Source organism: Dorea sp. AGR2135 (assembly GCF_000420885.1).
Lineage (GTDB): Bacteria > Bacillota > Clostridia > Lachnospirales > Lachnospiraceae > Dorea > Dorea formicigenerans.
Map to the genome: position 1 here is coordinate 1 of NZ_ATVU01000022.1, position 57,626 is coordinate 57,626.

At 37.7% G+C, this 57,626-nt stretch carries 59 protein-coding genes and 9 pseudogenes; 15 read left to right on the forward strand and 53 right to left on the reverse strand.

Going from position 1 to position 57,626, the window contains the following annotated elements; translation table 11 throughout:
- A pseudogene (locus tag G593_RS20605) lies at positions 1–186 on the reverse strand (ISNCY family transposase); the annotation flags it as partial.
- A gap of 176 nt (positions 187–362) precedes the next feature.
- Between G593_RS20605 and G593_RS0112880 the strand changes: the two are divergent.
- The 3 genes from G593_RS0112880 (at position 363) to hydF (ending at position 3,706) form a co-directional block, all read left to right on the forward strand.
- Positions 363–1,184 carry a putative hydro-lyase gene (locus tag G593_RS0112880; RefSeq protein WP_005330406.1) on the forward strand — a complete coding sequence of 274 codons (822 nt, stop codon included), beginning with the start codon at positions 363–365 and terminating at the stop codon, positions 1,182–1,184.
- A gap of 126 nt (positions 1,185–1,310) precedes the next feature.
- Positions 1,311–2,360, forward strand: coding sequence for a [FeFe] hydrogenase H-cluster radical SAM maturase HydE (gene hydE / locus G593_RS0112885; RefSeq protein ID WP_005338307.1), 1,050 nt, complete (start codon positions 1,311–1,313; stop codon positions 2,358–2,360).
- A gap of 95 nt (positions 2,361–2,455) precedes the next feature.
- Positions 2,456–3,706, forward strand: coding sequence for a [FeFe] hydrogenase H-cluster maturation GTPase HydF (hydF, locus tag G593_RS0112890; protein ID WP_029731938.1), 1,251 nt, complete (start codon positions 2,456–2,458; stop codon positions 3,704–3,706).
- 106 nt (positions 3,707–3,812) lie between these two features.
- On the opposite strand, the gene G593_RS0112895 is transcribed toward hydF, so the two are convergent.
- The 8 genes and pseudogenes from G593_RS0112895 to G593_RS0112925 form a co-directional block, all read right to left on the reverse strand.
- Entirely contained in the window at positions 3,813–4,739 is a 927-nt protein-coding gene (locus G593_RS0112895; RefSeq protein ID WP_029731939.1) for a site-specific integrase, read from the reverse strand.
- A gap of 63 nt (positions 4,740–4,802) precedes the next feature.
- The gene (locus G593_RS0112900) at positions 4,803–7,787 is read right to left on the reverse strand and encodes a type I restriction endonuclease subunit R (protein ID WP_029731941.1); all 2,985 of its coding nucleotides are present in this window, start codon (positions 7,785–7,787) and stop codon (positions 4,803–4,805) included.
- 78 nt (positions 7,788–7,865) lie between these two features.
- Positions 7,866–8,372: pseudogene (locus G593_RS21535) on the reverse strand (restriction endonuclease subunit S); the annotation flags it as partial.
- A 79-nt stretch (positions 8,373–8,451) separates the two neighbouring features.
- The gene (locus G593_RS0112905) at positions 8,452–8,682 is read right to left on the reverse strand and encodes a hypothetical protein (protein ID WP_029731942.1); all 231 of its coding nucleotides are present in this window, start codon (positions 8,680–8,682) and stop codon (positions 8,452–8,454) included.
- Positions 8,675–9,187 (reverse strand): DUF3990 domain-containing protein, encoded by a 513-nt coding sequence (locus G593_RS0112910; protein ID WP_029731943.1) that lies wholly within the window; start codon positions 9,185–9,187, stop codon positions 8,675–8,677. Before G593_RS0112910 ends, G593_RS0112905 begins: the two co-directional genes overlap by 8 nt.
- Positions 9,184–9,402, reverse strand: a complete 219-nt coding sequence (locus G593_RS0112915) for a DUF3791 domain-containing protein (protein WP_029731944.1) — start codon at positions 9,400–9,402, stop codon at positions 9,184–9,186. The genes G593_RS0112910 and G593_RS0112915 overlap by 4 nt, the downstream gene beginning before the upstream one ends.
- A gap of 149 nt (positions 9,403–9,551) precedes the next feature.
- Positions 9,552–10,757 carry a restriction endonuclease subunit S gene (locus G593_RS0112920; protein ID WP_029731945.1) on the reverse strand — a complete coding sequence of 402 codons (1,206 nt, stop codon included), beginning with the start codon at positions 10,755–10,757 and terminating at the stop codon, positions 9,552–9,554.
- 5 nt (positions 10,758–10,762) lie between these two features.
- Positions 10,763–12,361 (reverse strand): type I restriction-modification system subunit M, encoded by a 1,599-nt coding sequence (locus G593_RS0112925; RefSeq protein ID WP_029731946.1) that lies wholly within the window; start codon positions 12,359–12,361, stop codon positions 10,763–10,765.
- A 267-nt stretch (positions 12,362–12,628) separates the two neighbouring features.
- On the opposite strand from G593_RS0112925, the gene G593_RS0112930 reads away from it, so the two are divergent.
- The gene (locus G593_RS0112930; RefSeq protein ID WP_029731947.1) at positions 12,629–13,219 is read left to right on the forward strand and encodes a nitroreductase family protein; all 591 of its coding nucleotides are present in this window, start codon (positions 12,629–12,631) and stop codon (positions 13,217–13,219) included.
- Between the two features lie 107 nt (positions 13,220–13,326).
- Here G593_RS0112930 and G593_RS0112935 read toward each other — a convergent pair whose 3' ends face one another.
- The 7 genes and pseudogenes from G593_RS0112935 to G593_RS20865 all read right to left on the reverse strand — a co-directional run bounded on the left by G593_RS0112935 (position 13,327) and on the right by G593_RS20865 (position 18,314).
- Entirely contained in the window at positions 13,327–13,872 is a 546-nt protein-coding gene (locus tag G593_RS0112935) for a TIGR00730 family Rossman fold protein (RefSeq protein ID WP_005338316.1), read from the reverse strand.
- 104 nt (positions 13,873–13,976) lie between these two features.
- Positions 13,977–14,333 (reverse strand): annotated as a pseudogene (locus G593_RS0112945) (recombinase family protein); the annotation flags it as partial.
- A 152-nt stretch (positions 14,334–14,485) separates the two neighbouring features.
- Entirely contained in the window at positions 14,486–15,676 is a 1,191-nt protein-coding gene (locus G593_RS0112950) for an ABC transporter permease (RefSeq protein WP_029731949.1), read from the reverse strand.
- Entirely contained in the window at positions 15,669–16,553 is an 885-nt protein-coding gene (locus G593_RS0112955) for an ABC transporter ATP-binding protein (RefSeq protein ID WP_005338319.1), read from the reverse strand. Before G593_RS0112955 ends, G593_RS0112950 begins: the two co-directional genes overlap by 8 nt.
- Positions 16,537–17,316 carry a hypothetical protein gene (locus tag G593_RS0112960; protein WP_029731950.1) on the reverse strand — a complete coding sequence of 260 codons (780 nt, stop codon included), beginning with the start codon at positions 17,314–17,316 and terminating at the stop codon, positions 16,537–16,539. Before G593_RS0112960 ends, G593_RS0112955 begins: the two co-directional genes overlap by 17 nt.
- Entirely contained in the window at positions 17,303–17,842 is a 540-nt protein-coding gene (locus G593_RS0112965) for an RNA polymerase sigma factor (RefSeq protein WP_029731951.1), read from the reverse strand. The genes G593_RS0112960 and G593_RS0112965 overlap by 14 nt, the downstream gene beginning before the upstream one ends.
- Positions 17,843–18,029: 187 nt before the next feature.
- Positions 18,030–18,314, reverse strand: coding sequence for a hypothetical protein (locus G593_RS20865; RefSeq protein WP_029731952.1), 285 nt, complete (start codon positions 18,312–18,314; stop codon positions 18,030–18,032).
- A gap of 181 nt (positions 18,315–18,495) precedes the next feature.
- On the opposite strand from G593_RS20865, the gene G593_RS0112975 reads away from it, so the two are divergent.
- Complete coding sequence (locus tag G593_RS0112975) at positions 18,496–19,209, forward strand: replication initiator protein A (protein WP_029731954.1); 714 nt, start codon at positions 18,496–18,498, stop codon at positions 19,207–19,209.
- A pseudogene (locus tag G593_RS21540) lies at positions 19,184–19,339 on the forward strand (ATP-binding protein); the annotation flags it as partial. The gene G593_RS0112975 and the pseudogene G593_RS21540, both read left to right, overlap by 26 nt.
- Positions 19,340–19,590: 251 nt before the next feature.
- Here G593_RS21540 and G593_RS0112985 read toward each other — a convergent pair.
- From G593_RS0112985 to G593_RS0113075, 19 genes and pseudogenes are all read right to left on the reverse strand, one after another.
- On the reverse strand, positions 19,591–19,971 hold the full coding sequence (locus tag G593_RS0112985; RefSeq protein ID WP_029731956.1) for a DUF4825 domain-containing protein: 381 nt from the start codon (positions 19,969–19,971) through the stop codon (positions 19,591–19,593).
- Between the two features lie 61 nt (positions 19,972–20,032).
- Complete coding sequence (locus G593_RS0112990; RefSeq protein WP_029731957.1) at positions 20,033–20,449, reverse strand: YjdF family protein; 417 nt, start codon at positions 20,447–20,449, stop codon at positions 20,033–20,035.
- Positions 20,450–20,823: 374 nt separating this feature from the next.
- Positions 20,824–21,447 (reverse strand): hypothetical protein, encoded by a 624-nt coding sequence (locus G593_RS20875; RefSeq protein WP_029731958.1) that lies wholly within the window; start codon positions 21,445–21,447, stop codon positions 20,824–20,826.
- A gap of 43 nt (positions 21,448–21,490) precedes the next feature.
- Positions 21,491–23,104 (reverse strand): recombinase family protein, encoded by a 1,614-nt coding sequence (locus G593_RS0113000; protein WP_029731959.1) that lies wholly within the window; start codon positions 23,102–23,104, stop codon positions 21,491–21,493.
- 111 nt (positions 23,105–23,215) lie between these two features.
- Positions 23,216–23,443 carry a hypothetical protein gene (locus G593_RS0113005; protein WP_029731960.1) on the reverse strand — a complete coding sequence of 76 codons (228 nt, stop codon included), beginning with the start codon at positions 23,441–23,443 and terminating at the stop codon, positions 23,216–23,218.
- Between the two features lie 394 nt (positions 23,444–23,837).
- Positions 23,838–24,080 carry a Blp family class II bacteriocin gene (locus G593_RS0113015; RefSeq protein WP_028085723.1) on the reverse strand — a complete coding sequence of 81 codons (243 nt, stop codon included), beginning with the start codon at positions 24,078–24,080 and terminating at the stop codon, positions 23,838–23,840.
- A 216-nt stretch (positions 24,081–24,296) separates the two neighbouring features.
- Positions 24,297–24,527, reverse strand: coding sequence for a Blp family class II bacteriocin (locus tag G593_RS0113020; protein ID WP_010817848.1), 231 nt, complete (start codon positions 24,525–24,527; stop codon positions 24,297–24,299).
- A gap of 321 nt (positions 24,528–24,848) precedes the next feature.
- Complete coding sequence (locus G593_RS0113025; RefSeq protein ID WP_196801974.1) at positions 24,849–25,598, reverse strand: response regulator transcription factor; 750 nt, start codon at positions 25,596–25,598, stop codon at positions 24,849–24,851.
- Positions 25,598–26,911, reverse strand: coding sequence for a GHKL domain-containing protein (locus G593_RS18655; protein WP_049946490.1), 1,314 nt, complete (start codon positions 26,909–26,911; stop codon positions 25,598–25,600). The genes G593_RS0113025 and G593_RS18655 overlap by 1 nt, the downstream gene beginning before the upstream one ends.
- Positions 26,911–27,072: a bacteriocin gene (locus G593_RS20205; RefSeq protein ID WP_155242894.1), complete on the reverse strand. Its 162-nt coding sequence runs from the start codon at positions 27,070–27,072 to the stop codon at positions 26,911–26,913. The genes G593_RS18655 and G593_RS20205 overlap by 1 nt, the downstream gene beginning before the upstream one ends.
- 31 nt (positions 27,073–27,103) lie before the next feature.
- A complete protein-coding gene (locus tag G593_RS0113040; RefSeq protein ID WP_304412966.1) occupies positions 27,104–27,520 on the reverse strand; it encodes an ATP-binding cassette domain-containing protein in 417 nt (138 codons plus the stop codon).
- Positions 27,520–28,080: pseudogene (locus tag G593_RS0113045) on the reverse strand (lantibiotic immunity ABC transporter MutG family permease subunit); the annotation flags it as partial. The pseudogene G593_RS0113045 and the gene G593_RS0113040, both read right to left, overlap by 1 nt.
- Before the next feature lies 1 nt (position 28,081).
- Complete coding sequence (locus G593_RS0113050; RefSeq protein WP_029731964.1) at positions 28,082–28,813, reverse strand: lantibiotic immunity ABC transporter MutE/EpiE family permease subunit; 732 nt, start codon at positions 28,811–28,813, stop codon at positions 28,082–28,084.
- The gene (locus tag G593_RS0113055) at positions 28,806–29,519 is read right to left on the reverse strand and encodes a lantibiotic protection ABC transporter ATP-binding protein (RefSeq protein WP_005609481.1); all 714 of its coding nucleotides are present in this window, start codon (positions 29,517–29,519) and stop codon (positions 28,806–28,808) included. Before G593_RS0113055 ends, G593_RS0113050 begins: the two co-directional genes overlap by 8 nt.
- Positions 29,520–29,597: 78 nt before the next feature.
- Positions 29,598–30,299: a class I SAM-dependent methyltransferase gene (locus G593_RS19650; RefSeq protein WP_081646554.1), complete on the reverse strand. Its 702-nt coding sequence runs from the start codon at positions 30,297–30,299 to the stop codon at positions 29,598–29,600.
- Between the two features lie 4 nt (positions 30,300–30,303).
- Positions 30,304–30,441: pseudogene (locus G593_RS21545) on the reverse strand (helix-turn-helix domain-containing protein); the annotation flags it as partial.
- Positions 30,442–31,035: 594 nt separating this feature from the next.
- A pseudogene (locus tag G593_RS0113065) lies at positions 31,036–31,857 on the reverse strand (PDDEXK nuclease domain-containing protein); the annotation flags it as partial.
- Positions 31,833–32,243, reverse strand: a complete 411-nt coding sequence (locus tag G593_RS0113070) for a hypothetical protein (RefSeq protein ID WP_029731969.1) — start codon at positions 32,241–32,243, stop codon at positions 31,833–31,835. The gene G593_RS0113070 and the pseudogene G593_RS0113065, both read right to left, overlap by 25 nt.
- Before the next feature lie 22 nt (positions 32,244–32,265).
- Positions 32,266–34,260, reverse strand: a complete 1,995-nt coding sequence (locus G593_RS0113075; protein WP_029731970.1) for a recombinase family protein — start codon at positions 34,258–34,260, stop codon at positions 32,266–32,268.
- A 352-nt stretch (positions 34,261–34,612) separates the two neighbouring features.
- On the opposite strand from G593_RS0113075, the gene G593_RS0113080 reads away from it, so the two are divergent.
- Together G593_RS0113080 and G593_RS0113085 are read left to right on the forward strand one after the other, a co-directional pair.
- A complete protein-coding gene (locus G593_RS0113080; protein ID WP_028087235.1) occupies positions 34,613–34,798 on the forward strand; it encodes a hypothetical protein in 186 nt (61 codons plus the stop codon).
- On the forward strand, positions 34,791–35,399 hold the full coding sequence (locus tag G593_RS0113085; RefSeq protein WP_021739273.1) for a hypothetical protein: 609 nt from the start codon (positions 34,791–34,793) through the stop codon (positions 35,397–35,399). The genes G593_RS0113080 and G593_RS0113085 overlap by 8 nt, the downstream gene beginning before the upstream one ends.
- A 43-nt stretch (positions 35,400–35,442) precedes the next feature.
- Here the strand turns inward: G593_RS0113085 and G593_RS20535 are convergent, their stop codons facing one another.
- Positions 35,443–35,604: a hypothetical protein gene (locus G593_RS20535; protein ID WP_021739274.1), complete on the reverse strand. Its 162-nt coding sequence runs from the start codon at positions 35,602–35,604 to the stop codon at positions 35,443–35,445.
- A gap of 279 nt (positions 35,605–35,883) precedes the next feature.
- On the opposite strand from G593_RS20535, the gene G593_RS0113095 reads away from it, so the two are divergent.
- Entirely contained in the window at positions 35,884–38,127 is a 2,244-nt protein-coding gene (locus G593_RS0113095) for a tetratricopeptide repeat protein (protein WP_029731972.1), read from the forward strand.
- A 567-nt stretch (positions 38,128–38,694) separates the two neighbouring features.
- Here the strand turns inward: G593_RS0113095 and G593_RS0113105 are convergent.
- The 11 genes from G593_RS0113105 to G593_RS20880 all read right to left on the reverse strand — a co-directional run bounded on the left by G593_RS0113105 (position 38,695) and on the right by G593_RS20880 (position 47,188).
- On the reverse strand, positions 38,695–38,913 hold the full coding sequence (locus G593_RS0113105) for a hypothetical protein (RefSeq protein ID WP_021739276.1): 219 nt from the start codon (positions 38,911–38,913) through the stop codon (positions 38,695–38,697).
- The gene (locus tag G593_RS0113110) at positions 38,913–39,980 is read right to left on the reverse strand and encodes a phosphodiester glycosidase family protein (protein ID WP_029731973.1); all 1,068 of its coding nucleotides are present in this window, start codon (positions 39,978–39,980) and stop codon (positions 38,913–38,915) included. Before G593_RS0113110 ends, G593_RS0113105 begins: the two co-directional genes overlap by 1 nt.
- Positions 39,977–41,092 (reverse strand): bifunctional glycosyltransferase family 2/GtrA family protein, encoded by a 1,116-nt coding sequence (locus G593_RS0113115; RefSeq protein ID WP_044924874.1) that lies wholly within the window; start codon positions 41,090–41,092, stop codon positions 39,977–39,979. Before G593_RS0113115 ends, G593_RS0113110 begins: the two co-directional genes overlap by 4 nt.
- Positions 41,093–41,127: 35 nt before the next feature.
- Positions 41,128–41,670: a phosphatase PAP2 family protein gene (locus tag G593_RS0113120; protein ID WP_029731975.1), complete on the reverse strand. Its 543-nt coding sequence runs from the start codon at positions 41,668–41,670 to the stop codon at positions 41,128–41,130.
- 32 nt (positions 41,671–41,702) lie between these two features.
- Entirely contained in the window at positions 41,703–42,593 is an 891-nt protein-coding gene (locus tag G593_RS0113125; RefSeq protein ID WP_021739280.1) for a DUF368 domain-containing protein, read from the reverse strand.
- 108 nt (positions 42,594–42,701) lie between these two features.
- Positions 42,702–43,571 carry an EamA family transporter gene (locus G593_RS0113130; protein WP_029731977.1) on the reverse strand — a complete coding sequence of 290 codons (870 nt, stop codon included), beginning with the start codon at positions 43,569–43,571 and terminating at the stop codon, positions 42,702–42,704.
- 14 nt (positions 43,572–43,585) lie between these two features.
- A complete protein-coding gene (locus G593_RS0113135; RefSeq protein ID WP_021739282.1) occupies positions 43,586–44,296 on the reverse strand; it encodes a response regulator transcription factor in 711 nt (236 codons plus the stop codon).
- Positions 44,283–45,461: a sensor histidine kinase gene (locus tag G593_RS0113140; RefSeq protein ID WP_029731978.1), complete on the reverse strand. Its 1,179-nt coding sequence runs from the start codon at positions 45,459–45,461 to the stop codon at positions 44,283–44,285. The genes G593_RS0113135 and G593_RS0113140 overlap by 14 nt, the downstream gene beginning before the upstream one ends.
- Positions 45,462–45,605: 144 nt before the next feature.
- The gene (locus G593_RS19075; protein WP_049946491.1) at positions 45,606–46,145 is read right to left on the reverse strand and encodes a zinc ribbon domain-containing protein; all 540 of its coding nucleotides are present in this window, start codon (positions 46,143–46,145) and stop codon (positions 45,606–45,608) included.
- Between the two features lie 78 nt (positions 46,146–46,223).
- The gene (locus G593_RS19080; RefSeq protein WP_021739285.1) at positions 46,224–46,820 is read right to left on the reverse strand and encodes a zinc dependent phospholipase C family protein; all 597 of its coding nucleotides are present in this window, start codon (positions 46,818–46,820) and stop codon (positions 46,224–46,226) included.
- A gap of 29 nt (positions 46,821–46,849) precedes the next feature.
- Positions 46,850–47,188, reverse strand: a complete 339-nt coding sequence (locus G593_RS20880) for a hypothetical protein (protein WP_029731980.1) — start codon at positions 47,186–47,188, stop codon at positions 46,850–46,852.
- Positions 47,189–47,534: 346 nt separating this feature from the next.
- Between G593_RS20880 and G593_RS0113160 the strand changes: the two genes are divergently transcribed.
- The 6 genes from G593_RS0113160 to mobQ all read left to right on the forward strand — a co-directional run bounded on the left by G593_RS0113160 (position 47,535) and on the right by mobQ (position 52,855).
- Positions 47,535–48,452, forward strand: a complete 918-nt coding sequence (locus tag G593_RS0113160) for a ParM/StbA family protein (RefSeq protein WP_029731981.1) — start codon at positions 47,535–47,537, stop codon at positions 48,450–48,452.
- Between the two features lie 3 nt (positions 48,453–48,455).
- Positions 48,456–48,839, forward strand: coding sequence for a hypothetical protein (locus tag G593_RS0113165; RefSeq protein ID WP_029731982.1), 384 nt, complete (start codon positions 48,456–48,458; stop codon positions 48,837–48,839).
- 22 nt (positions 48,840–48,861) lie between these two features.
- Entirely contained in the window at positions 48,862–49,578 is a 717-nt protein-coding gene (locus G593_RS0113170) for a replication initiator protein A (protein WP_029731983.1), read from the forward strand.
- On the forward strand, positions 49,575–50,408 hold the full coding sequence (locus G593_RS0113175; RefSeq protein ID WP_029731984.1) for an ATP-binding protein: 834 nt from the start codon (positions 49,575–49,577) through the stop codon (positions 50,406–50,408). Before G593_RS0113170 ends, G593_RS0113175 begins: the two co-directional genes overlap by 4 nt.
- A 192-nt stretch (positions 50,409–50,600) precedes the next feature.
- Positions 50,601–50,822: a DUF3847 domain-containing protein gene (locus G593_RS0113180; RefSeq protein WP_028087226.1), complete on the forward strand. Its 222-nt coding sequence runs from the start codon at positions 50,601–50,603 to the stop codon at positions 50,820–50,822.
- 323 nt (positions 50,823–51,145) lie between these two features.
- Positions 51,146–52,855, forward strand: coding sequence for a MobQ family relaxase (gene mobQ / locus G593_RS0113185; protein ID WP_029731985.1), 1,710 nt, complete (start codon positions 51,146–51,148; stop codon positions 52,853–52,855).
- 377 nt (positions 52,856–53,232) lie between these two features.
- On the opposite strand, the gene G593_RS0113195 is transcribed toward mobQ, so the two are convergent.
- The 6 genes and pseudogenes from G593_RS0113195 to G593_RS0113220 form a co-directional block, all read right to left on the reverse strand.
- Positions 53,233–54,090: a macro domain-containing protein gene (locus tag G593_RS0113195; RefSeq protein ID WP_029731987.1), complete on the reverse strand. Its 858-nt coding sequence runs from the start codon at positions 54,088–54,090 to the stop codon at positions 53,233–53,235.
- A complete protein-coding gene (locus tag G593_RS0113200; RefSeq protein WP_029731988.1) occupies positions 54,087–54,695 on the reverse strand; it encodes a hypothetical protein in 609 nt (202 codons plus the stop codon). Before G593_RS0113200 ends, G593_RS0113195 begins: the two co-directional genes overlap by 4 nt.
- Before the next feature lie 205 nt (positions 54,696–54,900).
- A pseudogene (locus G593_RS20215) lies at positions 54,901–55,023 on the reverse strand (TnpV protein); the annotation flags it as partial.
- A 31-nt stretch (positions 55,024–55,054) separates the two neighbouring features.
- Positions 55,055–55,372: pseudogene (locus G593_RS0113210) on the reverse strand (23S rRNA (uracil(1939)-C(5))-methyltransferase RlmD); the annotation flags it as partial.
- Positions 55,323–57,113 (reverse strand): recombinase family protein, encoded by a 1,791-nt coding sequence (locus tag G593_RS0113215; protein ID WP_029731990.1) that lies wholly within the window; start codon positions 57,111–57,113, stop codon positions 55,323–55,325. The pseudogene G593_RS0113210 and the gene G593_RS0113215, both read right to left, overlap by 50 nt.
- A 72-nt stretch (positions 57,114–57,185) precedes the next feature.
- On the reverse strand, positions 57,186–57,332 hold the full coding sequence (locus tag G593_RS0113220) for an SHOCT domain-containing protein (RefSeq protein WP_005339673.1): 147 nt from the start codon (positions 57,330–57,332) through the stop codon (positions 57,186–57,188).
- Positions 57,333–57,626: the final 294 nt, after the last annotated feature.

Below are 57,626 nucleotides of genomic sequence, written 5' to 3' on the forward strand. Positions count from 1 at the left end.
TTGCAAAGAGTATTTACGGGTTCTGCCCGTTGATGCATAAAAATGGTTTCTAAAGGAAATCGGAATAATTTCATCAATGTCGATATGAGTTTCTAATAGAGAGAGAAACGCAGGTTTGTCATTATCAAGTTTTTCTTGGCAATCTGTAAAAATTTCTGCCAAAGAAAGCTGTTTATATGGTATCATAGGTATCAGAATAACTCCTTTCTTGGGTGATGGTTTTTAGTTTTTAGTCAACTCTATTATACCATATCCAGTGAGGGGTTATTTGTTTTTCATAACAGAAAAATGCCGTATTCATGCGGCTTGTGGCGTTTCGCAAACGCCTAATAATTTTGCAAAATTGAAAGGAGACTATCATCATGGCATTTGACATCACACCTTATGTAGACAAGACACCAGCGGAGGTTCGGGCACTCTGCCGAGATGGAGTTATTGACTTCCCGACCGCAGGAATGTGCCGTGGTTACGCACAGGCAAACCTTGTAATCCTGCCTCCGGAATACGCAGCAGATTTCGAAGAATTTGCAAAAAAGAATCCATTTCCTTGTCCGATTCTTGAAATCATCAAAGGAACGCCCGACACACACGCCATGGGCGAAGGCGGTAATATCTGCACTGATATTCCAAGATACCGTATCTACGAAAACGGCGTATTTACAAAAGAACTGACTGACGTATCTTCTTATTGGAAAGAAGGCTATGTCGGCTTCCTGATTGGCTGCTCTTTCTCTTTTGAAGAGACATTGATCAAAGAAGGAATCGAAATCCGTCACATTTCCCAGGGACGTAACGTACCCATGTTTAAGACGAATATCCAAACCGTTCCTGTTGGACCATTTTCCGGTCCTATGGTATGCTCCATGCGCCCGATGACTCCGGAAAATGCACAGAAAGCTTATGATATTACAGTGAAGATGCCAAATGTACACGGTGCTCCGGTACAGATGGGCAATCCGGAAGAAGTCGGTGTTATGGATGTCATGAAACCGGATTACGGCGAAGCCGTTGACATTTACGAAGGTGAAATCCCTGTATTCTGGCCATGCGGCGTTACACCTCAGGCTGCCATCGAAAATGCAAAACTTCCAATCGTAATCACACATGCACCGGGACATATGTTTATTACAGATATCCTGAATTCTGAGTTGAATGATTATCTGGAAGCGCAGAAAAATAAATAGACTTTGAAATAAACTTTTATGCTGCTACAAGATGGTGGAAAATAACGTTGCAGAAGCATTCTTTATCAACCCACACCAGCTATGTGGCAGTTTTTACAAATATGGTAATTACATGCAGGAGGTACTATGACCGGGCCGAAGGAACTTATTGACAAATTACATAAAAATCAGGAGCTTTCACTTGAAGAGTGGACCGAACTGATTAAGAATCGCACGCCGGAACTTTCCGAGTACCTTTTCGAACTTGCCAGAGAAGAACGCCACAAATACTATGGGCATGACGTTTATGTCCGTGGTCTGATAGAGTTTACAAACTATTGTCGAAACGATTGCCTCTATTGTGGTATTCGAAAAAGTAATGCAGCAGCACACCGGTATCGTCTGGACGAGGATACCATTCTTCGCTGCTGCCAGGAAGGCTATGATTTGGGATTTCGCACATTTGTCCTGCAAGGTGGAGAAGATGGATATTTTACAGAAGAGAGGATTATCCACATTGTCAGACGAATCCGAGAACATTTTCCACAATGTGCGATCACTCTTTCCATTGGAGAGTGGAAAAAAGACAGTTATCAGGCATTCTTTGATGCTGGCGCAGACCGTTATCTCTTGCGCCATGAGACTTACAATCCTGAACACTACGCTAAGCTCCACCCGCCAATCTTAAGTGCTGCTCACAGACAGCAGTGTCTCTGGGATTTGAAAGATATCGGATATCAGGTCGGAACCGGATTTATGGTTGGAGCACCTTATCAGACACCAGAATATCTGGCAGAAGATATGTTATTCTTAAAGGAACTTAATCCTCATATGGTAGGAATCGGACCTTTCATTCCGCATCATGATACGCCATTTGCTGACCAGCCTGCCGGTACACTAGAGCTTACGCTCTTTATGCTTGGCCTGATCCGGCTAATGCTGCCGAAGGTTCTGCTTCCGGCTACGACCGCGCTTGGAACCATTCACCCGAAAGGCCGTGAGCTTGGAATCCTTGCAGGTGCAAATGTTGTCATGCCGAACCTGTCACCGACAGAAGTACGAAAGGATTATCTTCTCTACGATAATAAAATCTGTACCGGTGACGAATCGGCACAATGCCGGCACTGTCTGGAACGCCGCATGGCATCTGTCGGATACCAGGTGGTGACTTCTAGAGGAGACTCACTCAATATTTAAAGTTGAACACACGTGCAAAATCATTTACAACGTCACTATTTTATATCTATTCAAGAATGTGCTTTGGCACATTCTTTGTTATAAGGAGTTCCATTATGAGCTTAAATAATACACCGTCTGCCGAGCGGCTTCATATCGGTATCTTTGGAAAACGAAATGCTGGAAAATCCAGCGTTATCAATGCTTTGACTGGGCAGAATCTTGCCATTGTGTCTGATATCAAAGGCACAACGACAGATCCAGTCTTAAAATCTATGGAGCTTTTACCTTTGGGTCCAGTCGTCATCATCGATACTCCGGGACTTGATGATGATGCCGATGTTCTTGGCACACTGCGTATTCAAAAAGCTTATCAGATGCTAAATAAAACAGATATTGCAATTCTTGTTATAGACGGGACTGTCGGTATGACTGAAGAAGATAAAAAAATTCTTACCCACATTCAGGATAAGAAGATTCCTTATATTGTTGTATTGAATAAAGCAGATCTGGCTGTCTCCAGCGTCTGTCCAGGCAACCTGTCTGATTCTATTGTCGAATCCTGCCAAATTCCTTCTGAACACATTTTGTGGGTCAGTGCACAGAACCACAGCAATATCCAGGAACTGAAGGAATTAATCGGAAAGCTCATTCCTTCTTCTGATAATGACCGGTATATCGTACGCGACCTGATCCGTCCAATGGACCTGATTGTTCTTGTTGTGCCAATCGATTCTGCTGCACCAAAAGGCAGACTGATTCTTCCACAGCAGCAGACCATCCGTGATATTCTGGAGTCCGGTGCCGTTTCCATTGTTGTAAGAGAAACAGAACTGGCTGATACATTAAAAAAACTCGGTCGCGATCCAGATCTGGTCATTACAGACAGTCAGGCCTTCAAACAAGTATCTGCCATTGTTCCTGAACATGTACCATTAACTTCATTTTCCATACTATTTGCAAGATATAAAGGAAACCTGAAAACAGTAGTGCATGGCGCATATACACTGGACAAATTAAAAAAAGGTGACAAAATTCTGATCAGCGAAGGATGCACACATCACCGCCAATGTGGTGATATCGGAACAGTCAAACTTCCAAATCTGATTCGCCGATACACAAAAAAAGATTTTGAATTTGAATTTACAAGCGGAACTGAATTTCCACTGAATCTTTCCGAATACCAGCTCATTATCCACTGCGGAGGCTGTATGTTAAATGAACGAGAAATGAAATATCGTCTAAAATGTGCCGAAGATGCACACATTCCTATGACAAACTATGGAACTGCGATTGCTTATATGAACGGAATCTTGAACCGGAGCATCTCTATCTTTCGAGACACGTTGGACTTAAAGGAAATCTAAATCTTGTAACGGACTACATTGTATGTTCATCCTTCACCAGAAAAGCACCTTCGGGTGCTTTTCTGCAAGGAGATCAACGTAAGTAATTCTGTTTAATTATTTATGTTTATAGACCCGATAATGTTCTCATTACCAAATCTACATCTTTATTTTCGAGTTCCTGAATGATATGCAGATATGTTTTCTGCGTTGTTGTCATACTGGCATGCCCCAGGCGTCTGGCCACACTGGCAATTGATACACCTGCAAACAGAAGAAGAGATGCATGTGTATGTCTAAGTCCATGAATAGAAATCTCTGAAATTCCACATGCCTTGCAATGCCGAGTGAGTACATCATTCACTGTAGAATTATAAATCTTTGTTTCTTCCACAAAAATCGGTTTATCTTCTGGCAGATTTTTAGTAAGTTCTGAAAATTTCACAACAATCTGCCAGTCAATTTGAATTTTTCTCACCGACGAATTATTCTTTGTTGGAAGAAATCCTCCATTCCCCTTATAATCCCATGTTTTACTAATTGACAATGTTTGTCTGGCAAAATCAAAGTCCGAAGGAGTAATTGCAAGTGCTTCTGAAAACCGCATACCGGTCTTTGCAACCAATAGAATAAACCAGTCCCAGTTTACCTCTTCTCGAATATCAAGGTGTGCAATTAATGTATGTAATTCAAACTGATTTAAATATTTTATCTTTTTTGTTCTGGGAGATTTTCCCTTGATGATTGCCTTTCTAGTAGGATCTCTCTCTATCATCCCTTCATCTACTGCATCTAGAATTGCTCCTTTCAACTGATGATGAAAATCAAGCGTTGTCTGTCGTTCATGGTCTTTGGCATAATCATTCAACAATTTCTGATAAGCAGTCCTGGTAAGTTCGCATACCTTCAATTCAGGGGCAAGTTTTTCTACCCATTTCTGTGTCATCAGATACTTTGCCATCGTAGCATCTCTGATTGCACCTTTTTTGTACACCTCAATCCACTGTTTATAGTACTCATAAAATAATTGCATTTTGCTTGTATCCTGTTGCATAAGCTTCTCTTCCTTTCCCGAATCACTTACGCTGATACAGACAATTAACCATCTATTTTTCCCTTATGCAACACTAATCAATGGTTTTATTTCCTCATCTAAAGTTTTCTTTAATTCTGCCATACACTTCGCATAATATTTGAATTTTGGAAGTGCCTTTTCTTGTACGGATTTATAACTCTGATAGTCAATTGTAGCCTTGATCACGCTTTCGTTTGGTATTTCCCCGTTTCTGTAATGAAGAGCCGCATACATAACATCTTCCTTCGATGCATACCAAGTCACACAGAAATCCGAAATCACCTTTTCAATACAATCACGTTTCATGCTTTCCACAATATTTAAGATAGACTGCCCCTTATATTTGTTTTCATCTGCCTCAATTTCACTGACCAGATTCGTCATAATCTCGGCTACCTTTGGATTATCTTTCCGCATTTCCTCAATATACTGCTTCACTTCATCAATCTGTTTTTGACGTTCTTCCGGAGATACAGCTTCTGCATCTTCATCAGGTGTTACAATATTCTGAATCAGATTAATAATATACTCATAATCAATCTTTGTACTGCTGTATGCCATCAGCTCATAATCCACGTCTATCGTTTCATCTTCCGGTGGTTCCTTTCCTGGATCGTCTCCACCACCTTCTGCTATTTTTATTTCTTCTACTGCATTTTTATAAACCCCGGCATACTTATCGTATTCCTCTTCTGTGATACCATAATCCTCAAGCATACTGTCATCATACTGGGTAAATGATTTGAGCTGAGCAAATAATCGGTCAAAGGTCTGGAACATCTTGACAAACACTTTTTTCTCTTTGATTGACATCGGTGTTACTTCTTCAGGTGTTTCTGCTGATACTCTTAATGCTGCCAAGGATTTGCGAAATGCTGGTTCTATTTCTTCCCATTCTGCTAAAATGGCTACTCCTGCACTTCCAGCAGAATATAATTTCACTGCATTATCAACACTTTCCTTAAATAACTTTGGTGCCTGGAAAGTAACAATCTGTCCGTATGTTTTGTTTTTATCGAAAATACGGTTTGTCCTTGAAAATGCCTGTATCAGATCATGTGGTCCCATCGGCTGTCTGTCAATAAAAATCGTGGACATACATGGCGCATCAAATCCTGTTAACAGGCGGTCTACCACAATGACCAGATCCAGCTGCTCACTTCTGCTCTTGAATTTTGCGTCTTTTCGTGCGAGACGTTTATTCAGATTTCCATTGTATCCCTGAATCTGTGAAAGCTCATATTTTGTACCAAACATCTGATTGTAATCATCTAGTGATTTCTGCATCTTTTCCTGGTTGACGTGGGAACCTTCTTCATTTTCCGTTACTGAATAAGTAATTGCAAATTTCGGAAAATCGGGAAGAACCTGTTTAATCTTCTCATCAATCTCTAATGAAGTTTCTCCATTTTTTACCTTTGTCAGAAGTTCATAATATTTCTGTGCTATCTGAATAGAACTCGTTGTCAAAAGGCCTTCATATGTTTGTCCTTTTCCATTCTGGAAGCCTAGCTTGTGATAAGATTTATTCAAGATGATATCTAATACCCTAAGCATATGGGTTTCATTATCATATGCACTGGCATCTGTCTCATCTGTAATATTTTTCGGACCATTATGCTCTACCTGAAAGCCAAGTACAGCATTATCATGAATTGCATTTTGAATTGTATATTTGTGAAGTCTTTTTCCATACAATTCTTCTGTTGTACGTGGCAGATCACCCATCTGCGGATATGGATTCTCCGCAAATCTCGGAGTTCCTGTGAATCCATACCAAAGTGATCTTCCGAAAAAGCGCTCTAGTTCACGCTTTGTTTTTGGAGTAACTGCTCTGTGACATTCATCTACTACAAAAGCAATTTTCAAATTTTTAATCTTGCTGTATTCAGATGTTCCTTCTTGTAATCTTTTACTAATCAGAATCTGCATTTTCTGAATCGTTGTAACGATTACCTGACGATCATCAGATTTTAATTTCTTTTTTAAATCATTTACATTGTCCGTCTCATCTACATCGACCAAATCGTTATTCGCATAAGCCTGAAATGCCATAGTGGTCTGGGTATCCAAATCTTTACGGTCAATCAAAAAAATTGCTTTATCAATCGCAGGAATATCCATCAGTAAATTTCTGGTTGCTTTATAAGAAGTAAGCGTCTTTCCAGATCCGGTCGTATGCCAGACAAAACCTGATTTTCCCGTCTTTGATGCCTCACGTATAGACTCAATGGCATGAATCTGATATGGTCGAAGTAAAATCAATCGCTTTGCATCTTCATCCAAAACTGTATATCTGGCAATCATCTCATGGGCTTCCGGAATACGAAGAACATTCTTTGCAAAATCAATATAATCAGCCACCGGATTATTCTCCGTATCTACCCAACCGCTCATAAATTTAGGATTCAACTCTGTATCACTTGCTGCAGCAAAATATTTTGTATCTACTCCATTACTGATTACAAACATCTGGACAGCCGAAAAAATACCAGTAAACTTTCCTTCACTGATATATTTTTTTATCTGATAAAAAGCATCCATGTAAGAGTGCTGTCTGTTCTTTAATTCAATATGTATCATCGGAAGACCATTAATCATAAGTGTAACATCAAATCTTCTGTCCCTTGCAACCGTAGTGATATCATCGTCCTTTAACGCATTATATTGGTTGATAACCTCGTAAACACTGCTTCCACCTGCAATATGCTCATGATTCATCACAACTAAATGCAATTTTTCTGTATCCCTTTGTACATGAACCATTGCCTTTCCATTTTCGCCAACTAGCCATTCACCAGCCTTATAGAACGAAGAAAACTGCAGCTGGTTCTTAACCTGTTCAAACTCTGCATCAGACAAAGGCTGTCCATCCAGACGCGCTTTATTATTCTGCTCTAGAATATATCTAAAATTCTTCCAAAGATCTTCCTCTGTCTTTAAATCTTCACGGTAAGTCCATTGAGACTCTCCAAAAACTAGCTGTTCTATTAATTTATCTTCTATTACTTTCTCTAATTCTGGCATTTTCTTTTTCTCCTTTGTGATGATTAGCGTGGTTTTTTCATATATTCGGGTATTTAACACATAAATTTGCTTCCGATGGTGAAGAGTGATGAGGTTGTCGAGGGAGTCAAAATACTCTCCGATTTTTTTCTGCTCCGCTAAACACGGAACCATAATTTCAAAATTTCTAATATCATTTAAACTAAGATGTGGAACAGCTGTTTCTGTCTTGTTCATTTCGATATATCTTAAAAAATCACGTTGGATGGTCTGGTACATGAAATCTTGACTAGCAAATTTGTTATTCGTTCTTGCCCTTGTCACTCGTTGAACAAGTAATGCAGGAAGCTGGTTTTCCTTGATTTTTGCGTAACTTTTTCCTATTAATGCCCCATCCATTTGAATTAGAATGTCACCATCTTTAAGCAAAAAATTTTCTAATCCAACACATGAATTCCATTTCACGCAAATATCTTCTGAAAAATCTAAGTACCCTCTTTTGACATTCATGCCACGAACAAGTTTAATGCCATCTTCAGAAAACTTATCACTCTCAAAAGGATATCCTGTCATCAAATCGTTATAATCTCCGAACTTACGCTGTTCCCAATCATTTGGCCCTCATTTCATTAATATCTTATACCTACACTAATAAGCTGTGACAGTATCGTTTATATTAAAAATTTCATATTTCTGCTTGAATAATATGTCCAAAATTCATTTCATCCTTGAATAAATCGTAGACATATTCAGGGCTTTCCAAATATAATCCTGTATCTTTATCTATAAGTTTTTCAAAAACTTCTGAATTGTAAAATTTATTCATTGCCTCATCGTATTCTATACTCTGATCGGTACTAATCATATCAATAATATCCTGTATCGAATATTCCAATAACTGATCTTTTTTACACATTTTTACTCATCACCTTTCTCAAAAGTTTCACACTATTTTCAGTATGAAAAGAATATTGTGAAGAAGTCTTTTTATAAATCATTCCCTTTAACAATGTTTCAAAATCTATAATTTCATTTTCGTACTGTCGAAACAACAAAGCCATATTGTCATCTGCAACAGGACCTATAACAATATCATACTTGTTATCTTTGTTACACAAAACATCCTGTACATCTGTAAATGTCCTACTTCTATTATTCATTATAAATTTTGCCCATTCTTCTGTTGTCTGTATGCCAAAATCCTTAATTCTGAGAGTATGCAAATCTTTAAAATTATCATTTATCTCATAAACATTCAAAATCGGTGATTTACCATAAATATTTGCTACTCTTATCGCCATTTTTTCAGCTTGTTCTTCAATATCTGTCAGATAAAATCCCTGACCAAAATCCTTATATGGTCTGCACATTGCCAGATTTATATTACCAATCGCTATATTGCTCCCATGATATAATCTCATAATGTACCTCCATTTTTTTTACATAAAATTCTCAAATCATCTAATATGGTATCAAAGTCCAATGTATGTTCCACATCATAATTCTCTTTAATAAAAGCTATTCCTTTAAACTGAAAGAGATACTGAAATGCTTCTTTAGCACTTAGCTTATGCCTAGTGGCAAATTCATTTACACATGCAACAGTAAAACCAATTTTTCTTTTCTGCTCACTCATTAAAACAACTTCCTTCCTGCATTTAAACATGCCTAACCATTGCCTATAGTTTAATCGTATCGTAAGTCCTTTTATTTTTTATAAAAAACACATTGCTTATCAAACTTATCTGTTTTTGTTCTAATCATAATATGAAAGCTGAATTTTTTCTATACAAACATATTTTGTAACATGAATTTCTTTATATTTCGTAATTCATCACACTTCTGCTGGTGAAGAGTGATGAGATGGTCGAGAGACTCCAAATAGTCTCCTATTTTTCTCTGTTCTTCTATTGATGTATACGGAATTTCAATAGTCTTCATTCCAGCAATATCTATACTTCTTCCATCTCTTATCCCATATACATGTGGTACTAATTTATGCTTTATAAATTCATGGGAACGAAAGTATGGATAATAGAATCTTGAATCTGCTACATCACTATGAAATGTATGATATGCAGGGCTTATAATGCCATCTAACAATGATTTTTCAAGTCCTCCTTCAAAGGAACGAAGATGCACTATGAAGTCATCTTTCCGTACCATTTTATAATTAGACAAATTAGATTCATCATACATTAAATTTCGGTCAGATTCTTCTCTTTTAACTGTTCCTCCACCCTGAATAATAGTAAGCGCCGGCAGCTCCGTATGGTTCTTTTCAGAGTATTCTTTAAACACTTCTCCCAACTTACGCTGTTCCCAATCTTCAGTAAATCCTGAAAATCTAATTTGTGGAACTAACTGTCCATTTTGCGGAAACATTTTTTGAAGCATATATTTCTTCAAAGTTTTCATCTCTTCGCGCTTTCGCTGGTGAAGAGTGATGAGGTGGTCGAGACAATTAAAATACCTTCCAATAGCCTTCTGTTCATTTAATGACGGAAAGGAAAATTGCATCTTCCCAATTTCCTGAAAATTAAGACCTTCCCGACCACCTCCAGCCTGACTTGCATCAATCTGTTTCTGACCATTATCTGAAGATAAATTCAGTTGAATAAAATCAGGCTGATGTCCTTCTGTTGGTCTAATAATACAAACATGCTGATTAACATTTGCGGACTCTAATCCTTCATATACGGCACTTCTTCCAATTGAAGCACCAGTTATATTCAGTAAAACATCATTGGTATAAACTCGAGAGTTTGCCATTAATTCATCTGTTGCTTCATCAATGTAAACGATATCTGCAAAATCCACCTTATCACCGTTCACATTCTGAGATCTGATAAGTGGAATTCCTGTCTCAACATACGCACTTTTTCCACCTAAAGGAGTTTTTCCACTACCTATTTTAACAGTGATATTCCCTAACTTACGCTGTTCCCAATCTTCTTGGTACCCTTTAAATCTAATCTTTGGTTTTTCCATAACTATTACCCCTCCAGCTTTCCAATCAAATCGTTTAACGAAGAAATAATATCCGGATTCGGTGATGTCAACTCCTTAAGAAGAGATACAAAGTCACTTTTAACACGTTCCAGTTCATCGTCTGTTTTTTTCATATCCTGCAGTAATGCGTTGATATCCACATCTTCTTCTTTTTCGAAATTATCAACATAACGAGGAATATTAAGATTAAAATCATTTTTTTCAATATCCTCAAAACTTGCCAGATAGGATTCTTTTTCTACAGTTTTTCGGTCACTGTACAGCGCCAAGACTTCATCAATGTGTTCATCTGTCATTTCGTTCTGCTTCTTACCTTTATTAAATTTTTTTGAAGCATCAATAAATAAAACATCTCGTCCGTCTCTATGCTTTTTTAAGACAATGATACACGTCGGAATGGACGTATTGTAAAATAAATTTGCCGGGAGTCCAATCACTGCATAAATATTACCAGAGCGAAGTAATTTTTCCCTGATTTTTCCTTCTGCCGCTCCTCGAAAAAGAACTCCATGTGGTAAAACAATTGCCATTGTTCCGTTATTCTTCAGATGATACAATCCATGTAACAAAAATGCATAATCGGCCTTTGACTTTGGAGCCAATACACCATAATCACTAAAGCGTTCATCCTGAAGGAATCCTGCCGCCGCACTCCATTTAGCTGAATATGGAGGATTCATAAGAACCATGTTAAAATCTGTTTCCTCACCTGTTGGCCAGTCTCCATCTAATGTATCTCCATTTCGAAGATGCTGGTTTTCCGCCACTATTCCGTGTAAGAACATGTTCATTCTTGCCAGGTTATATGTTGATGTATTCTGTTCCTGTCCATAGTATTTGATATATTCTGGTGCAAATGCATATTTTTTAGCATTTAACAATAAAGATCCTGATCCCATGCATGGATCATATACAGATAATCCCTTTCTGTCCTCCTGCCCTGAAATAGCAATTTTCGTTAATATCTTTGATACTGCCTGCGGAGTATAGAATTCTCCCGCTTTCTTTCCTGTCTCAGATGCGAATTGTCCAATCAAGTATTCATAAGCATTTCCAAGTATTTCTGCATCTGAATTTAACAGATCTGCTTTATCAATCTCTTTTATAAGACTCGCAACTGTATCACTCTGTTTCTGATCTCCTGCTCCTAACCGATTTGAATACAAATCGATATCTGTAAACAAATCGGCAAAAATTGGATCACTCTGTTCTATATTGTTAAATCCTTTCTGCAACTGCTCACGGTTAAAAGAATTATTTCTTGCTGCATCAGCAAAATTGGTGTAAGTAAGTTCAGGCTCCATAACATAGTGGCATTCTTCTGAAAGCTGATCTTTCAGTTCTTCTGCACTCTCATCCTTCAGAGCTTCTTTATACGCCTCTAGTGCTTCTTTCAATGTAGATGGTTTTTCATCATAGAGCAGATCATATACTTTTATCAAAAAGGAATCTGAAAGGTATTTATAAAAGACAATACCTAACAAGTAATCCTTATATTCATTTGCATCCATTTTTGAACGCAAAATATCCGCTCCGCTCCATAATACGCTAATCAAGTCCTTGCTGTTTTCTATTTCTGCCATATTTATTTATCCTCCATTGTTTTATGAATGTTTCCAGCTTTTTAGTCATTGTATTTGATTTTTTCTCTGTAATAAATTTGGAAGATTGGATAGTATCTACCAAAAGTTTTAATTTAAGTATACCATAGGCATAAGTCATATAGTGCATCTTTTCACACAAAACTCATGGAAACAGCAAGTGATACTGGGTGGAAAAAAGATAGTTCAGAGGCTATAATGTAGATATTGCCAAAAGGCGTAGAGATGATAAATTGCAGGAGGATATCTATGATTCAGGAAATTGAAAACAGAAGAAGTATAAGAAAATATAAAGCGGATAAAATTAACAAGGAATTAATTGAAGATATGATATATAGTGCGACTCTTGCTCCGTCTGCCAAAAACAGGCAGCCTTGGAAGTTTATTGTATATCAAGGCAAAGAAAAAGAGAAATTGGTTGATGTTATGCTCCAGGGTATAAATTCAGAAAAAATCACGCACGCACTTATGAAAGAATGGGCGTTTGCCATACCAGATGCTGAGAATACTGTCAGAATTATGGAAGAGGCGCCATGTCTTATAGCAGTGCTTAACACAAATCAGAAAACTCCATTTGAAGGTATTGAAAATGAAAAACGCATCGTGGAAATTTGCGATTCACTATCCATAGGCGCTGCTATTGAAAACATGATATTGACAGCAACAGAACATGGATTAGGTACATTATGGATTGCAAATACATGTTTTGCGTATAATGAACTTGTAGATTTTATCAAAACAGACAACCAGTTAACCGGAATTGTTGCTGTTGGATTTGCAAATGAAGCTCCAGCTAAAAGACCACGGAAGCCATTCACAGATATTGTTGAATACCGATAAGTACATATGCACTTCCCCCTTCCTTTCTATGATTTAGATCGGAAGGGACTTAAAGAATCCGTTGCTGTTGCTTTTATTTCTATCCCAACATTTGAATCTGGTTTCTGCTAATCCTCTTTCAAAGAGCATAAAATGTCTGTTATTTGCTCCAAGCTTTCTGCAAAATATATTCCTTTTTGTCTTTCCTCTGATGACAATCCCATGTCAATCATATGTTTAAGCATTGCTTTTAAGCCATCATAGTAACCATTAAGATTATATACAATACACGGTGCATTTAACTGCTTCAGTGATACTTTTGACATAATCTCAGTTATTTCTTCCAAAGTACCTGTTCCTCCAGGAAATGCAATAAATGCATTGCCAAGTTCAATCATTTTGTTTTTTCGTTCCGACATATCCTTAGTTACGATCAGTTTTGTAATTCCTTCGTGCTGAAATTCATTTTCAATAAAAAATTGTGGCTCAACACCCGTAACATTACCGCCTGCACTCAATACACTATCGGCTAATGCTCCCATCAAACCGCTTTTAGAGCCTCCGTAAATAAGTGCGTTGCCACTTTTTCCAATCCAGGTTCCCAGTTCTTTGACTGCCCTTTTTAACGACGGATTGTTACCTTCATTTGCACCAAGATATACTGTAATATTCATTTCATTTTTCTCCTTTGTAAAAAAGTATTTTTCCAACCTCAACTCCGCACTTTTTCTTTATCTGTGAATTCAAAAATACCCTCTGCATTCATCCTGCTTTTATTTTAGTCGGGGCGAATAACCGTCTCAACGGTGCTTTCGTTGTCCCAACAAAGTTCCTGTGTTTCCCTGTCTCCAAAATACACCGGAAAACGGAACTTTATGTGCTTCAGAAATCTGCCATCTGGCTGCTCCTGCTCGTAAATGTCCACCTGTTCCACAAAGCTGTTAAGAAATTCTTTCTTCGCCAGGTCGGTGAATTTATCATATAGTTTATCAAAATATAAAAGAAATTGATAGACGTTTTCTTCTGATATTTTCTGTTGCCGGATATTCAGCAGGCGGTTCTTGACTTCTTCTATACTGTTCTCCACGCCTTCAATCTCATCATACAGACGATATAAGCGTGTCTCCATTGTCTGAACAAGGATATTCTCCCGTTCGATCTCTGCCACCGCAGACAGGACAGAAATTTAAGGCGGGCAACTTGCCCGCCGTAAATCTTTAAATTATGCTTTGATTTTTCCAGAAAATATTTTACTTACTTTGTTTTTCATGAGTATGAATACAATTTTTACTTATTTCCGTATCTGCGAAAACTCTTATAAATAAAAGGCAGTAAGGCTATTGCCATCACTGTATACATTACCATTACAAGCGGAATTTGTCGAAATACACAATTCCCAATCTGATAAATAAGTGGGACTTTTACACTTGCCTGTACATTTGTCAAAATTGTTGGTATCAAATTGAAAAGCGTTGTATACCCAGAAAGTGCCCGTCCTATAAATGGCAATAAGCAATATAAAAAGAACGGAATGCAAACAGCGACACTAATTGTATGCATTTTAGCCACTACTAACATAGACACTACAGCCGCCAGCATACTGGCTATAAATCCACATACAACTGTCAACAAATAGTATTGTCCATATGACATAATGTAAATACTATATGCCTGATACATTTGATAAGGTGTATTCATACCACTGGTTCCCATAATTCCAAAACAAATCACACTAAGTAATATAATTCCCATACAATAAATCATAACTGTCGTAGCTATTCCTGCCAGTATTTTTGTTTTAACAGCTTTTGTACGTCCATACTTTGTAGAGAAAAATACTGCATCTGCTTTTGTCTGAAAATCATCTGCAAATATTCCAGCACAAATAAAACCAACTATGATTGCCAGAATAATAGAATACGTTTCTACATACATAATCATAGTATCCCATGAACTATAAGATTCGTATTCTACTGGTAATTTTATTTCATTATATTTCTTTTCCAAGTATTTTTTCTGTACAGAAGTCTTTCCATACTCTTCTGCCATCTTTTCCATATTTTTATGATAAGTGTCATAGAACTCTTGCACATTTTCTTCTGTAATTTGATTCAGAACACTTTCATCATATTCTGCATCCGGTGTTAATACCGATATTATAAAACCCCTAATATCATCTATCGGTTGTAATGTCGTTCCGTAAATCGCATTTTCTTCTGAGGATTGTGTCATCGCATTTTTATTTTGTTCTATAACTTTTCCAAGTTCATCTTCTGTCAATGTACCTTTCCATGCTCGTCTGTTATCTGTAAGTTTTCTTGTTGCCATAATTCCAGTACTAGCATTTCCATTCTCATCCACATAGCGATTACTTGTAACTGCAAATCCGCTAAAAATGACAGCAAGTATCAATGCCAATCCGATTGCAAATACATTAATTTTCTTTGAAAAAATTCGTTTTAATTCTAATTTAAGCATCTTGTTTTTCCTCCGATTTTTCTCCAAAATAAAATAGAAATGCATCTTCCAGATTTTTTTCTACAGCCACAGCATCTTCTGTTGGCTTTTCTATTGAAATAATTCTAAGCTCTGCTCCGGTTTTTGTTGTTTTTATATTTCCAACCAAATATTCATTCATATATTTGTCTATCATACTTCTCGAAACATTACATTGCCATACCTTTTCTTTCATAGAAGATACTAAATCTTCCGCAGTACCTGCATAAAAAAGTTCTCCATCTTTCATTAACATAATGTTATTCGCAATGTACTCAATATCCGATACAATATGTGTAGACAAGAGCACCAAACGTTCTTCCGACAATTCACTAATTAAATTACGAAAACGTATTCTTTCATTCGGGTCTAATCCAGCGGTAGGTTCGTCCAGGACAAGAATTTGCGGATCGTTTAACATCGCCTGTGCTATTCCTACACGTCTAACCATTCCTCCAGACAAATTCTTCATTTTTCTTTTACTGAATTTTTCCATTCCTACTTGATTTAATAATTGCTTCACTTTTTTTCTGGCAAACGGCATTTTTAACCCTTTTATAGAAGAAATGTACATCATATAATCATATACGGTCAAATCTGGATAATATCCAAAATCCTGTGGTAAATATCCCAGAACTTCTCGGTATTCACCTCCTAATTTCCATATATCTTTACCATTCCATAATATTTGTCCTTCTGATGGTTGAACAATCGTACAAAGCATACGCATTAATGTGGTCTTTCCTGCTCCATTTACTCCAAGCAGTCCATAAATTCCTTTTTCCATAACACAGTTCACTTTATTAACAGCATTTACTTCTCCGTATTGTTTTGTTACATTTTTAAATTCTAATTTCATACGTGTAATCCTCCAAAATTTTTTCATCAAATACTAATGACTTCTGAACACAAAAAACAAAATATACAAAAGTCAATATCAGCATAGCCACCCATACCGGAGTTACAATTTTCTGATAAATAACATCATTTGCAACAATCATCATCCATAAACCAACCCATACCAAACAGGAAAGCACTGCTATATATTCTGATTTTTCCCATCTGCTGTACAATACACGAAAACATATACAACATGAAACATTTACCGGAAGCAAAAAATTAACCACCAAATTACTGAACGAGAGTATTGTTGTTTGATATGTAATTGCCAAAAACACCATAACGATCACCAGATCCACTACTCCAAACATTAACATTCTTGCTGTACAAATCTGACGCAGTGTGTAATAAGACGCCTGCTCAATCTCAATCGCACCATTTCTTCTGTTTTTCCAAATTTCCGGGATAATCAGAACCACAAATATTGTGGCAGATATTCCCATAATCCTCATCATATCTTTTATGTCTGACGTATAATTACTCAACCATATCCATAGACACATAAGAACACAACCTTGTAAAATCCACCATCTTTTTTTTATGAATTTTGTCTGCTCATACAAAAATTCAAAATAAGATGTTCTATGCGATTGTTTCGATAAAACCGACTCTGACAAAATATTCTGACATGCTTTTACTGTTTTGTTCTCTGCTTCAGCCCTTACATACTTTTCTTCAATCTCCTCTTTATATTCCTTTATTTGTTGCTTATAACTCTTCATCTTTTTTCACCTCCAACTCTTTCATTAAAAGTTCTTTTGCTCTTCCGATTCGATATTTTACAAGAGAAAGTTTGATATGAAGTAATTCTGCAATTTCTCTTTGCTTCAATTCCTGAAAAAAATATAAAACTGCCGTTTCTCTAATTTCTTCCGGTAACTTTCTCACTGCCTGTTCAATAGTTAATCGGACTCCTAGCTCTTCTACATGATTTTTACTACAGCCCTCTGATTTTAGTAGTTCCTCTGATGGAATATCTTTTTTCTTTTTGTAATAATTTTTAACGGTATTTCCGGCAATTGTATAAAGATAATTCTTAACTTTTCCATATTCTTTATATCTATATAAATTAGAAAAGAAACGTGTAAACACTTCTTGTGTCAAATCCTCTGCCTCATATGGATCATTGATATGTAGCAAACAATATTGATATATACTTGAGTAATATTTTTTGACCAGTTTTTCACACGCATCTTCATCTCCTGCTCTTGCTAGATGTACTAACAAAGAATCAGTTTTGTATTCCATTCGCAAATTTGCCTCCCTCTGTTTTCTAAATAATATAACAATCCTACTATAAAAAAAGTTAGGATTTTCTTTTGTTTTTATTTATATTTTTCTAAATATTCTTCCAAACATAAATTTTCTTCTTTCATTATTTTATCGACAGTCGTTCCAACATAACGGTAATGCCATGGTTCATTACTAATTCCTGTTATATCCGTGAATCTACTTTTTTACCATTCGATAATTCTGTCAATTCTACTTGATAATTATCAGGAATATAATGATTTCGATCGACCAAAATAAGATTCCATTCACCCGAAGTGTCTGCAAAGGACTTTTCTGACTGCAAAATTTTCGGTAATGTTAATTCTCCAACCTGCACATCGATTTTTATTGTTCTCCACATTACAACGGTTATTATGATAGTCATTAAAAGAATGAATACTCGTAAAATATTTTTTCTTCTACGATTGCTGTATCTTCTTTTGTTCATTTTCTCTCCCACACTTTCATTATCAAAATATTTCTACTTTTAATATAATTAACAACCAAAATGACAAAAAAGTTAGTATCTAAATTTATTTATCAATACGAAAACGGAGGTTTTTTTATGCGAGAACTCAGAAACACAAAAATCATTGCTGTAGATGCACCTGAAAAGGAGGGGATAAACCATGCAGAACAATATCCGCAACACCAACCTGCCATCTTATATGATGTTTCCCCGTTTCCTTCTGGACATGGAAATAAACGAAACTGCCAAAATGCTTTATATTATCCTGCTTGACCGAGCAAGACTTTCCCAGAAAAACGAGGGTTGGTCAGATGCTGATGGTCATGTGTTCATTTACTTTACAATTGAAGCACTGGCAGAAGTTCTCCACAAAAGCCAGATGACGGTTAAAACTGCTCTGGCAGTACTGGAAAAACAGGAGCTTATCTTCCGAAAACGGCAGGGTCCCGGACAGCCCAATCGGATTTATATAAAACTCCCAAAAGAAACCATCCACTATACAGATAGATTTCTTTCCCTAAGACAGACAGAAAACTGTCCTATTGACAGACAGGATTCTTTCCCTGATACAGGCAAAAAACTGTCTGGTAATAAGAAAGAGATAAAAAAGAACAATTTAGAAAAAAGAGGGAGTAAGGAGCCACTCTCACCCTATGGAAAATTTCAAAATATTTTTCTGTCAGAGAAAGAGCTGGAAGATATCCGGCAGACAATCCCTGACTGGAAGGATTATATTGAACGCTTATCCGGTTATATGGCTTCTACCGGAAAGCAATATCAGAACCATGCAGCTACCATCATCAGTTGGGCAAGACAGGATCATCCTGCTTCCCGGCAAAGAAATTACGGTTCTTATTCCTTCCATCCGCTGTAAATGCCAGCAGGAAATCTTTGAGCAGGAAGAAGCCCAGAGAAAACTTCATGAAAAACAAATGGAAATAGAGCATCTTAAAACCAGCGGATTACAGGATAAAGCACTCTATGACTATCTCAATGTGGAAGACCCTGATGTTTTCTCCCATCGTGCATGGAAACTTGAATATCAGAGAGAACAGGAAATGCGGCAAAATCAGCCTGCTCGAACTAAGAAAAGTCATATGATATGGAATTGTAACCGTCTTTGAATAGATAATATGTTCTTACAAATCTCTTGTTCAAAAATGAGTTTTTCCCAAAAAAGCGTATGGATTTAAAACTTCCATACGCCTTTTTATATTCTACTCTTCAAATTGTCTAAAAGTTGACTAAAAATATATCACCGTTCATACGATGCAATAATTTCTTTGCTATCTGTTGTTTTATAATCAATTGTTCCCAAATTACTAATCAAATCAAATGTCATATCTGCATTAACCTGCAATTCATCTTCAAGTTTGGCTGCAGACGGCTCATCTTTTAGAAAAACTGTTAATCCATAAGGCTCTGTTTCAGACTGTATCTCTATACTGTCATATGAGTATCCCGCCGGATACGCTTGACCACTTACAATATTTATAACATTCGAAGAATCTCCTACATAATCTGTCTTATACTGCGATAGATCAGGAATTTCGTACAGTTTTTCTTTTTTTCCACACGCCGAAATCAACATTATTGACATGGCAACTAACATAATTGCAAGTACTTTTTTCTTCATAGAAACACCTCCCGAAATCTTTATTCAACACTTTTCGATTTGAGTAAAAGCCCAAGGGACTTTAATGTCCCTTATGCTTTTCTCTTTTCTTTCGCTGTTTCAGTTCAAACAGTCGCTGCTCTTCTGCCTCTTTTCTCTTGCGGCTTTTCTCTTTGCGTTCCTGCTTGTTCTGTTCCTGCTGTAATTTCAACGCCTGTTGCGATTTTGTACCAATGCCTATTTCCAGCATCTGCTTCTTTACTTCCCGCTGCATCCGTTTCGGATTTCTTTTGATATCCTTTACAACAGTTTCAACAACCGAACTGAATTTCAAACTGAAATAGCACTTTTGAATATATTCCTGTACTTCATAATCTTTTGGCTCTGCACCAAATGTTACCTTTGCCACAGATAATTTACCATCTTCAATACGTTCAAATATACCTACCCAAAATGGTTCTTCAAAATATACCGTCAGCTTTCCATTTACTTTGTCCATAAGAATCCCTCCTAAAATTGATTGAACAAAGAATGGACAACCCGGAGGGGCAGGTTACTTACCCTATTTATATAGGACGGCCGGGCTACCTACCGGCTCTGGCACATCAAAGATGTACGTTGCGTTTTTATCTTTGCGTTTATAATCAAGCCATATGGCACGATTAACTTCTGTTCAAATCATACCATATGATCAATGCATTTTCTATATACTTTCTTTATAATCAGAAAAAACCAGCAAAAAGCTCCCGAAGGAGCTTTCCACGTTTTAAATGTACACTAATTCTCTTAACACAACCTCTTCTGCATCATTTCATATTTCCCATGAAGAATCTTGTAAATTAGTAATATCCACAACGATAACAGGTAATTTAATTATTCGTATTTTTTCCCGATAATGTAAATCGAAACTACCATACCACCTAATATCATAATTAAGAAAATTTTACTTAAAATATCCCATAAAGCTATATTGAGACAATTGATTATTATAATACCTGCAAGAGGATATAGAACAACCGTTGCAAGTGTCCAAATTTTTAAAATTGTACAGATGTACATCCAATTTCCATTGTTAAAGGATAAACCAACTAGATGTATTCTAAAAATTCCTTGTGAAACATAATTTATCTTGTTTGCATCATAATATGTTGGTAACATGTCTTTGGCAAAGAAACAAAACCATGCACCAAATAAAAGCATTAACCCTGTAACCAGCAATATATCATCTTTCATCTCAGCTATTGAATTCCCAGATACGACTAACATAATAATTTCTGTAATAGATATTAAAAAGCATAGCAAATATGCTAATATCCAGTTTTTTCTATGCTGATGAATAGAATTCCTAACAGCCATATCGAGAGAGCCTACTACCAATTCCTCGACTTCTTTTGTATCAATATTTTTCTGTGTATCTATTTTTTCTCCACGTAACAATTCTGTAACGGTAACATCTAATACATCAGCTATTGGTATGAGTAATACGACATTAGGCATACTAAGACCAGTTTCCCTTAGTTAAAGATATGAAACCTCTTTATCAGTCTACTTTTCCAATAAATCGGTAGTATATCTCTATTTCCTGTATTCTTTCATTGTCCTCATTCGTTGTTGCTTCGTGAATGAGTATTTTTTCTATCATTGCATTTAATAACGGTGCTGTAAGTTCCTTTGGTACGGAATACTCCTTGATTAACTCAATCCACTTTTCAGCACCTATCATATCCTGTTCCATTTTACTTAATTCTTCTCTTAGGTTGGTTATATGCTGTTCCAGTTCTATCTGTTCTTTCTGATATTTCCCCGACAGCATGATGAAGTTTCGTTCCGTTATCTTCTCACAGGCTCTATCTTCATACATTTTCGCAAACAAGCGGTCAATCTCATTTTGTCGGTTCTCGGCTTTCTTCAAGGCACTTGCCTTTTTCTTCTTTTCCCGTATTCTCTCTGCATTACCAGCCTTTTGTATCTTATTCAACACCTTTTCTTCGTCCTGTTGTACTGCTTTTGCCCAATACTGCAATCGCTCCAATACAGCTTGATACAGCACATCATAGCGGATATAGTGCATAGAACAATAACCTTTACCAAACTGTCCGTAGAAACTGCAAGCATAATAACTGTAGGGCGTTTTATTTGCCGTATTCGTTCCAAACCGCATAGACCAGCCACAATCCGCACACTTGACAAGCCCTGCAAATATCTGTGTTGTCTTTTCCTTTGTCTGTCTGCGTCTTGATTTTATCTGTTCCTGCACACGATAAAACACTTCTTTGTCAATAATCGGCTCATGGGTATTTTCTACTCGAAACCATTCACTCTCGGGCTTACGCACTTTTTTCTTGCTTTTGAAAGAAACTGTTGATTGTCGATTATGAACGCTGTTTCCGATATAGACTTCATTTTTTAAGATTGCCTTGACATGAGCAATCGTCCATTCATAACGCTTGCTTTCGGGCTTTCCCTCAAAGATATGTGCAAAAGTACCGTATCTTGTAAAATTCAGCCAAGACGCTGTCGGAATTTTTTCTTCTCGCAGTACCTTTGTGATTTTGGCACTGCCGTAACCTTGATAAGCTAGGGAGAAGATTTTTTCAACAATCCATTTTGTTTCCTCATCAACCAGCAATTTCCCTTTGATGTCGGGGTGTTTCTTATATCCTAACGGAGCATAAGCCCCATAATACGCACCCTCTGCAAATTTTGTCTTGAATGCCGATTTCACTTTACGGCTCGTATCTCTTGCCACCCATTCATTGATGATATTCTTAAATGGTGCAATCTCACTTTCGCCTTTCTCGCTGTCTACCCCATCGTCAATCGCTATGTAACGGACATTATGGCTGGGAAAATACAATTCTGTATATTGTCCTGTCATAATATAATTTCTGCCAAGTCGGGAAAGGTCTTTCGTTACAACACAGTTGATTTTTCCTGCCTCTATATCTTCAATCATTCTCTGGAAACTCGGTCTTTCAAAATTTGTTCCCGACCAGCCGTCATCAATATATTCATCAATCACATTCAAATGATGTTCTTTTGCATATAGACGCAACATACTTCTTTGTGTGGTAATGCTGGAACTTTCGCCCTGTAATTCATCATCTCGGCTTAACCTAAGATAAAGTGCAGTATTGTAAATCTGTTGTTTCATTGTCAGTTATCCTCCTTTATAACTAACCCGTGTTTACAATACCTGCTTGCAAGTAAAGTATAACACGGGTACTTTTTGCCATTCAATCTATTTCTTACAACTGCACCGATTTTATGCGATTGTCTGCTTTGCTTTTTCCAGCATAACATCCGTCAGAAGTTCTTCCATTGTCTTTCCTTTTTCGGAAAAATGCTCTTTTACTACAATCTTTGTCTTTCCTCTGTTGCCAATGCCACGCTTATTATTCGTCTTTTCTTGCATTGTTTTTACAATATCAGCAATAACACATACCCCCTTTCTGTAAAAATAGTTTCTAAGCAATTCAACGGCTTTTGTCATAGCCCACAGGAGTTCCACCTCTGCATAATCCTTATGTAGCCGTACCCATTGCGTGCGACGCTCTGAACGCTCAAGCTGTGGCTGTACGGGAGTAGTCCGTCAGAAAAGCTAATGCACCAAGCCCTATCCATCCAACTGGTATTGTATCAGCAACGTCGGCAAAATTATCACAATCAAGATAAAATAATATTTATAGATTATATTTTCAAAGGTTTTCTTTTATTCTTGATTTGACTTTAGATAATATGATACAAACGCAAATATATATCCAATAGTTGCTCCTAATAAAATATATTTTACATCAAATATTGCATACACAGTATTTAAAATAATTACCCCCAACAACACTATTAAAGAAATGAATAGTGTTGTAATAAATTTCTTTTTCCCCATCTTACCACCAGCAAGTGGCACCATGCGCGACTGCTCCACCTAAACCGCCTAGAATACCTCCAGCAACCCAGCCAGCTACAGTGCCTACTACCGGTAATGTAGCAGTACCTCCTGTGGAACCACCAATAGCTCCGCCAATAGCACTCCCAACAGCAGTGTTTGCGGCGCCCTTCAAACTGCATCCTCCACCAGTAATCATTGACAAATGTTCATTATTTAATTCTTGAAACTCTACTAATTTCATATATAATCCTAATTATTCTTTGTTAATTACATACTTCAGATTTGCAATTAAAATAGTAACAAATATAAAGAATCCTAGAGAGTTTAAAACTAAAAGTAATAAACTTAATTCTTTAAAAAAATTGCATATTGAAACTATAAGAAATCCTATTGTAATAATAAAAGATACTATCCTTTTCTTCATCTAATCATTCCTTTTAAGAAATATATCTTTTAATTAACAGAATGTGGCTGCACCTGTAGCCGCTCCTCCCCAGAATCCTGCTGCACTTCCAGATACCGTCCCAATAATTGGTAATGTAACTGTACCAACTGCTGCTCCGGCAACTCCTCCTGTTAGAGCACCTCCTACTGTTCCTAATCCACATTTAAGCCATCCACCACCTTCGACTCTTAAAAGAGTCTCTTTATCTAAAACTTCAAATTTATCAATCACTTGTGTATTCATATTTTTCTCCTTTTAATTAATAATATTTTCATAATTTTATTCCTTAATTTAACAAAAATTTCTTTAATGACAACTATATAAATATGGAAATGCAAAACTTGTACGAATTACATATCTCCATATAATACAGTTGTTAACATAGATATTATTTAAGGCGGTATTGAACAATAAATCATCTTTTATCATCTCCTTCAATCATTTCTTGTTTATAGTCTAGCATTTTATAAATGTAATGGAGCATGTGTGCCTAAAATGTATGGTTTTTGTGCCTGAAATGTTCTTTTTTATCATTGTAAAAGAAAAAGAGGAATAACATGTGAGTTATTCCTCTTTTTCTTTTAGTTTTTCTATTAGTGCTTTAATTCTCAATCTGGAAATAGAACAGCTTGTTCCTTCATAAAATAATACCTCTCGTTCACGTGAATTTACTTCAATTACATTTTCAATATTTATAATTGTTGAACGATCTACTTGTTGAAAACAGTGAGTTGTATCTAACTTTAAAATATCGGCTATGGTTCCATAAAACTCTTTTCTAAAATTAACGCCAAAAAGGATTAATTTATGGGAAGTAGGAGCTGTTTGAATGAACAAAATATCCGAAAAGGGGATATGAATACCCGTTCTTCCTTGATAAGAATAACTTAAAATTTCTTCTACTTTTTGTCTTTGATTTTTAGACAATACGTACTTTAGACACTCTTTGACACGTTCTCTAAAAATAGATTCGCTATTATCTTTTGTTATAAAATCTAAAGCTGATACATGATTTCTAAAAACTAAAGGCATTGCCTCAGATAATGTTGTAATAAACACAATTGTTCCATAGGGATTATAGCTTCTGATATGTTTGGCTAATTCAAACCCCTTATTTTTATTATTATCAATTTCTAAGTCAAGAAAATACAAATCATATACCGTTTTTTCGGATAATTGTGATTGATATTCTTCTATACTCGCTGAACTGACTATATTTATTTTTATGTGCATTTCTTTTGAAAAATCATACAATATGCTTTCTAATCGCATAAGATGATGAAGATTATCTTCTACTATCGCAATATTGATCATTAATAAGTACCTCGCTTTCTAAAAATTAATTTTTGAGTAAAAGATTCTTCTTCAACAATCGTTTCTATATCTACATTTTCCAATTTGTAAATCATATCTAACAAAGAAGATAATCCAATTCCTCTATTTTTTCCCTTTGTAGAATATCCTTTTTCCCAAATTTTTCGCTTATCGATCACAACAGATTCTCTTGTATTCTGAATTAAAACAGAAGTTGTAGTAGTATCATGAATAATCGCGACTGTAATTTGTGGATACAGTGCTTTTTCTGTTCCTTCTAATGCATTATCCAATAAAATACTTAATAAACGAACTGTATCCAACATAGGTACTTCTACAATAGGAATATTGTTCGATACTTCTAAATAAAAAGGAATTTTTTGAGCTTTTGCTTGAAGCATTTTTTGTGTCAATACATTTCTAAAAGCAATATCTTCTATTTGATTTAAATTAAAAGCTGTATAATCTGCCTTTATCAAACGTTGATTCATTTTAAGGCACACATGTTTATAGATATGCTTAATTTCATTAATATTTTGTTTTTCTATCGCTGGTTCTAAGCAGGCGATAATACCACCAAAATCATGCCTAAATCCTCGTATTTCTTCATAGAGTGAACCTAACTCTATAACCAATTCGTTTAAATCTCGATTCTCTTGTTCTTTTTGCTTGATATTCTCTTGATGAAAATAGCTTAGTTGTTTTTCATGAAGATATAAAACAGTTAATAGATAACTAATAAAAATAAACAAAGATACCGTTGTATCAAATTCATAAATAAATGGATTTTTGATTTTCGTTAATACCGAAGATGTAATCCTCAAAACACTTAAAACGAAAAATATCCATAAAGTATAATTAATAGAGGCTGAAAAACTCTTAGATTCTAATAGTTCTTTATCTAGTCTTATATATTTAAAGATTACTGTAGCGATCAATAAACAGAATACTGTTAATAGTAAATCTAATCCTTCTGAAAAAAAGATCGGCATATCCCTGGTTGAAATCACACGATAAAACACACTCGCAAAAAAGAACCGAATAGATTCATAAGCTAAGAATAAATATAAAGAGTAAAACAAGGCTATTATTTTATCTTTTTTTAGGCGAATGATGAAAATCATGTAATAAAAAATAATTATTCCAATTCCACTAAACGCCATGTTAATTCTTGTAACAATCAAATGCCATAAAAATAAATATAGCCAATTTCTCTTTTGAAGAAATATTCCGTCAATTCGACTTCCTAAAATGATTCTAGGAAGAAGTAAACCCATAATCGAAAAAATCAATCCCAATAAATCAATGAACATTATTTTCTCATATCCTTATTATTACAAAAACCTAACCAATTACAGATGGATACAATAATACTTTCTGAACGTTTTGCTCCTCCTGTAATACTCTGTAAATTTTGGTTTGACAACTTTTTATAGTTTTCTATATTTTTTATTTTTTTCTTTTCTTTCAACATAAATACTCTCCTTCTTAAATTTTTAAAAATTTTAACTTTTCATTAAATGGGTATAGAAACCGCCTTTTTTTAGCAGTGTTTCATGTGTACCATCTTCAATGAGCTGTCCTTTATCTAAAACAATGACACGATCTGCTCGTTCCGCAATTGTTAGACGGTGAGCAATGAATAAGATGGTCTTATCTAATGCTAATAGATTGTCAATTATTTTTTTCTCGGTTAATACATCTAAACTACTTGTTGCTTCATCTAAAATTAATATAGGTGATTTTGTAAGCAATGCTCTGGCTAAAGCAATTCTTTGTTTTTGTCCACCAGAAAGTTCTGTACCATCAGAGGTTAATTCTGTCTGTAATTTCATAGGCAATCGAGAGATATCTGTATTCAATTCAACAAAATTTAATACTTCTATAATATCCTTTTGTGTTGTATCTTTCGGTGCACCTATTTCCACACATAATCTCCAAGTCCGGTAAGCATCAATGCACTAATTAGTCCTGATATAATCCCTGCTCCAATGGATACCCCTTTTCCAAACTGAAAAGCCAGAATCAGCTGCCACAGATAAAGTGGAACACTGCTTCCCCACAGCAGCAATGCTGCTAATATACATCCTTTCATGATTTCGATATCGCTTGATGCGATTCTTCCAAATCCAATTCCGAATATGATTGCTGTCAATAGGATAGAGCACAGACACAAAACCAGCAGCATCAACAGTTTCGATAAAAATGCTGCAGGTTTATCCGGTAAAGACAACAGATTTTGAAAATCACCTGCATTTTGTTCCTGTTCCATCACACTTGCTGTAAAAATTCCAATAAGTACCGGAAGTCCTGCTCCTATTGCCTGATAAAATGCAATCACTTTCATATTTTCATTCCATGGTGAAAAAAAGTAATATATTAAAAATATAACGCTGGTTATAATCGGAATCAGTAAGTGTGCCAGAATCACAGATGTTCCTTTCATCTTTCGCAAGTCTGCATTCAGAGATCTTCCAAGCATCCTATTCCACCTCTCTTCTCTCAAACCATTTCAAAAACAGAACCGTTACAAAAACAAACCAGATGATTGAGAGACACATTCCCGGAACAATGACTCCCGTATCCAAAAGAGGATTCCCTGCTTCTGCGGCAAGTCCATTTGGTAAAACATGAAGCAACGGGCACATCATTCGCATAGGGATTGCAGAAACAAGTACATACCAGATTCTGGTTTGTGATATTACCACACCGCTGACGGTAATAAATAGGCAGACGAACAGGTTTACAATCATTCCAAATCGTTCACTTAAAAATAAAGCTACCGGAATCTCCCATAACTCAGAAACCGTCAGAAACAATACTGCAATCAACGCTCCTTTCACTGGAACATGTGTCGTTAGAAGAAAGCCTCCAAGCGTTGCTCCTGCAAACACAATCACATTAGAAAACAAAATCATGTACCCAATATAAATAATTTTCCCCAGCAACAATTTTTTTCTGTCTGTGGGAATAGTCATTAAATGATAGTATTTTATCTTTTTCTCCTGCGCCACAGAAAGATAACAAAATAGAGCAATCATCCCCGGCAGCAAAAGTGTATACCACCAGTTCCAAACACTTTCTGCATAAGCATTTGTCATCCCAAGAGTAAATATAAATGCCATGACAAATGTAAGAAGAGGAAATCCCCAGATAAACTTTTTTCGCATGGTTCTTTTGGCTTTTTGATGTTCTGCTTTTATAATATTAACCATGGATTTCACCTGCTTTCTGGTTTTTTCTTACCACATTCATAAACAAATCTTCAAGATTATCTCCCTGCTTTAATGCTCCTTCGTATCCTAAGATTCCACCTGAAATAATCCCGACTTTATCTGCAAGTAACTGTACCTCTGAGAGAATATGACTGGAGAGAATTACAGTGATTCCCTGTTCCGGAAAAGACCGGATCAGCTCTCGTAATTCCTCGATGCCTATTGGATCTAATCCATTCGTAGGTTCATCCAATATCAAAAGTTCCGGTTCTCCAAGCAATGCCATTGCAATGCCTAGTCTTTGCTTCATCCCCAAAGAAAACTGTCCTGCTTTCTTCTTTCCGGTGTTTGTAAGTGATACAATCTGCAAGACCTCATCAATTCTGTTTTCATCTGTACCAAGCAATAATTGTCTTACCTTCAAATTCTCTCTGGCGGAAAGATTTTCATAAATAGGCGGATTTTCAATTAACGCTCCTATTTTTGATAAATCTTTCCTATCCAAAAGTTTTCCATCAAAGTAAATCTTTCCTGCAGTTGGTTTCATCATACCGGTCAGCATTTTCAATGTGGTAGATTTACCAGCGCCATTCGGTCCAAGCAGTCCATAAATCTGTCCCTTTTCGATATTAAGTGAAACATTATTTACCGCTTTCTGTTTTCTAAAATATTTACATAGATTTTGTGTCTGTAACATCATTTCCATCTTTACTATCCTTCCTTCTATATTTCATTTCTTACTGAAATATAACCTAACAGAAAAAAATAAAGATTTGATGAAGATTTATTCCCGTATGGAATAAACCATCAATTGAATATCATTATCAGAACTCGACTTTCCACTGAAATCAGCAAAGCTGTTACAAATACGAAGTCCTAATTTACAGAATATCTCCGTGATTTCATCCAAACTATATAACCTTATAGGATTTCCTTCTTTCATTTCAGGCTTATAAAGTGCTTCTCCATACATATAGTCTACCTGCCTATATATCAGCGTTTTTCTATCCTTCTCCCATTCAAAAGCAGATAATGTAAGTCCCTTTTCTCCTGCATCCCATAACTTGCAAGGGAAATGTGTTTGGGCATAGCTTCCATTCATGATATCCATAAAGTGCTTTCCACCATTTTTTAATGCTTTCGCAATGACAGAAAAAATCTTATGATTTTCCCCATCGTCTTCAAGATATCCTATTGCTCCATCCGCCATATTCAGCACAACATCAAATTCCTTATCAAATGTGATCGTGCGAATGTCCTGACAAATGAACTTTGCATTCAAATTTTCTTTTTTTGCCTGCTCGTTTGCATAATCTATGTACGCCGGTGTAATATCAATACCGGTAACATCATACCCACGTCTGGCAAACTCCAGTGAATGCCGACCAAATCCACATGCAAGATCAAGTATTTTTTCCGTTCCTTTTAACTGTAACTGCTTGATTAGAAAATCTACTTGTCTGCCTGTATCTTCTACCCATGACATATTCTGAATATCCACGTTCCCATTTGCTGACCGTTTTATCTGATACATATAATTTTTCAGCCAAATCCTTTTGAGTTAAATTCTTTTTCTTTCTTAATTCGGTTACAAATAAACCGAATTTTTCATTACTAATTTGATACATACATCCACCTCCTGCACACATATTATAATGGGAGTATGCATAAATCAATCGACTAGCAGTAGAATTGTAATATGCTTCTTCTTTGACCCCTTATAAACACCAAAGCTGAACAAATAGGATTTTTCTTCCTACCTGTTCAGCTCTTTGTTTACCTGTAAATCAATTCATTTAACACAATCTCTTCTGCCATATTACGAATACCATTTACCGCTCTGACCAATTATTGCAAAATTTCTTGTCTAAGTCATCAATTTACTGGCTACACTTTGACTTTGATTGTACTATTCTAAGATCTAGTCAACAAATGTCAAGCATGTATTGACTTATATAACACTTCTTCAAATTCTAGTCATCTGCTTCCCAGTATTCGTTGACTTATATAATAATTCTTTACTTTCCAGTCATCGAATCATCCAACTATTATCCTGGTTTGGACAATAAAACTACCGTCTCGACGTGAGTATCAAATTAAAACATATCCCCACAAAATCACGGAAATATAAGCAATATTTCTACAGTACGAATACTGTTCATGCATCCCCTTTCCCACAAATACATAACTGATATAAATTTTGCACCACCTTGATGCAAAATCTAATCTTCACTACCACTATTTTCCTCCAATGCCTTAATAGATTCCAATGCTTGATATTCCTGTTTTAATTCACGCAGCAATTCTTCCTCGCTTGGTAAATACAATTTGTATTTTGAAGCAAAAATCTGTGTTTCATTTTCAGGTAACGTATACTTAACTACAGACTCACTTTTATCTGCACACAATACGATACCAATCGGCGGATTGTCTCCTTCATTCATAAGTTCCCGCTCATAATAATGAACATACATCTGCATTTGCCCTAAGTCCTGATGTGTTAAGTCCCCAACTTTTAAATCTATCAGAACAAAACATTTTAAAATATAATTATAAAATACAAGGTCAATTCTAAAATGACGTCCATCAAAGGTTATTCTTTTCTGCCTTGCGACAAATGAAAACCCTCTACCAAGTTCCAAAAGAAATTTCTGCAAATGTGTAATTAACGCTTGTTCTAAATCGCTTTCATAAAAATCATCATTAGATTTCAGTCCAAGAAACTCCAACACATATGGGTCGCGGATGACATCTTCTGGTTTTTTCGCCGGTTCTAATGTCTGTATTTCCTCTGCAACTTGCTCTTTATTTTTACTGGACAATAGCCTTTCATAAAAGAAAGAATTTATCTGACGCTCAAGTTGTCTGGTACTCCATTGGGATTTTACAGCTTCCTGCATATAAAATTCTCGTGCATTTTCATTCTCCACTCGCATCAAGAGCCGATAATGCGTCCAACTTAATTCGCTACGCAGTGCGTAGCCATTTGGAAATGTCAAATAAAACTGCCTCATATTTTTCAAATTGGCAACGGTAAATCCTTTCTCAATCGATTTACAAGTATATTAAATTGTTCCTCACTTTTCTGGTAAATAAATTTTTCTAATTCCTTGACAAGACCATCATCTTTTGAAATTAACTTCAACTTAGGAATTGCCATCTTCAAATCATTTATTGCATTATTTCTATTTTCATCATCTGATAGCTCTTGTATATTATACCTTGCAACTCCTAAAGAAAATTTCGCTTCGGCTGGAAAAAATACAATTTGCGCAAATACAATTATAGATTCATATACTCTCTTTTTTTCCTCAAAAACATACTTTTTCTTATCTTGCAATGGTTGAAAAATAAATGTGGACAAAATCAACGTTATTACAGAAGAACCTAATATACTAATAATTATGGAAATTACATTATCTATACTCATTTGCACCCCTTCCCTGCTACAATTAAATCACTTCAAAATGCTTCAACGCATCCTTTATGGCTTCCACTTTCTCTGCTGTAGGATGCTTCCTCGGCTGTTTCAATTCCTCTACCGCATTAGGAGCATCGTACATTGGCAAGCCTAAATTTCTCTTTACCTCTGCGATATATGCGGTATGTACCTTGAAGCCGTATTTAGCTTCTATGTACTCCTTTATCATTTTGTAGGTCACTCGTTCTTTGGGCTTATATTCTTCGGCTCTTTTAGCGATATTATCAAGCGGAACTTTTCCCTCACCCTCGCCAAACTCAACTTTTACGTTGATATGTCCGTCTGGCTTTTTGTGGGAAAGCAGTACTACCGTCTCAACGGTACTTTCATTGTCCCAACTAAGTTCTTCTATTTCCGAACCATTGAAATACACCGGAAAACGAAACTTAATGTGCTTCAGGAATCTGCCATCCGGCTGCTCCTGCTCATAAATGTCTACCTGTTCTACAAAGCTGTTTAAAAATTCTTTTTTCTCCAGATCCGTGAACTTGTCATATAGTTTATCAAAATACAGCAAGAATTGATAGACGTTATCTTCTGATATTTTCTTCTGTTTGATATTTAGCAGACGGTTCTTAACCTCACTGATGCTGTTCTCCACACCCTCGATTTCATCATAAAGGCGATACAATCTTGTCTCCATATCCTGATATTTTTTCTCATAAAAACGGTCTGTAATATCCAGACTGTCCATCTGCTGTCCAAGCCGGTTCTTTGCTCCTGTCAGCTGGCGGTGCTGTTTTTCTAATTCTTCAATTTCCTTTTCCACTTCCGACGTGTCAATCCTTGCACCGATTTTATTCAAAATGGCTTCTTCAAATTTGGGATTCCGTACCAGCTTCCGGATTACTTCTTCTACCGCATCGTTCACCTTATCTTCGCTCCACTGTTTGCGGTAGCTGCAATTATGTCCATCCACCAATCTCCGATGCTTGCAGGCATAATAAAAATAATCCTTATATAACGTACCGTCCTTTCGTTTTTTCCGATTGACATTCCCATACATTCCACTGCCACACAGAGGGCATTTTAAAATACCGGATAAGATATGTTCATGTTCCAGACTGTGTGTCTTTTCATAGGATACTCCTGTTTTCTGACGTTTCTGATGTGCCAGTTCCCAATCCTCTTCGGAAATGATTCCTTCATGAATACCATCGTTCAGCATATATTCTTCCTGCTTCACAATCCGGTATTCGTTTCTTGTTCCGGGAACTTTCTCATTCTTTCTGCGGCCAAATGCCAGCTTTCCACAGTAGACCGGATTATCCAGAACACCTTTGATGAATGAAGTTGCAAAAGCATCCAGCGTATTATTCTGTCTCTTTTTCTTTTTATATCCATGCTGGTTCAGCCATGATGCAATTGCACTCATTCCCATATTGGTATGGATAAATTTATCATAGATCAGCCGGATTACCTCTGCCTCATCTTCTGCAATCTGAAGTTCTCCATTCACCAGTTTATAACCATATGGGGCAAATCCACCGTTCCATTTTCCTTCTCTTGCTTTCTGTTTCCGTCCTTCCATCGTCTGCACCAGAATATTCTCACGTTCAATTTCTGCCACCGCTGACAAAACGGAAATCATCAGTTTTCCACTGTCTTTAGAACTGTCAATGCCATCCTCTACACAGATCAGATTTACTCCAAAATCCTGCATCCGTTGTAAAGAATTTAATACATCCGCTGCATTACGTCCAAATCGTGACAGCTTAAATACCAATACAAACTGTACATCATCTGTACCACTTTCAATATTGTCCAACATCCGTTGAAATTCCGGTCTGCCTTCTACACTTTTGCCGGATTTTCCTTCATCCGCAAATTCCTGTACAATCTCCATGTTCTGATACTCTGCATATTTTCGCAGTTTATCTCTCTGAGCATCCAGACTGTAACCATCCACCTGCATGGTGGTGGAGACTCGTATATATACATAACATCTAATTTTCTTATTTTTCATTAACATTTACCTCATTCATTAGAGTTTTTATTGTCCCAACTAAATTTTATCATTTGTTCCAACCATATTCAATACTTGATTTTCAAGAATTTTTAAACCCAATTGACATATTTTTCCCAAAAACATATAATAATGATAGAGACAGAAAGACCTGTCATCGTAAATATTGCCCGCCCACCGTTGGCAGCTTATAAGTGATCGACTCGAAAATATTTCTCGCTCACCGGAAGCGTCTAATAAATATCCGGTTCGAAAATTATTTAGAATTATTTCTGTTTTCGATATTGTGTTTTTATCGCGCATTGCATATACTATAAATGCACAAAAAGCCAGAAAAAGAGGAGGTGTTAGTATGGCTACTTCAAGTATTACTCATAATTTTGTCGTATCCAATCCAAATAGCGTAAAGCGTTTTGTCGCAGCGATTGACGAAGCCGATCGTGACCGCACACCAAAGCAGACACTTCCCGGACGTCAGTTAACGAACCCACAGGAAATCTTAGCTTTAATGTCAAAAAGGAAGAAACAACATGTCTGATAAATATTTTACCGTTAATATTCGGGCATATTTGGATAAAGACGAACCGACATATATCGGAGAGGAAAGTCTTTACGACTTGCTCTCCGATTTTTCTTGTCCTGAAAACCCCGATGTGGAATACTTCTTATTACATAATGCGATTGAGTTTACCAAAAAAGATCAATCCATCACTTATCTGGTATTTGATGCCGAAGATGCTTCATTGGTTGGCTATTTTTCCCTTACAGTAAAACCAATTTCTGTCCAGGCTTCAAATATCAGTAAAACAATGGCAAAGAAGCTGTCCCGTGTCAGTATTCTGGATGAAGAAACACAGTCTTACACCACAGCAGCTTACCTGATTGCCCAGTTAGGAAAGAACTATTCTCTTCCAAAGGAAAAACGGATTCCAGGGAACATTCTACTGGGATTTGCACTGGAGACCATATCCAATCTCCAATATTCCGTAGGCGGTGTTATGGAATTTCTTGAATGTGAGGATAATGAATTTCTTCTGAACTTTTATACGCAGAATCATTTCAAGCCATTTGACACTCGTATTACTTCTTCCCAGAACAATGAGCCACATACTCTTCATCAGCTTTTAAAATTTATCTAATTGGAAATACACGAAAAAAAACGACAGCCCTGAAATTTTTATCTCAGGAAGCTGCCGCTTCTTTTTTCTTTTCATTTTCTTCTTTTTTCTCCTGTCCATTGTTTTCCTTATCTTCCTCCAGTTCCCGGAGCAGCTCTTCGCCATATTTATCTATCATCCGCACAAGAAAATCAATGCACCGTTCAAATTCTATATTCTGTTTCACAAGCTTCTCCTTCCCTGTTTTTTATTCTGTGGTCATTCTACAGGAAAGTTTCTGGCTTCTCATTGAACAGAAATTGAGAGTGAATTGACTGTTTCTCATTTATTTTGGTTCATATAATTGAAATGCCATTGTTCAGAACATATGTTTGTGTTATTATATAGGAAGTTTAGTACCTAATACAAACAGAATTGATACGAAAAGGTGGGATTGCGTTTGGATCGATGCGATTTTAGCTCCATAATGACATGTTTAAAAAATCATATCAGCGAAAGTAACCAGATGAACCAGCCTGAATTTTTATATGAAGTATTTGAGGATTTTATGGACAGCCCGGAAAGCAAAGATTTTTCTTTTGACAATGGGCTGGTCTGCCGGTGGATGACCGGACAGGCGAAGATCAGTCCCAAAATCTGCACTTACTATGCAAGACCAAGCAAGCAGGAAAAGCTGGCTGAAACGCTGCAGCATAATCTTATACCATTAATGACCGACTGTAACAAAGCACTGCAGGATGTTTATCTCCTGTTCATGCAGGATGCCACAATCTCCGAAGCAAAAAAGAAAAAGCTGGCAGCCCTTTACAAGCCGATTGATTCACGACTTCTCTTTCTGGCAAAACTAATCTCCTTTGGTATGGAACGCCAATTTATCAAACGGGACACCAGAAACCAAAAGCTGCTTGCAGGCGGCTCTCTCTCCCCGGTTATTCTGGATTACATCATGGACAGTGAAGTTCCCAGACCATGCCGCCATTTTCTTGGAAGAGAAGAAGAACTGGACGAATTACATACAATGCTGGAAGAAAACAGCAAAGTATTTCTCTATGGAATTGCCGGGATTGGAAAGAGTGAACTGGCGAAAGCATATGCAAAGCAATACAAAAAATATTATACGAACATCCTGTATGTAGAATATGCCGGTGATTTACATCAGGCTGTCACAGACATGGATTTTACCGACGATCTGCCGGAAGATGGGGAAGAAGAACGTTTCCGGAAGCACAACCGGTTTCTCCGTTCTCTGAAAGATGATACACTGCTCATCATAGACAATTTCAACGTCACTGCCACGCAGGACAGTTTTCTGCCGGTGGTTCTGAAATACCGGTGCAGGATTCTTTTCACGACCAGAAGTAAATTTGACGGACACTGTATCCTGCAGTTAAAAGAGATCAGGGATCCAGCCAGCCTGTTTCAACTGGCAGCTGCATTTTATTCTGAAGCAGAAGTACACCAAACACTGGTGGAAGAGATTATAGAAATCGTCCATCGCCATACCTTTGCAGTAGAGCTGGCTGCAAAACTACTGGAAAATGGGATTCTACCTCCGGAACACTTACTGGAAAAGCTACGGGAAGAAAAAGCATCCCTTGAAAATGAAGATAAAATCAGTGCCATCAAAGACGGGCAAAACAGCAAGGCTACTTACTATAACCATATCCACACTCTGTTTTCTCTTTATTCCATATCCGTGGAACAACAGGAAATCATGCGGAACCTTTGCTTTCTGCCTCCTGCCGGTATTTCCGCCCGTATTTTTGCTGACTGGCTTGGATTAACTGACTTAAATGACATCAATGATCTGATTGAAACAGGTTTTGTACAAGCAACTACACGGCATACAATTTCCCTGCATCCGTTGATTCAGGAGATTGCCCTTTCAGAAACAAAACCTTCGGTCACAGCCTGCCATACTTTGCTTGATTCTCTGCAAAAAATATGTCTGATGCATGGAACGGAAGTCAGCTATTATAAAAAACTGTTTCAGACAGTCGGGAATATCATGCGGATGATGGAAAAAGATGATCTGACCAAGTACCTGCTGTTTCTTGAGGATGTCTTCCCATATATGGAGAAATACCGTTACAGGAAAGGTATGAAAGAGATTATCCTGGAGATGAAGCAGCTTTTGAAAGGGAATGAAAACGGTAGTGCTACCGACCGTGCATTATTACTGGACTATCAGGCATGTATGGAAACAAAGCCGGAAAAAGCCATCAAACTGGAAAAAGAAGCCCTTGCACAGATCAAAGAAATCACAGAGGACAATGCCCAGCTTGTCTCCAACCTTCATGCGAATCTGGGCGGTCTTTACCGCATGAATGGTCAGGCAGAGCTTGCAAAAGAACACATGGAAAAGGGTATCTTCCTGCTTGAGCAGTACCAACTGCTTTATACCAATGACAGCATTCCCCAGATCAACAATTATGCTGCCTTATTGACAGAATTGCAGGAACCGGAACGGGCAATGGCTGCTCTCCAGAAACTTGCCCAGATCATCAAAGAATACAACTCCGATACCTGTCTGGACTATGCCCAGATACAGGAATCCATGGGAAATATCTGCCTGATCACGGCAAATATCTCACAGGCTAAAACCCATTTCAAAAAAGCCATGAAGATTTATGAGAATGTCTGGGCTGATGAGCCGGAACTGATTGAAGAGAAATATCAGGAAATTCAGGAACTGTACCCACAGGTAGGCATCGCACTGGCAAAGGGAATCCTTGCTTCCAAAAAATAATAAGCATATTTTACGGCGGACACGATTGCCCGCCGTTATTTGCTTTCCGACTTATTCCCACTTTTGGGAAAAAGTTATAGTTTTCTTTTCAATATGAAAATCATATTATTTTTTAGAAAATGCCTGTATCAATACTTTCATGACAACTGCTGTGGAATGTATTTTGGAAATTTCCGAAGACAGCATTATTTTCGAAACCCGAAACACCAAGTACTACCTGAAATATGATACAGTACCGAATGAAACTGAGGTGATGTGTGCTTGACTACTTATGAACTGGGAAGCAGCCTGGAAAAGCTACTTTATAAACTAAAGAAGAACCGTGAAAACGTACCTTTGGATATCCTGAAAACCTATTATAAAGTTCCTTACAGGGAACTAATTTCTCAAATAACTCAAACAGTCTCTGGGATTCTACTTGGGTAAACAAAAGTCACCTCTAAGAATAGCATATAACAACTTATTGTAAAGCTGCAGGTAAACAGGCGTATCATCCTGAAACTTCCAGTTGTGGAAATCCATTTCTTTTCCTCCTCGCCTTTAGATCAATTGTTTTGTGCATTATAATTAATTTTTATTACAAGCATGCTTTCTTCTATGTTTTGTTTGGAAATATGTTCTTGTAGCTCCCAATATGATCACTGCCAGATATAAAACCATTTGTATCCCCCAGATATGCCCTGTAAAATTCATATATGGATTATACCAATCCAAAATCTTTGCAGTAATACATACGAAACTGCATACAACACATACATGCAATAAAATTCCCCGTACTCTGCTCATTACAATCCCTCCGTAATAAATATTCCATCTGCAACTTCATGTTCCGGTTTATATGGATGATTTGCAACCTTATCCTGAAATGTCATGAAGGAACAATGCCCTCCATCCAGATTATAGGCAGCTTTACATCCCAATTCTTCAAAGACTTTTGCCATTTCGTCCGGGAACATTCCTCTGGAACTATCCTGTCTTCCATCCACCAAAAGCAAGCAATAATGTCCTGGCTCATAATAACCGATTGCTGTTCTTGGATGCGATTCTCTTATATAATCCCACGTAAGGAACTTATCCTTTGCTTTTCCCTTTTCATCAAGAAGACTCGGTCCAAATACCCAGCTTTGGTATGCCCCTTTTTCTATAAGTTGCTGTAGCTCCACTTGTCCCGGCTGATAGATATCCATTGTGCCATCCCAGTTCAAAACACAGGTTTCTGCATCCGTCTGCTCATTTCTGTATATGACCCCATTTCGTATAATCGTGCCGTTATTCTGATTACGATTATTGCTATAGGAATCTCCATTTACTGCAAGAACAGACTTCATCCTTGAGGACATATCGGATAGTTTTTCCGTATATCCTACACCATAGGTATCCTGAGCAAATGCTGTCTGAAGACATGTAATATCCCCCACATAAATATCCGCAAGTACATAAGATGTTTTTGTACCATACTTTTCATGTTTTCCAGCATTTGACTTGTCCAGTTTTCCTGTATCATACTGATGGTATGATAGCTGAATCGATACATTTGGACTTGTATAGGAAGTGTCTGTTGCAACGACTGTGTCTGAAAATTTATCTACATATTTTTTATGCCAATCCTGTGAATCTCTAACTATGCATGTTTTTTGTAGCGAAGCGGTTCCCTCCTTCGTATCCCCCATCTGTATTTTCTGATTAAAATCTGGCATCTCATTCTGACTTTTTTCTGCTTCTGACACTGCATTTTCAATGGATACTGCTTTCACTCCTTTTTGTGGAATCTTATAATCAGCAACCCACACGATCACAAGAACGAAAGCAGCCGCCATAATATCAACGGTTAACCATAAGATACGTTTTTTCATACTCGAACCTTTCTACCCACAGAATATATATTTCTCCTTACTCCCGCAGATGCTTTGTTACCTTCACTGTTTTCTAAACATGAACTGTCATTTCTTTTGAAAATAAAATACTTTTGAACAAACCAGCTGACAAGAAACAGAGAAACTTCTGTCATCAGTTTTGCCGGATAAACCGAAAAGTGTAGAACCTGTACAAATGTTTCCAATATAAAATTATTCATAATCAAAACGACAACTGCCAATGCAAAATAATGCGTTGCCGTACTTATTTTTCTTTTTGTATGAAATACAAACCGACAGTTCATGCTGTAGTTATAAAAAGCACTGACCATTCTTGCCAGTATATTTGCTGCCAGCACCAACACTGCCGTATGGGGCAGGAAAAGCATAAGTGCCGAAAACAAAAGGTAATCCAGAATAAAACTTGAAAAAGATGACAATGTAAATTTAAAAATATCCTTATAAATCCTTATGGAATCCCTTACAGCCCGAAAATGGGAGGTAGAATTATTCTCATCCCGGTAAATCGTATGAATCGGCACTTCTTCAATGGGAATCCCTTCCTTTGCCATGGACATCAGAACATTCATTTCATATTCATATCGCTCCCCATCTACAGAAAGTAATTTTAAAATCAGATCTGAGCTAAATGCCCGTAATCCCGTCTGCGTATCAGATACCTCTACACCGCTAGCTAATTTAAATACCGACCTTGTGATCCGATTTCCCAGTCTTGATCTTAGAGGCATGTCCATTCCCACATTTCTCACACCCAGCACCATTGTTTTTCTGTGTGACCCGGCAAATCCTAAAAGTTTCATCATATCTTCCGGTAAATGCTGTCCGTCAGAATCCATGACTCCTATCAATTCATTATTCCATAATTCTTCTTTCACATAGGTTAAGGCTGTTTTAATCGCAGCACCCTTTCCTCTGTTTTCAGGATGCCGGAGAATAATACATACATCTCTGACATGATCAAAAATCGTTTGATATTCTTCGCCACTTCCATCATCCACCACGATAATCGTACATCCATAAGCCCAAAGCTTATCTGTAATTTCTATTAATGTTTCATCTGGTTTATAAGCTGGTATGATTACAACTGACATATCGCCATCTCCTTTCTGATTTACTCTATAGGTCGTCATCTTTCTTTTCTGACATTTCTGTTATCTATGATTACTTTCAATTTCACCACCATCTGATATCCGAGATATCCAGCAAGGATTCCAACGACAATACCTCCCAAAATATCTGTTGGATAATGCACATACAAATATAACCTTGAAAACGCTATGAAACAGGAAAGTATCAATGCTGGTTTCCATAACATTTTTTCTCCAGCAAAATAAAGTGCTGCCACTGCGGCAAATGATGCTGCTGTATGACCGGATGGGAATGAAAAATCATCTGGTCTTGCAACTAAAAGCTGAATAGAAGTATTGATATCACACGGACGGATTCTTCCAATAAAAGGTTTCAATATTCCATTACATAAGACAATGTCTACTGCCAATGCTGCCACTACGATTGCCCCGGTTTTTCTTGTTTTGGGGATCAGCAATAATATAACTGCCAAAATAATCCATATAGCACCTGCATCCCCTAACTTGGTTATCATGCACATCAAACTATCTAATATAGGAGTCCGAATTTCCTGTATCATATCCAGGATTTTGAATTCCATTCCCATACTCGTCACTTCTTTCTATCAATTCTCTAACTGTTATTTCTGTTTTTCCCCAACTTCTGTGAAAACACTTGCATTCCTACCACCAATGCAACACCAGCTAAAAAAGCCAGAAAATGAAAAGTTTCCAGATTCATTGCTTTCTGCGGGGAAGCCAAAGTAGTTGGTCCCTGAAGAATTGCATAAAAAGAACCGAGCATCATTCCTAAAATCATATAAACTGCCTGAGGTCTGAATTTTTCCAGACAGATCTGTATTGCCTTCACTACAGTAACAACTCCAGTCAATACCCCAACACCAAAGAACGCCAAACCTGGGACATAGGATAAATCCATTCCAAGAACTCCTCTTACTGCTGAAATAACCGGCAGATAAGCTCCAAAAATAAGAAGCAGCGTAGAACCGGAAATTCCTGGCAGAAACATAGCGGATATGGCAACCATGCCAATCAAAAACAATTTGATTCCCATCCCTATGGAAAACTGCCCCAGATTCATAGACGCATTTCCCATTTTCCCATTGAGCCATGTAATACCTACTACAATCACAATACCTAACAGACAAAACAGTATTCCTTTTCCCATTTCTTTAAAACTATCTTTTTCCTCTCGAATAATCAAAGGGATAGAGCCTGCGATAAATCCAATAAACAATGAACTGACCACATAAATATGACTTTCAAACAGAGAAGATAAAATCAGGACTGCCAAAATCATACCTGCTAACCAGCCAATCCCCAATTTCACCAGAAACTTAAGAGCCTCTTTCTTTTTATCCATGTTTCCAAATACAAAATCATGAATGGAGCCAATAAACCGGTCATAAAATCCCATGATAAAAGCAACTGTACCTCCTGATACTCCCGGCACACTATCAGCCAGTGCCATGCAAAATCCTCCGATTCCTTCCTTTAACATCATAAAAACCTCCTGTTTGTTTTATGGGATTATCTTAACAATCCACTTTAAACAAACAGGAGGTTCATTCCTAAACAATTCCTAAACAATATTTTAATTTCATGCATGAATCTATATCAGTGCAAGTAATATGGTTCCGACAACAATACATCCCAAACCTGCAGTTGCTTTCTTTGTAAGCTTTTCATGAAAAACAATCCATGAAAATACAATTGTAACAAGAATGCTCAGTTTATCAATGGGCACTACTACACTGGCAGGACCACTTTGCAATGCCCGGTAATAACACATCCAGGATGCACCTGTGGCAAGTCCGGACAACGCAATAAATCCTACTTCTTTCTTTTCAATCTCTTTTATCTGATGATATTTTCCAGTAACAATAACCATCATCCATGCCATCAGAAGCACGACAGAAGTGCGGATAGCTGTTCCTAAATTAGAATCCACCCCTTCTATTCCAATTTTCCCAAGAATTGCTGTAAGACTTGCAAACACAGCTGACAATACCGCATAAACTAGCCACTCTTTGTTGCCTTCTTTATGATTTTCTGACATATCTTCTTTTTTCGTAATCATCAGCATGGTGCCAACTCCGATCAAAATAACGGAAACTCCTTTGCTGAAACTCAGACCTTCATGGAGAAAAATCAACGCCAATATGATCGTTAATACAGTACTTGATTTGTCAATCGGCACAACTTTATTGATGTCCCCCTTTTGCAGTGCATGAAAATAGCATAACCAGGAAGCTCCTGTAGCCAGCCCTGACAGCATCAAAAACAGTAAGGTTTTTCCACTGATCTGTGTGATTCCTGTTCCGGTTCCTGTAATCAACACCATCAGCCAGGAAAATATCAATACCACAACTGTACGCAAAGCTGTTGCCACATCTGAATCTGTCTTTCTAATTCCACATTTCGCCAGAATCGATGTGATTCCTGCAAAAAAGGAAGACCCTATCGCATAGAACATCCACATTTCGTTTCTCCCCCTTATTTATTCAATCGATATCCGGCTCCCCAAACTGTTTCCAGAATTTTAGGGTTCTTACTGTCATCCTCAATTTTGTCACGGATCCGGTTGATATGTACCATGACCGTTGCGCTGTCACCCACATAATCATACCCCCATATTTCCTCAAATAGCTGCTCTTTTGAAAATACAATGTTTGGGTTCATGGCAAAAAACTTCAAAAGTTCAAATTCCCGGTTTGGGAATTTAATTTCCCGATCACCCTTATAGACTTTCCAGCTGTTCACGAGAATCCTCAGATCATGAACCCGTATTTCTTCCGGACTTTCCTCCGATGTCGGAACTATTTTCTGTTTCATACGTTCATATTGCCGCAGATTTGCATTTACTCTGGCCACCAGTTCTGCAGGGTCAAATGGTTTCGAAATATAATCATCTGCTCCAATCCCCAGACCCCTGATCTTATCTACAGATTCTGTCCTCGCAGTGACCATAAGAATGGGGATATCCACTCGGTCCCGAATTTCACGGCAGATCTCATATCCATTTTTTCCCGGAAGCATCAGATCCAGCAAAATCAGATCAAAATGCTCCTTTTCAATCACCCCTTCCACTTCCGTTCCTTCAGAAAGAATTCTTGTTTCAAATCCTGCAGACTCCAGATACGCCTCTTCAACCATACTGATATCCGCATCATCCTCTACAATCAGGATCTTTTTACTGTTTTCCATTATCCTCTGCTTCTCCTTTCCCTGATATCGGCAACTTCAGGCAGACCTCAAATCCATCTGCATTCTCTGCTCTGACGCTGCCTCCCATTGCTCCGGCAAGATATTTCACAATGTAAAGCCCCAGCCCATTTCCTTCCTTCTTGTTTCTGGATTCATCTCCCCGATAGAATTCTTCAAAAATATACGGCAGTTTTTCCTTCGGCACACCAACACCGTTGTCCTTAAAACAGATACTTAATCCCATGGGCGTCTTGCTCAATACAATATTGATTTTGAGAGGAATAATTTCTCCATATTTTCTACTATTCTCCAATAGATTATCAAAGATCCTCTGAAGTTGTTCCGGATCAACCAATACATCTGCCTTTATTCCTTTCGTATCCAAAGTCATTTCTTCTTTTCCTGTTTCCATGAGCTCCTGTTTTGCTTGTACATAATTTTGCAGGAATTCTGAAATTTCCAGTTTCTGGAGGGAAATCGGCATATTTCCAGTTTCCATTTTTGAAAGATAAAAAAGCTGATTCAAAAGCATATCCATATCACCGGTCCTTCGATAAGCTGCCTGCAAAAACTGATTCTGTTTTTCCGGGGATGATGCGATGCCATCCATTAATCCCTTGATGGTTCCCCGAATTGCTGTAAGCGGTGTGCGCAGATCATGAGAAATTCCTGCGATCATATCCGTTCTCGCCTTCTCATATTTCCGGTTTTTTTCCTGCTCCTCTAAAATGTGCTTCTGCATATCATTAAACGTATCACATACATCTTCAAATTCTATATCTCCGGTATATGTGATGTCCTGTGACAAATCATTTCCCTTGATTCTTTTCGCACCTTCCGACAGGGCATCCAGCGGCTCCATAATATGATTGGTAAGATTTTTGGTAAATATCTGGCTGATGATCACTAAAACAATAATACAAAGGATACCATCCAGTCCAAAGAAAAGAAGAAACTCATTCCGCTGAAACGTCCAGTCTATAATCAGATCTTCCAACCCATCCTCATCTACAATCTGTTCCACGGATGTTCTTATTTCTTTTTCAATTGCCTCTGAGTATCCTTTGATAATAACTAAATTGATCGCCAAAAAGACAAGTAAACTCACCAGCACCATAAATGCATTGGAGATAAAAATTCTTTTTTTTACGCTTCCCTGTTTCATTCCACTTTCTCCTTCCTCCAACCACCAAAAGCGCCCTATGGCACATCTTGGGATTATAAGCGGTCGCCATACAAACTACAGAAAGGGAATCTATCGATTCCCTTCTCCACTGATTTTTAGTCTTCTAAACCAGGCACTCTATGATTAACTGTCCACTGATTCTTCTTTATGTTCTTCTTTCGTTTCTTCTTTATTTTCTTTCAGGCTTGTACCACAGTTGCTGCAGTAATCAGCATCTGTGTCCAATATCTGCTCACAATGTGGACATATTTTTTTCAACGCTGCTCCGCATCTGTCGCAGTATTTTTCTTCTCCATACTTGATTTTTCCACAATTCTCACAGGTTCCCATAATAGCAGCATATGCATAAAGTGCTGCGACTGCAACAATATGAAAGAATACAGTTGCCAAAATCCATAAAGTATTATTTGTCCCCAGATGGCTGGACTTCCTATATACACAGATCAAGCACAGAATCCAATACCAGATTGCAGGTATAGTTCCTATTATACCGCAGATTGTAAGAAACACAATAACTGATTCCCAGCAAAACATTTCTCTTTCAAAAACTCCATGCATTGCTGCCAGCAAGACCAAAATTAAAACCACACTGCTTACAACAAATATCAATGCCGCTCTTTTAAGATTCATTTTTAACACCCATTTTTTCCACTTTTCTATCATGGCAATACCTCCTTGTAATGATACTGTTATCATACTGTTTTCAATTAAACAAAGTATGATATGAAAGTTAAACAATTCCTAAACAAATTGTTCCGTCATCCCTCTATGTAAAACCGGATTCATGTGCCATATTTTTTTCTGTTCCGCTCTCAATAACATTTCCACCGCTGCTAAAATATACTCACAATCAGTTTCATAGTTTCCTGCTTGCCTTAAATATTCTGCATGTAAAATTTCAATGTTTACACAAGAAACCGGAGTATCTTTCATTTCCTGAGATTTCCATTGATCTATTGCGGTACCAAAGCAACTATGAAGTTCTTTTTCATATTTGCGATGATCTTTTACATTTCCCGAAAATAATCTATTATGCGGAAAAGTAAATACATCTGCTGTATAATGCATTAACTTTCCAAAATGATAATATTCCCGAACTCCCCATTTCTTTTTTTCCTGCGTAGAATTAAATATTTTTTTAATTACGGGTAATATATTCTCATAATCATGACCATGAAACTTTTTCCCTTTTAACATCCCGTGTAAATATGTAAAAGGATTTTTATCTGGTTCTATATTCCCATAAATAAATGCTTTCTTACAGATATAAGGAATACGCTTTCGTGACATTTCCGATGCAAACATTTCAGCAAGCTTTTTATGATCTCTCGTCTGCATATTAAATACTCCCTTTCATTTCTATTATATTAAGTTACCATACTACTTACAGTAAGTGGAAATCCCCTTCGCTCCATCTTCCCTTTTATACTTTCTGGGGATTTTACTCTTGTTTCTATATTCTCAATTGGGTTGCGATCTTTGCAGGCCTGAAACTCCTGTCTGAGTATTTCTAGCTTGGCTGTCAGTTGACAAATACCCGCTTGATAAAAAAAGACAATCTGGTTATATTGTTCCGTAATATTTAAAGCATCACTGGCTATTGGAAGAAAAATATTTTCTTCTTCCTCTGGATTCAGTTGTTCTACCTCTACAATTTCAGAATTGCCAACCTTACGATTGACTATTTTTTTCAAAATATTCTTCATTCGATTGTTTCACCTCCTGTTTGATAAAATCATAAAATAGAATCATAAATACAAAAGTGAAAATACCTAAACTTTTGTTAAACTTTTTCTGTCAAATGGCACTGCTGAATAAAAATAAGCGGTACTGTTTCTTTAACAAATACCGCTTACTTCTCTAAATAACATGAATTAATTAAAAAACGTATTTTTCTCACATTCATATTTTTCAAGACATTTTCTCAATTCAAACTCAATTTCTGCTCAATGCCTTCCCTTTCTGATTTTTGTATGCTTATCCCACAGCAGGCCAGTACCACACAGGTACGAACTGCTGTGGAAATCAATACAAAAACAGGAGGGATTTTTTATGAGAGAAATCAGAAACACAAAAATCATTGCCGTGGATCATGGATACGGCAACATTAAAACTGCCAATACAGTCACACCTACCGGAATCACCGCTTATGAAACAGAGCCAATCTTTACCGGAAACATTCTTGAATACAACGGAACCTATTACCGTATCGGCGAAGGGCACAAAGAATTTATCCCGGATAAGGCTATGGATGAAGATTATTATCTCCTGACACTGATGGCAGTGGCACGGGAATTAAATGTCTTTTCCATCCATGAAGCAGATGTCCATCTGGCTGCCGGGCTTCCCCTGACATGGATCCGGAACCAGCGTGAGGCATTCCGCTCCTATCTGCTCCAAAACCCGGAAGTCCGCTTCTCATTTAACAGCAAAGACTATCACATCCGCTTTGTGGGATGCAGTCTTTACCCACAGGGATATCCGGCTGTTGTGAACCATCTGGGAGATTTTAAGGGACCCAATCTCCTTGCAGATATCGGGAACGGAACCATGAATATCCTATATATCAACAACAAAAAAGCTCAGGAGAGCCGCTGCTGGACAGAAAAATTCGGGGTAAACCAGTGCATGATTGCCGTAAAGAATGCCATTCTGGACAGGTTTGGAGTAAAAATCGAGGAATCTACCGTAGAACAGATTCTTCGGTTCGGAACAGCTGATATTGCCGCACCGTATCTGGACTGCATTACAGCAGTTGCCAGACAGTATGTGGCTGATATTTTCGCCATACTCCGCAAATATGAATACAGCCCTGACCTGATGCGGCTGTACGTGGTAGGCGGTGGCGGCTGCCTGATCCGGAATTTTGGAACGTATGACAAAGCCCGTGTCACAATCCTTGATGATATCTGTGCTACAGCGAAAGGTTACGAATATCTGGCACAGATGAACCTGAAAAGGAGGGAGTAGCCGATGAGAAACAATATCCGAAGCACAAACCTCCGCTTTAATCTGGAGAAAGATCTGCAAAGGAAAGCCTGGGAATATCTGCAGACCATGGACAAGCAGGAATTCAGATCCTACAGCCATGTAATTGCCCTCGCCCTGGTCGATTATTTTGACCGTTATTACCGCACACAGGAAGACCCTTATCTGGAAACAAGGGAACGGGAAGAACATTTTGTAAACCAGATCGTAGAGGCAGTGGAAAGAAGCCTGGAACATGCACTTCCCCTCTTCCTCTCCGGGCTGACAGCAGGACTGACACAAAGGGAGCCCCAAAACAGGGCATCCTTTCCGGCACCGGAAGAATCTGGACCGGAAGCAGATGTAGACTGGGATTTTCTCGGAGAATAACGGGAGGTAAGGAGGTGAACACATGACAGAATTTTTGACACCAGACACCAACTTGCCGCCTTATATGGTATTTCCCCGGTTCCTTCTGGATATGGAGCTGAATGAAACAACGAAGCTACTCTACATGGTTCTGCTTGACCGTGCAAGACTTTCCCTGAAAAACGAAGGCTGGACGGATGAATCCGGTCATGTGTTCCTTTACTTTACCATCGAATCCATGGCAGAAGTCCTCCACAAAAGCCAGATGACCATAAAAACATCCCTGGCCGCACTGGAAAAACAGGATTTGATCCTCCGAAAACGCCAGGGTGCCGGACATCCGAACCGGATCTATGTGAAATTCCCGGAAAAAGCATTCTGCCAGACAGACAACATTCTTTCCGTAAGACAGACAGAAAACTGTCCGGCTGACAGACAGGATTCTTTCCCTGAGACAGACAGAAAACTGTCCGGTAATAAGAAAGAGAGAAATAAGAACCATTTATCAAAAAAAGAGAGTCAGGAAAAGCGCTCTCCCTATGGAAATTTTCAAAATGTCTTCCTTTCAGAAAAAGAACTGGAAGAACTCAAACATGCAGTCCCTGACTGGCAGGATTACATTGAACGTTTATCCGGCTACATGGCTTCCACCGGAAAACAATATCATAACCATGCAGCCACCATCGTCAGCTGGGCAAGGCAAGACCATCCTCCTGCCCGGCAGAGAAATTACGAAAGCGAGGAATATGAAACACTATGAAAAAATTTACAGACAAATTTACAAATCAGTTTGAAAACTGGGAATTACAGCCGGATGAATATTTGAATGAATCCGACCACTTGATCTACTGCACAAAATGCCATACTCCAAGGCAGGGCAGATACACGCTGCAGGGCAGGGTATTTATGCCTCCCATCCGTTGTAAATGTCAGCAGGAAATCTATGACCAGGAAGAAGCCAGACGGAAACTATCAGAAAGGCAGGCAGAGATCAAGCGGATGAAAGCCAGCGGGTTACAGGATAAGTCTCTTTATGATTATACCTTTGAAAAAGATACCGGCATCAATCCGGAAATGCATCTTGCCCACAAATATGTAGAAAACTGGGATGATATGAAAGCCAGATCCTCCGGTCTTCTCCTCTGGGGAGATGTGGGTACCGGAAAATCCTTCTTCGCAGGGTGCATTGCCAATGCCCTTCTGGAAAAGGGTGTTCCGGTGCTGATGACAAATTTTTCCCGGATTCTGAATACCCTGAGCGGAATGCATTTTGAAGACAGGAACCAGTTTATCGACAGTCTGAACCGATATAGCCTGCTGATCATTGATGACCTTGGGATTGAACGGAATTCTGAATTTGCCCTTGAACAGGTATTCAATGTGATTGACAGCCGTTACCGCAGCAAAAAGCCACTGATCGTAACGACCAACCTCACCTTGGAAGAATTGAACAAGCCAACTGACATGGCGCACAGCCGAATCTATGACAGGATTTTGGAACGCTGTGCTCCCATCCGAATCAACAACCGCAATATCCGAAAGGACAATGCCTCTGCAAATCTACATGAAGCGAAAAAAATATTGTTGTAATGACATTCTGTATCAAAAATAACAGAAATTGGTGCCATATGATACCCATAATCACTTAGCGGCGATACTGCTCTCTCCATTGATGCACATTGATTGAATGTATCGCTGCTATTTCCAGAAAAATCAGTACCAGTTATGAAAAATCAAAACCAAAAAAGCCCGGAAACGGGCATAAAAAAGGAGGTGCCAGACATGGCAGATAAAAAGACTATGATACCGGAAGAAAAAGCACTTTTACAGGCAAAGCACCGGCAAGAGGAAGCCGAAGCAAGAAACCGAAAAAAAGAACGGAATGCCAGAACACACAGATTGATCCAGGAAGGGGCTATTCTTGAAAGCGTTGCTCCGCATGTCCGGGAGATGGATTTAGATCTCTTGAAACGGGAACTTCTGATCCGGTTACGAGGGCTGTAGATACCGAAATTCTACTCCCGAAGGGCGCACTTACTCACCACCTCAAAGAGGCGGTGGTATCCTTCCCGTTGATCAGGCTCGTGCGCTCTGCCGAGGGCTATCCGCTGTTGCAGGCAACACCGGCTATGCAGCCATTACAATCTGCTTCTATCCGATTGTAAGTATTTCGGATTTTCCGAAACACTCCGCTAAAAACATTTACCGGATATGGCTGCCTGATAAAACCTGCCCCCGGCAGCTTTTATTCAGTTTTGGATAAAACAAAAAAATCCATAAAAACCCAATTCAGATAATTTACCCTCACAGAAAGGAGGTACATGTCTATGGCAATTTACCACATGGAAGCCAAGGTCATCAGCCGTGGAACCGGACGCTCTGCTGTTGCGGCTTCCGCCTATATGAGCTGCAGCCGGATGTACAATGATTATGACGGAATCCAGCACGACTATACCCGGAAACATGGTCTGGTCTATCAGGAAGTGATGCTTCCGCCGATGGCTCCGACTGAATGGAAAGACAGGGAACAACTCTGGAATGCCGTGGAAGATGCAGAGAAAACAAAAGACAGCCGACTGGCAAGAGAATTCGTTATTGCTCTCCCTATAGAGCTGGATACCGACAGCAATATCTCTCTTCTTCAAAATTTTATTAAAAAGAACTTTGTAGATATGGGAATGTGTGCTGATTTTGCCATCCACGACACCGATAGACACAATCCCCATGCACACATTCTCCTGACTGTCCGACCTCTGAACGAAAATGGTACATGGCAGTACAAAACAGAAAAAGAATACCTCTGTATAAAGAACGGAGAAGAAAAAGAATTTACTGCTTCTGAATTTAGAGAAGCACAAAAAGAAGGCTGGGAAAAACAATACCGCTATAAGTCAGGAAAAAAGAAAATCTATCTGACTCCATCCGCAGCACAGGAAAAAGGCTATGAACGTGTTGACAAACATCCCAAAAGCACCCGGTATGGCAGGCAAAATCCTATTTCCGAGCAATGGAACAGTGATGAACAACTCTGCCTCTGGAGAGCAAACTGGGCAGATACCGTCAATCGAGAGTTAGAATGCCGTCAGATTGATACACGGATTGACCATCGTAGTTTTTCCGATCAGGGCATTACAGAACAGCCGACAATCCACGAAGGATATATTGCAAGAGATATGGAAAAGAAAGGCATAATTTCTGACCGATGCGAACTGAACCGGCAAATCCGTTCGGATAACCGTCTGCTTGGAGAATTGAAAAGGCAAGTCGCAAAGCTGACAAAATCTATCAAAGAGAGTATCCCTGCAATCGCCGAAGCACTGGAAAATATCCGTGGTACCATGATCATCTTCCAATACCAGATGCTCCATAACGAAATGCAGACCACTTCCGCTAAAGAATGGATAAAAATGACAAAGCCCGTAGTAGAAAAATACAAAGCCACCAAACAGAAAATCAACAAAAAGCAGGAAGAACGGAAAGTCTTGAAAACGAAGAAGCAGAAGCTTAGCATCTTAAATCCCTTACAGCATTATCAGCTGAATCAGCAGATCACCACATTAACCGAGGATATCGAAGAACTCAAGTCAAAAAAGAATTTCCTTATGGGAGAAATCTACTGCCATAACGACGCAGAAATGAAAAATACAGAATCCACTCTAAAACAACAGTCCGCCTTTCTGGAAAAACTGGCTGCACAACGCCAGGCACTGAATGAACAACTTGGAAAAAACCTCAAAAAATTCATAGACCTGAAATTTTCTGTAGTTTCCGAAAAATCCGAGGAATTACTGGATGCCAGAGTATCTTTCCGTGACTTTGTCCGTGATCGGATTGTTTCCAGACTGCGTGACGTTTATGGAAAGAAATTTGAGTACGACAGACTGAACGATGCCTCTGATTACATTGATGGCTGTATACAGGAAGATCCCTATCTTTTTCGGGAACGTGCCCGGCAGAAAGCCTGGGAGCAAGAACAAGAAAGAAAACGAAATCAACCGAATAAAGCTAAGAATAAAAGTAGCGGCTATGAGCTCTGACAATAATCAATATTTTCTAAAAAGAAGCTCAATCCACTCGGAAGATTGGGCTTCTTAATTGTTGGTAAGAAATTTTAAACGTTGCTCTATTTTCTATAATTATTCTCAGGCAAGTAGAATACCTCTAGTTCAACTTCATTCTAATCAAAATCCATTTCCACATAATAATCTTTGATAAAAAAGGACCAATAATGCTCCTGCAGAGAATTAACTTCCAATATATCCAAATTAATCAGACACTGTGGTATCGATTCTTTTTTTCCTGTGCCTTGTTCGATGGGTAGCAAAAGATATATTAAACGACCATAATCTCCAGTTATAATAAGTATTAGCGGAGAAACATCGTGAGCCGTGATAATACTCACCCTTTATTGATTTTAACCACCTATATTATTGATAGAAAACCCACTATTTTTTTTACAAACAATACGTAACTTATGTGGAGCTTTTATTTTATGAGAACTTAATTTATATGACCAAATCATCATATCAAGTAAATCTTGCTGTGGAATAGATGCCCCCGCTCCACCATCAAATGATGTTGTTCCTGCCCCTAATATTGGTACGCATACATCTTTTTCAGAATAGTAATTCTCTAATTCTTTCCACAGTAAATCCAGGCACTCAAGATACTCGTCACGAGAAAAGAATCGACCTTTTCCTCTTTCATCTAATTTTGCAAATGCCATCAATAAGTCATCGCCATTCGGAACTATCGTTCCCGAATCATACCGAGTTTTATGCTGATACTTTGATTTACTTCGTGCCGGTGTAATTTGAGCAGCTTCAATTAGCTGTTCGACATCTAAATCTAAATGTGAAGATAAATACTGTCCACATATAGAATCTGGATTAATATCGGCGGTTGCACTGCCTACTTGTGTTGTAAAACACTCATCAAAATTGATAACTCTCTTACAATTCTTCTTTTTAAGTATATTTCCATACTCAACTCTAATCGAATAATTCTGGCCTTTGATTGTAACCCATCTTCGAAAATTCAGAAAAATCACATATAACAACGATGTTCCAATCCACACAAGTAAAAAACATACAAGACGCGAAATTATGATATTAACATCTTTGGCATCCAAATTAGTAAACCATTTACATTGTTCTAGAAGTTCTTCAGTCACCCATTCATATCTTCCAAAAAATGTCTCCGGTACAAAAGTAAATATACCTGTGACGATGCCAAATGCCCATGCTACGCTCTTAATGATGTAATTAATCAAAATCCGAGTACCTCTTTTATGTATGAATAATCTCCGACTTTCTTTCCATTAGCATCAATTTTCCAGAATGGTCTCGCGTCATCTTCGTAACCATCCATATAAGAAGGAAGCCAGTTTGATTCCTTCCTTGTGGAATTATATACGATAATGATTGTTTTTTTCTTCTTTTTTGCCTGTTCAAATTCATGACGAAGGTAGGAACAACTATTTATGTTTCCATAGTTGTCATTCTCGCCCGGCGTGGAAACGCTGAAAACTTTACACGCTTTAGTACCCTTAGGATTTTGCTTATATGGTGTACAATAACACTGCCATTGTTCTTTAGATGCACGTTCGCACTCACTTCCTGCTATGCGAGAACCGGTCTTATCTCCCACAACAAAAATCACAGCCGACGAAGCATTAATTTGGCTATTAAATTCTGCTTTCAAATCACAAATACGACAATCCGCGCTGTTGGCTACACTGCCAGACGAGACCTGCGACATATCAATGAAATCGACTTTATGAAGATTATCGCTTCCCCATTTATTTAATTCATCTACTACGTCTTGATCACCATTAGTCTTATCATAGTCAGCACTAATATAGACTTGCTTACTCATACAAATTATGCTCCTTTCTTCTAGCATTTCTTTTTTACATTATTTCCTATTCATAGGAGCCGATTGATAGCTTCCTTTTTGTTTATTAATAGCACATTCCCACGCTTTTGACAACCACTATAAATCTTAAAAGTCATTATACAGTTACTCCCCATACACACACTCAAGTGGAATATACCGCAACACAATGCTCTTTCAGATATTAGCACCACAATTTTCCGTAATTCCCGTAATGCAGCTCTTCATCTGTACTGACAAGATTCGGATAGTAAATTCCATCTGCTCCCAGTGTGTAGGTACCACCCATTTTTTCAAATGTGCTTTTCATGTGTTATTCCTCCTTGAAATCAGCGATATCCTTAGATCATCGCAAAATATTTCAGGGCAGCCTTGATAGCATCTTCTTTCTCTTTCGGACATTGTGGAACTCTTGCATTTTCTGATTTTGGAAGGTTATAGTTTTCTCCCACTTCAATTCCACATTTGCGTTTTATCTGAGAAATATATAAACTTGAAACCTTCAAGCCAAATTCTTTCAGCACATAATCTTTGATTTCCTGATAGGTAGCTTTCGTCTCTGCACTGGTTGCATCCAGCTCATCCAGATCCAAGTCGATCTCTATTGTGTCATCTGGTTTTTGTTGGGACAAAAGAACAACCGTCTCCACATGTGTCGTTACTACTATCGAAACACATTTTATCAACCTCGTTGCTGTCATGTGAACACAATTCGTCAGTCCTATGTCGTCCCCTTGCATTTTTTCTTTGTGGTTTAAATTTAGCACCATCTACACTATTCTTCAAGCCCGTTTTATAAACAAAGGTCAACTGTGCAGGGTCTACATTTCCATTTTCATCAAGTCCACCTACAATTACTTTTTCAACAATGCTTTCAAACACATATCGGTCAAATTTATCAAGAACCTCATTCTGTTCTAAAGTTTTCTTAAACTCTTTTAGACGTTTTTTTATGTCCTTTTCATTATCAGATGTTTCTTGTAATTTCTGTCTTTCTTCGACAAGCTGTTCTTGTTTACTTACTAAGTCAGCATATTTGCTTTCATAGGTTTCCTTATCAATAATTTCTTCCAGACGCATATCCACAAGTTTACTCTTTTTCTTCTCTAATGCGTCTATCTCTTTTTCTGCTTTTGCAAGTTGTTTCGACACTGCACTACTACTAAGCGTATCGTCCATTCTCTGCAAAAATTCTTCCAGAACATCTTTATTATCATCACACAACAAACGATAACTTTCTACAAACGCTTCTTCAATAGCTGTTTCTGGAATACCTTTGCTATGCTTACAGAATTTTTTGCCTTTCTTCGTAGCCGTTACACATTGCCATATAACCTTGCTGTACTGTGAACTACTGTGCCAATTACGCCTTGTTAAAGTACCACCGCAGAAACCACATTCCAGCATACAACTGAAAGCATATTTCCTACTATATTTTTCCCTCTTTGTGTTACCCTCTCCAATCTTTCCTCTATTGACATTTCTTCTGGCAAGAATTTCTTGTGCTTTTTCAAAAACTTCTTCGCTAATAATCGGTTCGTGATGATTGCGAATATAGAATTTATCTTCTTCTCCAAAATTTTCCAATCTTCGCTTTGAAATCGGGTCTACTGTAAAAGTTTTTCCTAACAATAAATCGCCTTTATATTTCTCATTCTTGATAATGCCAATAACTGTTGATTGTACCCATGTAGAACTTCCATACTTTGTTTTATATCCCAAATTTTCAAGTTCATGTGCAATAACAGAACCACCAGCACCCTCAATATACCGATTGAAAATATAACGTACAATTTCTGCTTCTTCTTCATTCACGGTAATTGTTTTCGTATCTTTATGATAATCATATCCAAGACACCCTTGAAAACCAACCAGCTCTCCCCGTTTCATTTTCATTTTCAAACCTTTTTTTACATTAGCAGATATATTCTCAACTTCCTGCTGTGCCACGGAACTAAGTACCACCAAAAGCAATTCTCCGTCCATAGTTAAAGTATTGATTTTCTCATCTTCAAAATATACTGCTATATTGCGTTCCTTTAACATACGAACATATTTCAAAGTATCTAGCGTATTTCTTGCAAATCTGGAAATAGATTTTGTAATAACCATATCAATTTCTCCATTCATGCAATCGTTTATCATACGCTGGAAATCTTCTCTTTTAGCCACTTGTGTACCTGTGATTGCTTCATCAGCATATATGTCTGCAAGTACCCATTCTTTATTCTTCTTAATCATATCTGTATAATAAGCTACCTGCGACTTATAACTGTTTAGCTGGTCTGCACTATCTGTACTAACCCTGCAATATGCACCAACACGCATAAGTTCAATCGTTTTTCCTCTTGTACGAGTTTGCAAATCATTCCTTGCTTTGATTACTTCTACTTCTTTCACAGAACCACTCCTTTTATATTTACATTTTGTATTCCCTTTGTAGTGTTATTATACAATATTCAAATATACAATTCAAGCGGTTATATCTGAAACAATTTTATAATCTTGCATAAGTTTTGATTTTACTAAAGCATATTCTTTTTCAGAAATCATTTTACGGGCAAGAAGTTGGTTCAACATGGCAATCTGCATACTATATCGTATTAGTTTTTTCTCCATATCAATTCCCCCTTGCTTGTTAATTTCTAAGCAGACAGACGGCTTTGGAAAGCTCCGTTAGTATCTCAACTATTCCCATTCTTGTGGGCAGAACCGCACCATGCGGACGTATCATTATTCTGTGAAGATAGGTCGTGGCAAAACGACTTTTCCAACAGTCGCTCTCGGATCACTGCGTGGGTCGCTCGCTTTCTTTTGAAAAGGTCGTGGCGTACAGTCCCCGTGGCTCGCTATCTCACAAACGTATCTGTCTGCTTTATTCAGTTGTCAAAGAGCTGTGGCGAAAGCGTGTTG

Bases quoted from the DNA above. Each gene is read 5' to 3' on its own strand.
- G593_RS0113015 (WP_028085723.1), bottom strand. From the start codon at position 24,080: ATGAAATTAGTAGAGTTTCAAGAATTAAATAATGAACATTTGTCAATG.
- hydE (WP_005338307.1), top strand. From the start codon at position 1,311: ATGACCGGGCCGAAGGAACTTATTGACAAATTACATAAAAATCAGGAG.
- G593_RS0112900 (WP_029731941.1), bottom strand. From the start codon at position 7,787: ATGCCAGAATTAGAGAAAGTAATAGAAGATAAATTAATAGAACAGCTA.
- G593_RS0112985 (WP_029731956.1), bottom strand. From the start codon at position 19,971: ATGAAGAAAAAAGTACTTGCAATTATGTTAGTTGCCATGTCAATAATG.
- G593_RS0112895 (WP_029731939.1), bottom strand. From the start codon at position 4,739: ATGCAACAGGATACAAGCAAAATGCAATTATTTTATGAGTACTATAAA.
- G593_RS0113200 (WP_029731988.1), bottom strand. From the start codon at position 54,695: ATGAGTAAGCAAGTCTATATTAGTGCTGACTATGATAAGACTAATGGT.
- G593_RS0113140 (WP_029731978.1), bottom strand. From the start codon at position 45,461: ATGAAACAGGGAAGCGTAAAAAAAAGAATTTTTATCTCCAATGCATTT.
- G593_RS19075 (WP_049946491.1), bottom strand. From the start codon at position 46,145: ATGATAGAAAAGTGGAAAAAATGGGTGTTAAAAATGAATCTTAAAAGA.
- G593_RS0113165 (WP_029731982.1), top strand. From the start codon at position 48,456: ATGAGAAACAATATCCGAAGCACAAACCTCCGCTTTAATCTGGAGAAA.
- G593_RS0113110 (WP_029731973.1), bottom strand. From the start codon at position 39,980: ATGAAAAAACGTATCTTATGGTTAACCGTTGATATTATGGCGGCTGCT.
- G593_RS0113105 (WP_021739276.1), bottom strand. From the start codon at position 38,913: ATGAGCAGAGTACGGGGAATTTTATTGCATGTATGTGTTGTATGCAGT.
- G593_RS0113130 (WP_029731977.1), bottom strand. From the start codon at position 43,571: ATGTGGATGTTCTATGCGATAGGGTCTTCCTTTTTTGCAGGAATCACA.
- G593_RS0112960 (WP_029731950.1), bottom strand. From the start codon at position 17,316: ATGAAGAGTTATAAGCAACAAATAAAGGAATATAAAGAGGAGATTGAA.
- G593_RS18655 (WP_049946490.1), bottom strand. From the start codon at position 26,911: ATGTTCATTGATTTATTGGGATTGATTTTTTCGATTATGGGTTTACTT.
- G593_RS0112935 (WP_005338316.1), bottom strand. From the start codon at position 13,872: ATGAATATTACAGTATATCTTGGTGCAAATGAAGGTAACAATCCGTCG.
- G593_RS0113075 (WP_029731970.1), bottom strand. From the start codon at position 34,260: ATGAAAAATAAGAAAATTAGATGTTATGTATATATACGAGTCTCCACC.
- G593_RS0113175 (WP_029731984.1), top strand. From the start codon at position 49,575: ATGAAAAAATTTACAGACAAATTTACAAATCAGTTTGAAAACTGGGAA.
- G593_RS0113115 (WP_044924874.1), bottom strand. From the start codon at position 41,092: ATGTCAGTTGTAATCATACCAGCTTATAAACCAGATGAAACATTAATA.
- G593_RS20865 (WP_029731952.1), bottom strand. From the start codon at position 18,314: ATGAACAAAAGAAGATACAGCAATCGTAGAAGAAAAAATATTTTACGA.
- G593_RS19650 (WP_081646554.1), bottom strand. From the start codon at position 30,299: ATGTCATGGGTAGAAGATACAGGCAGACAAGTAGATTTTCTAATCAAG.
- G593_RS0112975 (WP_029731954.1), top strand. From the start codon at position 18,496: ATGCAGAACAATATCCGCAACACCAACCTGCCATCTTATATGATGTTT.
- G593_RS0113085 (WP_021739273.1), top strand. From the start codon at position 34,791: ATGTCTGATAAATATTTTACCGTTAATATTCGGGCATATTTGGATAAA.
- G593_RS0113120 (WP_029731975.1), bottom strand. From the start codon at position 41,670: ATGGAATTCAAAATCCTGGATATGATACAGGAAATTCGGACTCCTATA.
- G593_RS0112915 (WP_029731944.1), bottom strand. From the start codon at position 9,402: ATGAGTGAGCAGAAAAGAAAAATTGGTTTTACTGTTGCATGTGTAAAT.
- G593_RS0112910 (WP_029731943.1), bottom strand. From the start codon at position 9,187: ATGAGATTATATCATGGGAGCAATATAGCGATTGGTAATATAAATCTG.
- G593_RS0113180 (WP_028087226.1), top strand. From the start codon at position 50,601: ATGGCAGATAAAAAGACTATGATACCGGAAGAAAAAGCACTTTTACAG.
- G593_RS0112955 (WP_005338319.1), bottom strand. From the start codon at position 16,553: ATGAAATTAGAATTTAAAAATGTAACAAAACAATACGGAGAAGTAAAT.
- G593_RS19080 (WP_021739285.1), bottom strand. From the start codon at position 46,820: ATGCAGACGAGAGATCATAAAAAGCTTGCTGAAATGTTTGCATCGGAA.
- G593_RS0112880 (WP_005330406.1), top strand. From the start codon at position 363: ATGGCATTTGACATCACACCTTATGTAGACAAGACACCAGCGGAGGTT.
- G593_RS0112965 (WP_029731951.1), bottom strand. From the start codon at position 17,842: ATGGAATACAAAACTGATTCTTTGTTAGTACATCTAGCAAGAGCAGGA.
- G593_RS0113220 (WP_005339673.1), bottom strand. From the start codon at position 57,332: ATGGAGAAAAAACTAATACGATATAGTATGCAGATTGCCATGTTGAAC.
- G593_RS0112930 (WP_029731947.1), top strand. From the start codon at position 12,629: ATGATTCAGGAAATTGAAAACAGAAGAAGTATAAGAAAATATAAAGCG.
- G593_RS0113080 (WP_028087235.1), top strand. From the start codon at position 34,613: ATGGCTACTTCAAGTATTACTCATAATTTTGTCGTATCCAATCCAAAT.
- G593_RS0112920 (WP_029731945.1), bottom strand. From the start codon at position 10,757: ATGGAAAAACCAAAGATTAGATTTAAAGGGTACCAAGAAGATTGGGAA.
- G593_RS20880 (WP_029731980.1), bottom strand. From the start codon at position 47,188: ATGAAGAATATTTTGAAAAAAATAGTCAATCGTAAGGTTGGCAATTCT.
- G593_RS0112905 (WP_029731942.1), bottom strand. From the start codon at position 8,682: ATGTGTAAAAAAGATCAGTTATTGGAATATTCGATACAGGATATTATT.
- G593_RS0112990 (WP_029731957.1), bottom strand. From the start codon at position 20,449: ATGGACAAAGTAAATGGAAAGCTGACGGTATATTTTGAAGAACCATTT.
- G593_RS0113055 (WP_005609481.1), bottom strand. From the start codon at position 29,519: ATGGAAATGATGTTACAGACACAAAATCTATGTAAATATTTTAGAAAA.
- G593_RS0113050 (WP_029731964.1), bottom strand. From the start codon at position 28,813: ATGGTTAATATTATAAAAGCAGAACATCAAAAAGCCAAAAGAACCATG.
- G593_RS0113160 (WP_029731981.1), top strand. From the start codon at position 47,535: ATGAGAGAAATCAGAAACACAAAAATCATTGCCGTGGATCATGGATAC.
- G593_RS20205 (WP_155242894.1), bottom strand. From the start codon at position 27,072: ATGTTGAAAGAAAAGAAAAAAATAAAAAATATAGAAAACTATAAAAAG.
- G593_RS0112925 (WP_029731946.1), bottom strand. From the start codon at position 12,361: ATGGCAGAAATAGAAAACAGCAAGGACTTGATTAGCGTATTATGGAGC.
- G593_RS0113025 (WP_196801974.1), bottom strand. From the start codon at position 25,598: ATGATCAATATTGCGATAGTAGAAGATAATCTTCATCATCTTATGCGA.
- G593_RS0113000 (WP_029731959.1), bottom strand. From the start codon at position 23,104: ATGAAACAACAGATTTACAATACTGCACTTTATCTTAGGTTAAGCCGA.
- G593_RS0113135 (WP_021739282.1), bottom strand. From the start codon at position 44,296: ATGGAAAACAGTAAAAAGATCCTGATTGTAGAGGATGATGCGGATATC.
- mobQ (WP_029731985.1), top strand. From the start codon at position 51,146: ATGGCAATTTACCACATGGAAGCCAAGGTCATCAGCCGTGGAACCGGA.
- G593_RS20875 (WP_029731958.1), bottom strand. From the start codon at position 21,447: ATGCCTAATGTCGTATTACTCATACCAATAGCTGATGTATTAGATGTT.
- G593_RS0113125 (WP_021739280.1), bottom strand. From the start codon at position 42,593: ATGATGTTAAAGGAAGGAATCGGAGGATTTTGCATGGCACTGGCTGAT.
- G593_RS0112950 (WP_029731949.1), bottom strand. From the start codon at position 15,676: ATGCTTAAATTAGAATTAAAACGAATTTTTTCAAAGAAAATTAATGTA.
- G593_RS0113170 (WP_029731983.1), top strand. From the start codon at position 48,862: ATGACAGAATTTTTGACACCAGACACCAACTTGCCGCCTTATATGGTA.
- G593_RS0113070 (WP_029731969.1), bottom strand. From the start codon at position 32,243: ATGAGTATAGATAATGTAATTTCCATAATTATTAGTATATTAGGTTCT.
- G593_RS0113005 (WP_029731960.1), bottom strand. From the start codon at position 23,443: ATGACAAAAGCCGTTGAATTGCTTAGAAACTATTTTTACAGAAAGGGG.
- G593_RS0113020 (WP_010817848.1), bottom strand. From the start codon at position 24,527: ATGAATACACAAGTGATTGATAAATTTGAAGTTTTAGATAAAGAGACT.
- G593_RS0113095 (WP_029731972.1), top strand. From the start codon at position 35,884: ATGAACCAGCCTGAATTTTTATATGAAGTATTTGAGGATTTTATGGAC.
- hydF (WP_029731938.1), top strand. From the start codon at position 2,456: ATGAGCTTAAATAATACACCGTCTGCCGAGCGGCTTCATATCGGTATC.